The sequence below is a fragment of the Stenotrophomonas maltophilia complex sp. Om-AH-Sm3 genome, assembly GCF_059337855.1.
The window spans coordinates 1-57,671 of record NZ_JBYBLQ010000003.1 but is presented as its reverse complement, the minus strand read 5'-3'; the positions used below and the strand labels follow the sequence as shown (position 1 = coordinate 57,671).

The 57,671-nt window shown below is 68.1% G+C and carries 44 protein-coding genes (1 of these 44 running past the window's edge); 9 read left to right on the top strand and 35 right to left on the bottom strand.

What is annotated here, in order from left to right; all coding sequences use genetic code 11:
- Nucleotides 1-746, bottom strand: partial view of an efflux RND transporter periplasmic adaptor subunit gene (locus AC10QF_RS04770; RefSeq protein ID WP_494541844.1) — the 5' portion only. 427 nt of this gene lie to the left of the window's left edge; 746 of the gene's 1,173 nt are visible here — the first part of the coding sequence; the start codon lies at nt 744-746; the stop codon falls past the left edge of the window.
- Nucleotides 743-1,990 carry a TolC family protein gene (locus AC10QF_RS04765; RefSeq protein ID WP_494541843.1) on the bottom strand — a complete coding sequence of 416 codons (1,248 nt, stop codon included), beginning with the start codon at nt 1,988-1,990 and terminating at the stop codon, nt 743-745. The genes AC10QF_RS04770 and AC10QF_RS04765 overlap by 4 nt, the downstream gene beginning before the upstream one ends.
- 62 nt (nt 1,991-2,052) lie before the next feature.
- Between AC10QF_RS04765 and AC10QF_RS04760 the strand changes: the two genes are divergently transcribed.
- Both AC10QF_RS04760 and AC10QF_RS04755 read left to right on the top strand, forming a co-directional pair.
- Nucleotides 2,053-2,727 (top strand): response regulator, encoded by a 675-nt coding sequence (locus tag AC10QF_RS04760; protein WP_494541842.1) that lies wholly within the window; start codon nt 2,053-2,055, stop codon nt 2,725-2,727.
- Nucleotides 2,720-4,093: a sensor histidine kinase gene (locus tag AC10QF_RS04755; protein WP_494541841.1), complete on the top strand. Its 1,374-nt coding sequence runs from the start codon at nt 2,720-2,722 to the stop codon at nt 4,091-4,093. The genes AC10QF_RS04760 and AC10QF_RS04755 overlap by 8 nt, the downstream gene beginning before the upstream one ends.
- A gap of 261 nt (nt 4,094-4,354) precedes the next feature.
- On the opposite strand, the gene AC10QF_RS04750 is transcribed toward AC10QF_RS04755, so the two are convergent.
- Entirely contained in the window at nt 4,355-6,706 is a 2,352-nt protein-coding gene (locus tag AC10QF_RS04750) for a GH92 family glycosyl hydrolase (protein WP_494541840.1), read from the bottom strand.
- Between the two features lie 460 nt (nt 6,707-7,166).
- On the opposite strand from AC10QF_RS04750, the gene AC10QF_RS04745 reads away from it, so the two are divergent.
- Nucleotides 7,167-7,412 carry a hypothetical protein gene (locus tag AC10QF_RS04745; protein WP_494541839.1) on the top strand — a complete coding sequence of 82 codons (246 nt, stop codon included), beginning with the start codon at nt 7,167-7,169 and terminating at the stop codon, nt 7,410-7,412.
- Nucleotides 7,413-7,471: 59 nt separating this feature from the next.
- Here the strand turns inward: AC10QF_RS04745 and AC10QF_RS04740 are convergent, their stop codons facing one another.
- On the bottom strand, nt 7,472-7,795 hold the full coding sequence (locus AC10QF_RS04740; RefSeq protein ID WP_329846721.1) for a thioredoxin family protein: 324 nt from the start codon (nt 7,793-7,795) through the stop codon (nt 7,472-7,474).
- 5 nt (nt 7,796-7,800) lie between these two features.
- A complete protein-coding gene (locus tag AC10QF_RS04735) occupies nt 7,801-8,217 on the bottom strand; it encodes a host attachment family protein (RefSeq protein WP_005416741.1) in 417 nt (138 codons plus the stop codon).
- A 569-nt stretch (nt 8,218-8,786) separates the two neighbouring features.
- On the opposite strand from AC10QF_RS04735, the gene proP reads away from it, so the two are divergent.
- Nucleotides 8,787-10,277, top strand: coding sequence for a glycine betaine/L-proline transporter ProP (proP, locus tag AC10QF_RS04730; protein WP_494541838.1), 1,491 nt, complete (start codon nt 8,787-8,789; stop codon nt 10,275-10,277).
- 71 nt (nt 10,278-10,348) lie between these two features.
- Here the strand turns inward: proP and AC10QF_RS04725 are convergent, their stop codons facing one another.
- The 9 genes from AC10QF_RS04725 to AC10QF_RS04685 all read right to left on the bottom strand — a co-directional run bounded on the left by AC10QF_RS04725 (nt 10,349) and on the right by AC10QF_RS04685 (nt 20,735).
- Complete coding sequence (locus tag AC10QF_RS04725) at nt 10,349-10,978, bottom strand: ATPase (protein ID WP_049411566.1); 630 nt, start codon at nt 10,976-10,978, stop codon at nt 10,349-10,351.
- Nucleotides 10,979-10,981: 3 nt separating this feature from the next.
- Nucleotides 10,982-11,323 (bottom strand): type II toxin-antitoxin system prevent-host-death family antitoxin, encoded by a 342-nt coding sequence (locus AC10QF_RS04720; protein ID WP_447906360.1) that lies wholly within the window; start codon nt 11,321-11,323, stop codon nt 10,982-10,984.
- Nucleotides 11,324-11,393: 70 nt separating this feature from the next.
- Nucleotides 11,394-12,980 carry a sensor histidine kinase gene (locus tag AC10QF_RS04715; RefSeq protein WP_494541837.1) on the bottom strand — a complete coding sequence of 529 codons (1,587 nt, stop codon included), beginning with the start codon at nt 12,978-12,980 and terminating at the stop codon, nt 11,394-11,396.
- Between the two features lie 9 nt (nt 12,981-12,989).
- On the bottom strand, nt 12,990-13,394 hold the full coding sequence (locus tag AC10QF_RS04710) for a response regulator (RefSeq protein ID WP_494541943.1): 405 nt from the start codon (nt 13,392-13,394) through the stop codon (nt 12,990-12,992).
- Nucleotides 13,395-13,530: 136 nt separating this feature from the next.
- Nucleotides 13,531-14,985: a surface lipoprotein assembly modifier gene (locus tag AC10QF_RS04705; protein ID WP_494541836.1), complete on the bottom strand. Its 1,455-nt coding sequence runs from the start codon at nt 14,983-14,985 to the stop codon at nt 13,531-13,533.
- A 91-nt stretch (nt 14,986-15,076) separates the two neighbouring features.
- Nucleotides 15,077-15,841, bottom strand: a complete 765-nt coding sequence (locus tag AC10QF_RS04700) for a Slam-dependent surface lipoprotein (RefSeq protein ID WP_065186511.1) — start codon at nt 15,839-15,841, stop codon at nt 15,077-15,079.
- A 52-nt stretch (nt 15,842-15,893) separates the two neighbouring features.
- A complete protein-coding gene (locus tag AC10QF_RS04695) occupies nt 15,894-19,010 on the bottom strand; it encodes a TonB-dependent receptor (RefSeq protein WP_494541835.1) in 3,117 nt (1,038 codons plus the stop codon).
- Between the two features lie 182 nt (nt 19,011-19,192).
- Nucleotides 19,193-20,149 carry a FecR family protein gene (locus tag AC10QF_RS04690; RefSeq protein ID WP_494541834.1) on the bottom strand — a complete coding sequence of 319 codons (957 nt, stop codon included), beginning with the start codon at nt 20,147-20,149 and terminating at the stop codon, nt 19,193-19,195.
- Between the two features lie 82 nt (nt 20,150-20,231).
- Nucleotides 20,232-20,735 carry an RNA polymerase sigma factor gene (locus AC10QF_RS04685; protein WP_494541833.1) on the bottom strand — a complete coding sequence of 168 codons (504 nt, stop codon included), beginning with the start codon at nt 20,733-20,735 and terminating at the stop codon, nt 20,232-20,234.
- Between the two features lie 351 nt (nt 20,736-21,086).
- Between AC10QF_RS04685 and AC10QF_RS04680 the strand changes: the two genes are divergently transcribed.
- Nucleotides 21,087-21,518 carry an OsmC family protein gene (locus tag AC10QF_RS04680; protein ID WP_494541832.1) on the top strand — a complete coding sequence of 144 codons (432 nt, stop codon included), beginning with the start codon at nt 21,087-21,089 and terminating at the stop codon, nt 21,516-21,518.
- 31 nt (nt 21,519-21,549) lie between these two features.
- Here AC10QF_RS04680 and AC10QF_RS04675 read toward each other — a convergent pair whose 3' ends face one another.
- The 6 genes from AC10QF_RS04675 to AC10QF_RS04650 all read right to left on the bottom strand — a co-directional run bounded on the left by AC10QF_RS04675 (nt 21,550) and on the right by AC10QF_RS04650 (nt 28,333).
- Complete coding sequence (locus AC10QF_RS04675) at nt 21,550-21,879, bottom strand: hypothetical protein (protein ID WP_053500994.1); 330 nt, start codon at nt 21,877-21,879, stop codon at nt 21,550-21,552.
- 97 nt (nt 21,880-21,976) lie between these two features.
- A complete protein-coding gene (locus tag AC10QF_RS04670; protein WP_070489819.1) occupies nt 21,977-23,722 on the bottom strand; it encodes a putative porin in 1,746 nt (581 codons plus the stop codon).
- Nucleotides 23,723-23,764: 42 nt separating this feature from the next.
- Nucleotides 23,765-24,430: a cell envelope integrity protein TolA gene (gene tolA / locus AC10QF_RS04665; protein ID WP_494541831.1), complete on the bottom strand. Its 666-nt coding sequence runs from the start codon at nt 24,428-24,430 to the stop codon at nt 23,765-23,767.
- Nucleotides 24,431-24,469: 39 nt separating this feature from the next.
- Nucleotides 24,470-24,883, bottom strand: coding sequence for an ExbD/TolR family protein (locus tag AC10QF_RS04660; protein WP_069138399.1), 414 nt, complete (start codon nt 24,881-24,883; stop codon nt 24,470-24,472).
- Nucleotides 24,884-24,893: 10 nt separating this feature from the next.
- Nucleotides 24,894-26,678, bottom strand: coding sequence for a DUF2341 domain-containing protein (locus AC10QF_RS04655; RefSeq protein WP_494541830.1), 1,785 nt, complete (start codon nt 26,676-26,678; stop codon nt 24,894-24,896).
- A 38-nt stretch (nt 26,679-26,716) separates the two neighbouring features.
- Nucleotides 26,717-28,333, bottom strand: coding sequence for a ShlB/FhaC/HecB family hemolysin secretion/activation protein (locus tag AC10QF_RS04650; protein ID WP_494541829.1), 1,617 nt, complete (start codon nt 28,331-28,333; stop codon nt 26,717-26,719).
- 201 nt (nt 28,334-28,534) lie between these two features.
- Between AC10QF_RS04650 and AC10QF_RS04645 the strand changes: the two genes are divergently transcribed.
- Entirely contained in the window at nt 28,535-28,870 is a 336-nt protein-coding gene (locus AC10QF_RS04645) for a hypothetical protein (protein ID WP_111178688.1), read from the top strand.
- Between the two features lie 90 nt (nt 28,871-28,960).
- Here the strand turns inward: AC10QF_RS04645 and AC10QF_RS04640 are convergent, their stop codons facing one another.
- Entirely contained in the window at nt 28,961-29,422 is a 462-nt protein-coding gene (locus AC10QF_RS04640; RefSeq protein ID WP_494541828.1) for a hypothetical protein, read from the bottom strand.
- A 103-nt stretch (nt 29,423-29,525) separates the two neighbouring features.
- On the opposite strand from AC10QF_RS04640, the gene gspH reads away from it, so the two are divergent.
- From gspH to AC10QF_RS04625, 3 genes are read left to right on the top strand one after another with little or no spacing between them, the layout of a single operon-like run.
- Nucleotides 29,526-29,972, top strand: a complete 447-nt coding sequence (gene gspH / locus AC10QF_RS04635; protein WP_053500980.1) for a type II secretion system minor pseudopilin GspH — start codon at nt 29,526-29,528, stop codon at nt 29,970-29,972.
- Nucleotides 29,969-30,331, top strand: a complete 363-nt coding sequence (gene gspI, locus AC10QF_RS04630; RefSeq protein WP_494541827.1) for a type II secretion system minor pseudopilin GspI — start codon at nt 29,969-29,971, stop codon at nt 30,329-30,331. The genes gspH and gspI overlap by 4 nt, the downstream gene beginning before the upstream one ends.
- Nucleotides 30,328-30,942: a prepilin-type N-terminal cleavage/methylation domain-containing protein gene (locus AC10QF_RS04625; RefSeq protein WP_494541942.1), complete on the top strand. Its 615-nt coding sequence runs from the start codon at nt 30,328-30,330 to the stop codon at nt 30,940-30,942. Before gspI ends, AC10QF_RS04625 begins: the two co-directional genes overlap by 4 nt.
- 547 nt (nt 30,943-31,489) lie before the next feature.
- On the opposite strand, the gene AC10QF_RS04620 is transcribed toward AC10QF_RS04625, so the two are convergent.
- From AC10QF_RS04620 to AC10QF_RS04555, 14 genes are all read right to left on the bottom strand, one after another.
- Entirely contained in the window at nt 31,490-43,873 is a 12,384-nt protein-coding gene (locus AC10QF_RS04620) for a putative filamentous hemagglutinin family protein (RefSeq protein WP_494541826.1), read from the bottom strand.
- Between the two features lie 199 nt (nt 43,874-44,072).
- Nucleotides 44,073-45,248, bottom strand: a complete 1,176-nt coding sequence (locus AC10QF_RS04615; RefSeq protein WP_494541825.1) for a substrate-binding domain-containing protein — start codon at nt 45,246-45,248, stop codon at nt 44,073-44,075.
- A 311-nt stretch (nt 45,249-45,559) separates the two neighbouring features.
- Nucleotides 45,560-46,759, bottom strand: a complete 1,200-nt coding sequence (gene gspF / locus AC10QF_RS04610) for a type II secretion system inner membrane protein GspF (RefSeq protein WP_494541824.1) — start codon at nt 46,757-46,759, stop codon at nt 45,560-45,562.
- A 7-nt stretch (nt 46,760-46,766) separates the two neighbouring features.
- On the bottom strand, nt 46,767-48,200 hold the full coding sequence (gene gspE, locus AC10QF_RS04605) for a type II secretion system ATPase GspE (protein WP_005416788.1): 1,434 nt from the start codon (nt 48,198-48,200) through the stop codon (nt 46,767-46,769).
- A complete protein-coding gene (gene gspD, locus AC10QF_RS04600; protein WP_494541823.1) occupies nt 48,197-50,578 on the bottom strand; it encodes a type II secretion system secretin GspD in 2,382 nt (793 codons plus the stop codon). Before gspD ends, gspE begins: the two co-directional genes overlap by 4 nt.
- On the bottom strand, nt 50,575-51,102 hold the full coding sequence (locus AC10QF_RS04595; RefSeq protein ID WP_111178372.1) for a type II secretion system protein M: 528 nt from the start codon (nt 51,100-51,102) through the stop codon (nt 50,575-50,577). The genes gspD and AC10QF_RS04595 overlap by 4 nt, the downstream gene beginning before the upstream one ends.
- Nucleotides 51,099-52,262 carry a type II secretion system protein GspL gene (gene gspL / locus AC10QF_RS04590; RefSeq protein ID WP_494541822.1) on the bottom strand — a complete coding sequence of 388 codons (1,164 nt, stop codon included), beginning with the start codon at nt 52,260-52,262 and terminating at the stop codon, nt 51,099-51,101. The genes AC10QF_RS04595 and gspL overlap by 4 nt, the downstream gene beginning before the upstream one ends.
- The gene (gene gspK / locus AC10QF_RS04585; RefSeq protein WP_032954238.1) at nt 52,259-53,164 is read right to left on the bottom strand and encodes a type II secretion system minor pseudopilin GspK; all 906 of its coding nucleotides are present in this window, start codon (nt 53,162-53,164) and stop codon (nt 52,259-52,261) included. The genes gspL and gspK overlap by 4 nt, the downstream gene beginning before the upstream one ends.
- Nucleotides 53,165-53,173: 9 nt before the next feature.
- Entirely contained in the window at nt 53,174-53,611 is a 438-nt protein-coding gene (gspG, locus tag AC10QF_RS04580; protein ID WP_494541821.1) for a type II secretion system major pseudopilin GspG, read from the bottom strand.
- A gap of 57 nt (nt 53,612-53,668) precedes the next feature.
- Nucleotides 53,669-54,226: a hypothetical protein gene (locus AC10QF_RS04575; protein WP_258391735.1), complete on the bottom strand. Its 558-nt coding sequence runs from the start codon at nt 54,224-54,226 to the stop codon at nt 53,669-53,671.
- Between the two features lie 144 nt (nt 54,227-54,370).
- Nucleotides 54,371-54,922 carry a hypothetical protein gene (locus AC10QF_RS04570; RefSeq protein WP_005416804.1) on the bottom strand — a complete coding sequence of 184 codons (552 nt, stop codon included), beginning with the start codon at nt 54,920-54,922 and terminating at the stop codon, nt 54,371-54,373.
- 58 nt (nt 54,923-54,980) lie between these two features.
- Nucleotides 54,981-55,961 carry a FecR family protein gene (locus AC10QF_RS04565; RefSeq protein WP_494541820.1) on the bottom strand — a complete coding sequence of 327 codons (981 nt, stop codon included), beginning with the start codon at nt 55,959-55,961 and terminating at the stop codon, nt 54,981-54,983.
- Between the two features lie 68 nt (nt 55,962-56,029).
- Entirely contained in the window at nt 56,030-56,560 is a 531-nt protein-coding gene (locus AC10QF_RS04560) for an RNA polymerase sigma factor (protein WP_005416809.1), read from the bottom strand.
- 16 nt (nt 56,561-56,576) lie between these two features.
- Nucleotides 56,577-57,257 (bottom strand): TonB C-terminal domain-containing protein, encoded by a 681-nt coding sequence (locus AC10QF_RS04555; RefSeq protein ID WP_053501284.1) that lies wholly within the window; start codon nt 57,255-57,257, stop codon nt 56,577-56,579.
- Between the last annotated feature and the right edge of the window lie 414 nt (nt 57,258-57,671).

Sequence of the window (57,671 nt, the reverse complement as noted above, 5' to 3'; positions counted from 1 at the left end):
ATGCCGGCCTTCAACCGCCCTGCCAGGCTTTCAGGAACATCCAGCAGCAGCCACAGGCGGTCCGGATCGCCGATCACTGCCAATGGCTGCTCGCTGTCGGGACTGACCGACATGCCCGGGTTCATCCGCCGCTCCACCAGCACGCCATCAATGGGCGCGCGCAGCGGCAAGCGCTGGTCCACGCGCTGGCCATTGCCGTAGGCCCTGGCGAAGGCAGTCGCACGTGCATGATCAGCCTGGCTGCCAGCGAGGTTCGCTTCGGCTTCATCCAGTTCACGGCCCGACGCCACTCCCGCGGCGTGCAGCTCGCGGGTGCGCTCCAGCTCCTTGCGTGCCTGCTGCAGTTCGGCACGGCCACGCGCGCCCTCTGCCTGGGCCTGGCCGAACTCCGGCGAGGTGATCCAGGCGATGACCTGCCCTGCCTTCACTCTCTGCCCCGGCTGCGCCTCGATGCGCGCCACCTGACCCGGCAACGGCGTGCGCAGTGCACTGGAGCGTGTCTCGTCCCAGGCCACCCGGCCCGGCAGCTGCAGGCTGGCGCTGGCGCCGGCGGTCACCGCCTCGCTGCGCAGCACGTCCAGCTGGGGGCTGCCGGCTGGAAACTGGATCTGGCCGGCACTGACCTGCGGCGCGTCCTCGGTATACGACGCCGGTTCGCGGCCGCAGCCGCCCAGCAGGGCCAGCGCCAGCAGGGCCGGCAGCACGGCATGTCGCGCACGCAGGCGACGGGCGACGGTGGACTTCATCGGGACTCTCCTTCAACAACGGATGTGGCCGCTTCCCAGCGCGCCAGGGCAATGGCGTGGTCGGCACGCGCTTCGATCAACGCGGCCTCGAATTCGCGCCAACTGCGGCGCGCATCCAGCAGATCGGTCAGGCTGGCGGCACCACGGCGGTAGGCCAGTTCGATGCCCTGTACCGCCTTGCGCGCGGCGTCGGACTGCAGTCCTTCGTAGTCGCTGCGGCGCTGCGCGGCGGATTGCGCGCCGGCCTGCAGCTGGTCCAGCTCGGCGCGCGCTTCGCGCTGCAGCACCTGCAGTTCCAGCGCCGCACTATCACGGTCGGCCTCGGCACGCTGCATCGCGCCGCGTGCACGCGATGGGCCACCGAGTGGAATGGTCAACGACATGCCCCAGGTCACACCGCTGATGTCGGTCGGCTCGCGTTCGGCTTCCACACCCAGCTGGACATCGCGATGGCGCTCGCTGCGCGCCAGTGCTACACCGGCATCGGCCGCGGCCAGGCGCGAACGCGCTGCGCGCAGATCGGCACGCTGCTGCGGATCGAACGCGCGCGTTGCGGCAACGCCTGCGAGGTCCGGCCAGGGGTCATCGGCGCTGAGGTCACCGCTGTCGTCACGCCCGAGCAGAAGGCCCAGCGCGTGCCGCGCATCGCGCAGATCCAGGGCCGCCTCGCGCGCCGCGTCGGCCACCGCCAGGTCGTCCACCGCCAGCCGCGCGCGGTCGACCGGCGCCATCGCCCCGGTGGCAACCTGCTTGTCGGCTGCCGCCATCTGTTCGGCCGAACTCTGGCGGTTGGCCTCGGCAATCTGCACCCGCTCCTGCGCGCGCTTCAGGCCGAAGTAGGCCTCATGCAGCGCCACCTGCTGGCGACGCCGCGCATCGAGCATCTCCAGCCCGGCCACCTCCAGCAGCGCATCGGCCTGGCGGATACGCAACGCGCGCTTGCCACCGCGTTCCCAGGTCCAGCCCAGGCCCACGGTGCTGTCCATCCGCTTGTCCTGCCAGCGGCCCGGGCCGACGCCGTGCCTGGGGCTGAGCTTGCTGGTGCCGATCGACAGCTCGGTCGCTGGACGCAGCGCCGCCGTCTGCGCGTCGCCCTGCACGCCACGCAGCGCCAGTGCCGCCACACGCAGGTCCGGGTTGTGTGCTTCCATGGCGCGCTGCGCCTCCTGCAGGGACAGTGCCGACGCCGCAGGTGCGCACAGGAGGGCGGCCAACACAGCCGCAAGGCAAGGGAAGAAATTCATGCGCGTCACGGTAAGGTGACGCACTTGCGCCAATCTTGCCCCAACCTTGCACGAAGCTTGCAATGCGAATCCTGCTGATCGAAGACGACGCCGCCCTGGCCGATGGACTGATCCGTGCCCTGCAGGGCGCGGGTCATCTGTGCGACCACCTCTCGCGCGGGCTGCATGCACCCGCTGCACTGGCCAGCGCGCCATATGACGTGATGGTGCTCGACCTTTCATTGCCCGACGTCGATGGCCTCGACCTGCTCTCGCGCCTGCGCAACGACGGTGTGATCCTGCCGGTGCTGATCCTGACGGCGCGCGACGGCGTGGAGGACCGCATCCTCGGCCTCGACCGGGGTGGCGACGACTATCTCGCCAAACCGTTCGCACTGGGCGAGCTGGAAGCGCGCCTGCGTGCGCTGTCGCGCCGCCGCAGTGACGCACCGGCGCAGAAGCGATTGGGCCGCCTGTGCTTCGACAGCATCCGCTATGAGGCGCAGGTGGACGGCCAGCGCATCGAACTGACCGCCCGCGAGCTGTCGCTGGTCGAGGCACTGATGCAGCATCCCGGCCGCACCGTGACCAAGCAGCGCCTGTTCGACGCTTTGTACAGCTGGGACCACGACGCCAACCTGTCGGTGATCGAAGTGCATGTCAGTCGCCTGCGCCGCAAGCTGGAACAGGCGCGTGCCGGCGTCGGCATCCGCATGCTGCGTGGCCTGGGTTATCGCCTGGAGGCCAGCGGTGACTGAGCGCGTGCACAGCCTGCGGAGCCTGCTGCTGCGCCGCCTGTGGCTGCCACTGCTGGTGCTGCTGATGTGTAGCGCGGTGGGTTCCTTCGCGCTGGCGCGCTTCTATGCCGGCCAGGTCTATGACCGCTGGCTGCTGGACTCGGCGATGTCCCTGTCCGAGCTGGTGACGGTGCAGGAGGGTCATGCCTCGATCGAGATCACGCCCGCGGTGTCACGTATGTTCAGCTGGGACACCGCCGACGAAGTGCATGGCGAAGTGGTCGATGCTGCGGGTGGACGCTTGTATGGCGACCTGGCCGAAGCGCTGCCGCGCCCGGCCACCGCCGCATCAAGCGACGACGCGGTTTATTACGATGCGCGCCTACGCGGGCAGCCGGTGCGCATGGTCGAAGTCCTCGTCAGTGCCGGACCGGGCCACGATATCCGGCTGCGCGTAGCCGAGACGCTGCGCAAGCGCCACCGGCTGGAGCGCAAGCTGTTGCTGACCAGCATCCCGTTCCAGGCTGCGATCCTCACGCTGGCCGCGTGGCTGGCCTGGTCCGGGACCGGCGCGGCCGCACGCCATGCCAACCAGGTGGCGCGGCGCTTGGCCAGCCCCCGCCCGGACCCACTGGCGCCCCTGGAACCCGCGCAGGAGGCGCCACGCGAGCTGTGGCCGGCGGTGGAGGCCTACAACGCGCTGTTGCAACGACTGGACGCCATGCAGGCCGCGCAACGGCGTTTCGTCAGCAATGCCGCGCACCAGCTGCGCACGCCGCTGGCGGCAATGCAGGTGGAGCTGGAGAGCTCACTCCGCCACCAGGATCCGCAGGCCCAGCAGCTGGCGTTGTCCGGCACGCTGGCCGGGCTGGCACGGCTGCAGCACCTGGTCAACCAGCTGCTGATGCTCAGCCGCTCGGAAGATCCACAGGGCAGCGCACTGCCGCTGCAGCCTCTGGATCTGGCCGCGCTGGCGCGTGGCGTGGTCGAGCGATATGCCGACCGCGCATTGGTGGCGGGCGTGGACCTGGGTTACGACGGACCCGACGACGGCGTGCAGCTACAGGGCGATGCGCAGTTGCTGCGCGAGGCGCTGGGCAACCTGCTGGACAACGCGCTGCGCTACGGCGCCACGCCCGGAGTCATCACCCTCGGCGTTCGGCAGGGAACCTACGGCGTGCAGGTATGGGTGGACGATGACGGCGCCGGCATCGCCGAAGCCGAACGCGCGCGCGTCACAGAACGCTTCTACCGGGCCAGCAGCGAGGGCGACGGCTGCGGGCTGGGGCTGGCGATCGTGGCCGAGATCGCGCAACGGCATGGTGCGATGTTGAAGATCGGTACCGCCCCCATCGGCGGCGCGCGGGTCAGCCTGCGGTTCTCCTGACGACTACCGAACACCCCCTGTAGAGCCGAGCCCACGCTCGGCTGCCATTGGCGGCATGCCTTGGTAGGCGCGAACCTTGATTGGCGCCGTTGATCTCCCGAGTGCCAACCAAGGTTGGCACGCACCAAAGCGGGGTTGCTCGACAGGCATGCCCTGGTAGCGGTCAACCTTGGTGGGTGCCCTTGACCTCCCGCGTGCCAACCGAGGTTGGCACCTACCAAGTGCAGGGCAATGACGGCGGCAATGCCGCGCCGCCCATCGTCACTGGCTCATCGAATACGGCGCCTGCGCGCCCTGCCCCGGCCAGTCCTTGTTCGGCTCGGCCTGCATGCTGAAGCGCAGTTCGCCACCGGCCAGGATCTCGTCGTGGCGCAGGAAGGTACGCTGCAGCGGCTTGCCGTTCAACGTCACGCTGCCCACATACGTGTGCGCGTCATCCAGCCCTTCGGCCACGATGGTGAACGTCTTGCCGTTCGGCAGACGCATCGCGGTCCTGGGCAGGAACGGACGGCCCAGGATGTACTCGCCCGAGCCCGGTGCCACCGGGTAGAAGCCCAGCGCGGTGAACACATACCAGGCCGACATCTGGCCGACGTCATCGTTGCCGGCCAGGCCATCGGGACGGTCGGCATACTGGGTATCCATGATCTGCTTCAGCCGCGCCTGGGTGCGCCACGGCTGGCCCGCGTACGAATACAGGTAGGCCACGTGGTGGCTCGGCTCGTTGCCATGCGCATACCAGCCGATCAGGCCGGTGATGTCTTCCATGTGCTCGAAGATCGATGGATCCACCTTGGCGTTGAACACCTCGTCCAGGCGCGCGAGCAGCTTGTCGCTGCCCCCGTGCGCGGCGGCCAGGCCGGCGACGTCCTGCGGCACGTACCACGAGTACTGCCAGGCGTTGCCTTCGGTGTAGTCGGTGCCGTAGCCGCTGGCGCTCGGGTCGAACGGCGTGCGGAAGCTGCCATCGCGCTTGCGTGCGCGCATGAAGCCGGTGTCCTTGTCGAAGGCATTGCGCCAGTTGCCTGCGCGCTTGTCGAAGGTCGCCGCGATATCGGCCTTGCCCATGGCCTGCGCCATGCGTGCGATGGTCCAGTCATCAAAGGCGTACTCCAGCGTCTTGCTGGCCGCTTCGCCTTCCTCGTCGATCGGCACATAGCCCAGCTCACGGTACTGCGCGATGCCGTCGTAAGGGCCGTAATTGGCGGTCTCGACCATTGCCTTCAGCGCCTTGTCGGCGTCGAAGCCACGAATGCCCTTCACGTAGGCATCGGCGATCACCGGCACGGCGTGGTAGCCGATCATGCACCAGTCCTCCAGGCCGTGGAACGACCACACCGGCAGCATGCCGTAGGGGCTGTGCTCGTGGTGGGCCAGCATGGAGTTGATGAAGTCGCTGTTGCGCTTTCCCGGCTGCACCAAGGTCAGCAGCGGGTGCAGCGCGCGGTAGGTGTCCCACAGCGAGAACGTCGAATAGTGCGTGAAGCCATCGGCCTTGTGCACGGCATTGCCCGCGCCGCGGTACTGGCCATCGGCATCCATGAACAGCGTCGGCCCCAGCATCGTGTGGTACAGCGCGGTATAGGCACTGCGCCGCGCATGTTCCGGCGCGTCAATGTCCAGCACGGACAGTGCCTGCGTCCACTCCTGCTTCGCCTGTGCACGCACGCGGTCGAAATCGAAGTCGGCCACTTCCGCGTCGAGGTTGGCGATGGCACCGGCTTCACTGACCGGCGAGATCGCCACCTTCACCACCAGCGGTGCATCGAGCTTGCCGAAAGCGAACGTACCAACCAGCTGACGACCCTCGATCTGGGCGCGCTGTGCCGGGTCCTTTTCGCCCGGCGGCGGAAAGCCCTTGTAGACGATGTCCTGCTCGGTGTTGTGCAGCTCATGCCCGGCCAGCGGGCGCGAGAAACGCATCGCGAAATACAGCTGGCGGCCCGGCGCCCAGCCGCGCGTCTCGCGGAAGCCGGTCACCGTACCGTCGGCGCGCACCCGTACCCGCGACCACAGCACCTTGCCCGGGTAGTCGTACATGCTGGTACGCATGTCCAGCAGCACCTTGGCGTCGGTGCCCCTGGGGAAGGCGTAGCGATGCACGCCCACGCGCGCACTGGTGGTCAGCTCGGCACGCACCTTGTAGTCATCGAGGGTGACTGCGTAGTAGCCCGGCTCGGCCTTCTCGTCAGCGTGGCGGAACCGTGAGGCGTAACCGCTGCGCGGCTTCTCCGGATCGCCGCGCTCCAGCCCGGGATTGCCGGTGAAGGGCATCAGCAGGACGTCACCCAGGTCCGAATGACCGGTGCCGGAAAAATGCGTATGCGAGAAGCCGACGATGCTGCTGTCGTCATAGCGGTAGCCCGCCGCCCAGCCATAGGCCTTTTCACGCGGCTGGATACGCGTGTCCGGGCTGAGCTGGACCATGCCGAACGGCACTGTGGCCCCCGGGTAGGTATGGCCCTCGCCACCGGTGCCGATGAACGGGTCGACCGAGGCGTATGCCTTGTCGGCGGCGGTTCTGGCTGGGGCCGCACTGGCCAGGCCGGAAGCGAACATCGCCGTGGCGGCGACAGCGATCAGGAGACGACGGTCCAGCGTGGGCATCGGCATTTGGATCGATTCAGGTAGTGGTCCGATCCTAGCACCAGCCCTGCCCTGTCGCATGCTGCAGTGCGGCCGCCGGAACCGGCACGATGATTTGCACGTAATTGCATGGCCGGACGACGAATCGCCTCATAGCCTTCCGGTTTCCCGCTTCCAGATCGGTGCCAATACGGCAATGGATGTCCACACATGCACTTCTGAAAGACCGCGCCTTCGGAGCGGGACAAAGCGAGACGAACCATCAATTGGCGCGCAGCGCCTCGATCTGCCCAGGATGGCGCCGCAGCGGACATCCCGCTGCCGGGATTGGAACCCCCGAAAAGAAGGACAGAGATAGCTCGTCGTAACTGCGGCGGGCGCTGCGTGTGGCCGTCAGGCCCTCCGGTTTTCTCTGTTCCTTCCGGGAGTTCCAAGCACGCATCGCCCGCCACCCTTGCGGTGGCCCTCGCACCCAAGGAGTTTCCGCATGAAACACACGCGTCCGCTCAGCCCGGCCATGGAATCGCTGTTCCAGCGTATCGAACATGCCCTCAACAGTGCCGAAGGCATGGCCATCCTCATCGGCGAGCAGTACGGCCCCGAGCCGAAGCCACCCGCACCGATGGACTACAACGCCAAAGAGATCGCCAACGCGATGGTCATGCTGAGCCAGCATGGTCGGTCGTTGCTGCAGAAGCTGTGTGCGGAAGCGGAAAAGGTGACCTATCACTAGACCGCGATGCAGCCGAACCTGCTCGGCGCCGTGCGCACCGCACGCAGCGATTGCTGCCCTCAGCCCGGCAATGCGCCCTGCAAGGTGGCGAGGTCTGCGCTGTCGATCGGCCTCACCACCCGCGCCACCTCCTGGCCGTCATGCAACAGCACCACGGTGGGCCACAGTTTTACCTTGAATGCACGCCCCAGTGGCTTTCCCTTGCCATCCTCGATCTTCCAGTGCACCAGATCGTAGGCGTCCACAAACGCCTGGAGTGCGGGCTGCGCGGCCTGGCAGTGACCACACCAGGGTGCACCGAACTCGAGCAGCAGCCAGCCCGCCTGCGCGTCCACGTCCGCGCCAGCGGGCTCCGCCGCCGGGTAGTCACGCATGAACGGCATGCCGGTTACGCCGCCAACGCTTTCTGGATATCCGCCAGCGGGGCGTTTGTCAGGTCCTTGGCAATGTCGCCCAGCAGGCGGGCCTGGACCTCCTTGTGCAGCAGCGGGCGGATACGGCCCAGCGTGGTGGGGTCTGCCACCAGCACCAGGTGTGCAAAGCGGTTGTTGAGCGCATCTTCGTTCAACTGCTCCGCCACCTGCTTGGCGAACGTCGCCTCGTTGAGCTGCGAAATGGACATGTCTTTCGGCACCGCGCCGGCCGGCCCCTGCCCGGAGACACCCTGCTCGCTGATGTCCTGCAGGCGCAGTTCGCCTTCCTGCTTCAACGCCAGTTGATGTTCGTTGCCGACGTTGGTGAACACGCGGGCCGAACCACCATCGGCGACGATGATCAGCGTACCTTCTGGAATGCGAGGGGTCATGCGGTGCTCCTTCTCGATTGCGTTCAGCGCTACCGTAGACAGCGTTGCGTGAGCGCTGCGGCCAGAGTTCGTTCAACGCATGTCATTGCACGCTGCGCGGATGAACAGGCGTGATGGAACACAGCGTGCAGATCAGCCCGCTTCTCTGCATGCTCACGCCGATGCCGTTATGATGAACGGATGATCGACACGACCCACTACGTGACGGGCGCACCTGTTACGTGGGAAGCACTGCCGACCGGCGCTTCGCTTGCCACGATGGCTCCCGCCCTGCCCTTCCACCGCCTCGCGCTGGATCCTGGCGGATGACGCCCGCAGGCCCTCGGCCTGCACTCCCCACGCTGCTGTGACCGCCGGCCGCTGATTGCGCGACCGCTGTGATCCCGTTGCTGCGTTTCCCCCGTTGCGGCGGTGCGTTGCCGTGCGCGTGGCGTCGTGCCTGCACACATTCCCCGGCCCCCACGCCACTCACCGATGCCCCTGCGCCAACTGCGCCTGCATCGCCGTTTCCGATTTCCGGGACCTACCTCACCGCTCATTTCCCCTCTTCTGCCTACAAGGGAGCCCCCATGCAGGACACCCCCGATGCATACGCCCATTTCGGCTGGTTCAAGCGCCGCCGCCACCTGAAGGTCGATGAGATCACGGTGGTCGACAAACCCATGCTCAAGCGCGCCGTTGGCGCCGCTGCACTGGGCAACGCGATGGAATGGTTCGATTTCGGTGTGTACGGCTATCTTGCCGTCACCATCGGCCAAGTCTTCTTCCCCTCCAGCAATCCCACCGCGCAGGTGATCGCCGCCTTCGCCACTTTCACCGTAGCGTTCCTGGTGCGGCCGCTGGGCGGCCTGGTGTTCGGGCCGCTGGGTGATCGCTACGGCCGCCAGAAAGTGCTGGCGTTCACCATGATCCTGATGGCGCTGGGCACGTTCGCCATTGGCCTGATTCCCGCCTACGAGCGCATCGGCATCTGGGCGCCGGTGCTGTTGTTGCTGGCGCGCGTGGTGCAGGGCTTTTCCACGGGTGGCGAGTATGGGGGCGCGGCCACCTTCATCGCCGAGTATTCCACTGACCGCAACCGCGGCCTGATGGGCAGCTGGCTGGAGTTCGGCACGCTGGGCGGCTACATCGCCGGCGCCGGTACGGTCACCGCGCTGCACATGCTGCTGAGTAGCGAGCAGATGCTGGACTGGGGCTGGCGCATTCCGTTCCTGGTGGCCGGCCCGCTGGGCCTGCTCGGCCTGTACATGCGCATGAAGCTGGAGGAAACCCCGGCGTTCCGCGCCTTCGCCGAGGAGGCCGAGAAGCGCGAACACGACCGGCCCGGGCTGGGCGCCCTGTTCCAGGTGCATGGCCGCCAGCTGCTGGTATGCATGGGCCTGGTGCTGGTGTTCAACGTGACCGATTACATGCTGCTGACCTACATGCCCAGCTACCTCAGCGTCACCATGGGCTATGCCGAGAGCAAGGGCCTGCTGCTGATCATCATCGTGATGCTGGTGATGATGCCGTTGAACATCGTCGGCGGCCTGTTCAGTGACCGGCTGGGCCGGCGCCCGATGATCATCGGTGCGTGCATCGCGTTGCTGGTGCTGGCCGTTCCGTGCCTGCTGCTGGTCGGCAGCGGCAGCGACGGGCTGATCTTCCTCGGCCTGATGCTGCTGGGGCTGGCACTGGTGTGCTTCACCAGCTCGATGCCGTCCACGCTGCCGGCGCTGTTCTACACCCCGGTGCGCTACAGCGCGCTGTCGATCGCCTTCAACGTGTCGGTGTCGCTGTTCGGTGGCACCACGCCGCTGGTGACTGCGTGGCTGGTGGAACGTACCGGCGACCCGCTGGTGCCGGCCTATTACCTGATGGGCGCGGCGGTGATCGGGCTGGTGACCATGCTGTTCGTGAAGGAGACCGCCGGCCTGCCGCTGCGCGGTTCACCGCCGGCGGTCGGCAGCGAACGGGAAGCGGCTGCGCTGTTGAAGAGCGATGCGCCGGTGACGGTGGACCCGACCTTGCCGCCGCTGCCGGAGGCTTCAGAGCCCGAGCAGGTGAAGCCGGCGTTGTAGAGCTGGGCCCGCGCGCGGCTGCTCTTCGGGGATCAGCCGGGCATGGGCTCGGCGCTACAACGCACGCGCCCTCAATCGCGCGGGCTGTTCAATTCCATCGCACGCATCACGATGGGCTTGGCCCAGCCGGGCGTGTGCAGCAGGTCGGCTACCGCAATCGGGTATTGCAGTTCGCCTGCAGCCATGGCCAGTACCGGCAGCGGCACCACGCAGCCCTGCGCGTCGGCCGGCGCGCTGTTGTCGTAGACGTGCAGTTCGGCCAGGTGCGGCAGCAGCTCCAGCAGGTTCGCGCGCGCGGAATCGAAACGCGCGTGGATCTTCTCCTCCGGGATATCGTGGCCACCGGCCGCCACACGTGCAGCCACACGGGCGATGTGCAGTTCGACATCGGCCAGCCCACAGAACCAGATCGCCACCTGATGCCGTTCGCAGGCCTCACGCAGCAGGCGCGGAATGGTGTTGCCGCCGAGCGTCGTCTCGAAGGCGAAGTCGGTGCCATCGGCCATGGCCTGGCGCAGGCGGCGGGTGCCTTCCTGCCAGGCCTCGGCGTTGGCCTCCGGCAGCGGCCAGCCGGCGTCGACCAGGCGACGGGTGAACGAGTCCGGGTTGAACCAGCTCAGCCCATCGGCGTCCAGCCAGGTGCCCAGCAGCGAACTCTTGCCGGCGCCATTGACGCCGGCCAGCACCAGGATCCGCCCCATCGGTCAGAGTGGACGGCCGAGAGTGACCTTGCGGCCGCGGCGGATCGGCTGGCCCACCACCTTGCCCAGCCCCTCCCCGCGCTGCAGCCCGGCCAGCTTCTGGTCGAATTCGCTGCGCAGGCGCAGCAGCTCTTCGTTGCGCTCACCGGCATCGCCACCCGCAGCCTTGGCCAGCAGTTCCTGGTAGGTGCGGATGTCCACGATCACCGCTTCCGGGTGGTTGTGGTTGGTGATGACCAGCGCCTGCTTCTCTCGCACGGTGCGCATCAGGCTCGGCCAGCCCCGGGTCTTCACCGACGAGGCCGGGGCTTTTTCAAGGCCAGGCAGATCCAGCGGCAGGGTCATGGCACGGCTCCAGACAGGGTGGATGACAGCCACTATACCCAATTTGGCCAAATTGGGGATAAATCCCTTTTCACCCCGGCGCCCCAGCGTCGGGGGCGTCGGTCTGCAGCAGGCTGTCGCGCTCGCGCAGCGGGAAGCGGATCCAGGCATCCAGCCCTTGCGGGGTAAAGCTCAGCTCGCCGCTGCCGGCCAGTTCATAGGGCACCCGCTGCTCGATCAGGACCCGGCCCAGGCCTCGCTGGCGTGGCATCTCCCACCCCTCCACCTCGGCATGGCGCTCGCACCAGTGCAGGCCCAGCCACGGCTGCCCGTCCTGCACCTGCAGGTGCCAGCAGACATCGACCCGCCCGTCCCCGTGGGCCAGCGCGCCGTGCCGGAGCGCATTGGTGGCCAGCTCATGGATGGCCAGCGACAGTACTTCGGCCGCCTTCGGTGGCAACAGCACATCCTCACCCTGCAGATGATAGGCGGCGGCCGCCGGTGTCTGCGCCGCGATCTCCTCCTCGAGCATGCCGCGCAGGCAGACCCCTACATTGGCGCCACGGGTCAACAGGCTCTGCGTGCGCGCCAGTGACATCAGCCGCGCGCACAGGCGCTCGGCATACTCGTCCACGCTGCCGACCGATACGCGGGTCCGCCAGGCAATGGCATGGATGGTCGACATGATGTTGCGCACGCGATGCTGCAGTTCGGCCAGCAGCACCGACTGGCGCTCGGTGGCACGCTTGAGGTCGTCGATGTCCACGGCGATCGCGAACACGCCACTCACCCCGCCATCGGCATCACGCAGCGGTGCGGCGGCGACGCGTGTCCAGCGCGCGCGCCCGTCGTCATGGACGAACTGGAACTCCAGGCCCGGGACCATCGTCTCCCCCCGCAGGGCGCGGGCGATGGCGAAATCGTGGGGTTCGATGCGCGAGCCATCGGGATGCACTCCCTGCCACCGATAGTGGTTGGGGCGATCCGTGGAGGGCACCTTGCCGGTGGGAAGATAGGTCCGCATCTGGTCGTTGGACAGCTGCAGGTTGCCGTCGGCGTCGACAATGCAGACACCCACCGGCAGCACCTTGAAGGCCAGCGCCAACCGGCGGTCGCTCTCACGGCGCCTCTGTTCCTCGCGTTCGCGGGCCGCCTGCGCGACGTGCGCAGCCGTCGTTTCGAACATGGTCACCAGCACGCCGCTGATGCACCCGTCCTCTCCGCGTATGGGACTGTAGGTGATGGTGAACCAGACATCCTCCAAGCGCCCCCGTCGCGCCAGCGGATAGAGCTTGTCCTCATAGGTGATGGTCTCGCCCTGCCACACACGCTGGTAGATCGGGCCGTTGATGTGCCAGACCTCGGGCCAGCACTCGCGCGTCGGCTGGCCCAGTCCGCCAGGATGCTTGTCAGCCAGGATCTCGGCATAGCCATCGTTGTAGAGCTGTACCAGCTGCTCGCCCCACAGCACGATCATCGGGAAGCCATGCGCCAGCATCAGGTCGATCGTGGCGCGCAGGTGCGGTGGCCATCGTTCGATCGCGCCCAGTGGCGTGGATGACCAATCGTGATGGGCAATCCGGGCGGCCATGCCGTCATGGCGCGCATGCGCCTGCAGCGACGGCGGCATGCCCGCCGGGCGCTCAGCGGCCTGGAGGCCTTCGGTGCGACGCGACATACCGCGCAATCAGGCGATGCCCGCAGGGGCCTGCGGCGTCGCCACCAGTCCCGCCAGCTGCTGGACCAGGGCCTCGATGTGATAGGGCTTGGTGCAGCGGGGCGCATCCGCAAAGCGGCTGGGCAGGTTGTCATCGTAGCCAGAAGTCAGCATGAACGGCGTACCCGCTTCGGCCAGCCGGTCGGCCAGCGGGTACACCTGTTCACCACCGAGGTTGATGTCCAGCAGGGCCACATCGATGGGGTTGTCATCCAGCAGCCGGCCGAGTGCCTGCAGGTCCCCGGCCGGCCCCACCACCTGCGCACCCTTCAGCTCCAGGTAGTCCACCAGGAACATCGCGATGGCGAATTCATCTTCCGCCACCAGTACTCTCAACCCTTTCAGGCCTTCTGGCTTGTTGCCCGCGTCCAGCACGACCGGCGCTCCTCGATACACGCGGCCCACCTCCGCCGCAACGGCCGTAGGATGCGCGAACCGGGCTACAAGGGCGCGTGATGATCGATGAAGATCGCAGCAGCGGCGCATTCACTCCGGCATTGCAGCGGTGCGTTCAGAACGCACGCTCCCATTTCAGGCTGAGCAGGCTGCGCTCATGGCTGTACAGCCAACCAACGTTGCTGTCGATGCGGGCGTAGCGCAGGCTCAGGCTGGGCACCAGCCCGCCCACCGCCAGCTGCTCGCTGCGCACGATGGCGATCAGGTTCTGTTCATCGTCCTGCCTGCGCGCCTGCAGCAACGGACTCCAGGCATCATAGTCACGGTGACGCAACGACACGAACACCGTGGCCGTGGTGCCACTCCACTGCCGTGCCGCGCCCAGCCGCAGGCCGTGCTGGCGGTAGCCGTTGGCCGGGTCGGCTGCGCTGCTGTCGGTCAGGTCCACGCCCGCGAACAGGGTCCAGCGCGGGTTGAGCGCGCGGAACCAGGTGGCATACAGCGCGGCCAGTTCGCCATCGTAGTTGTCGGCCAGGCCCGGCTGCCGGTAGCGCTGGCGTTTCCAGTCGGCCTCCAGCTTGAGCAGGCTGCGCGCGTCCAGGGCGTACTGCCATTCGCCGTGCACACCACTGCCGCCCTGCAGGGCGTGGTTGCCCAGCGCCTGGAAGTCATAGCTCGGCGCCAGCTGCAGGGTGTGCCGTGCACCGCGCCAGCTGTAACCGGCCTGCACGCTGGCGTTGAGCTCGTTGTATGCACTGTACCCGCGCCATGCCTGACCGAAAGCGAGACCGCGCACGTAAAGTCCATGATGGCCGGCCCACGCCCAGCGCCGTTCCAGGTTGGCGTCGTAGTCCAGGCCGGTGGCGCGCTGCGCTTCGGGTAGCGTGCGTTCGATCAGGCAGGTGTCGCCGACGACGAACAGGCAGGTGCGGCTGGCCGAACTGCGGTTGATGTTGTCGCTCCATGCAGGCCCGGCGGCGACCGCACCCTTCCAGCGCCTGCGTGCCTGCAACGCGTCCAGATAGCTGTCCACGCGTGCGCGCACACCCGCGGTGGCCAGATCGTTGCTGTCGATACCGGCCTTGATTGCACCGAACAATGCCACCGCCTCGCGGTCGCGCTGGTCTTCGGCATGGACGCGCGCCAGTTCAAGGCGGGCGGGCAGGAAATCCGGCTGCGCTGCCAGCAGTGCTTCGTACTCCTGTGCGGCGCGCGAATGGTCACCGGCCACGCGGGCCAACGCACCCTGCGCGTAGTGGCGCAGCAGCGGATCGTGCCCCGGAAGCTCGATGTATTCGGCCAGGAACGCCGCAGCGGCCGGCCACTGCTGATGCTGCAATGACAGGTAGAGGGCCTGGCCGAGATCATCGACGGTGCGCTCCACCCGCACGGTCTGGCCATCGATGGTGAGCGTCGGCCGTTGCGATTCGGCCTGCTGCAGGCGCTGCTGGTCCTGCTGCTGGTGGCGCAGTTCACTGCCCTGTTCGAGCACGCGGCGCAGATCGTCCTGCTGGGCGCGCACGTCGGCGGCAACAAGCAGCAGGAACACAAGGGAAATGGGGTGGCGCATTGGTCGATCCGTGGCGGTGCATGCAGCGGGCCGAAGCAGGGACTGGCGGATCGCGGCTTGTCCCTGCCCTGCCCCGTCAGGGGCGTGGCAATCAGTTCTTGCTGCCGCCGAAGGCGGTGTCGTACTGGCTGTTGCCGGCGAACGTAGCGATACCGGCCAGGGTGGCGGCGTTGGCGCCGAAGAACTGGCCCTGGCTGTTGCCGGTGACCGAACCGTTGGCGACGGCGGTGCCGGCGAAGGATGCATCGGCGCTGTTGATGTTGGCGCTGATCGCCAGGGTCTGGCCACCACCGGTCAGGCCGCCGGTCAGCTTGCCGGTACCGAAGTTCGCGGCGAAGGTTCCGCTGAGCAGGTTGCTGCCGTTGAACTTGTTCAGGCCGGCCACCGCGTACGTGGCGGTGCCGCTGGGCAACGTGGTGCCCGCACGGTCGCCAGCGAAGTACACCTGGCGATTGTTGAAGCCGCCTGCGGCGCCATCCTTGGACCATTCACCGAACCAGACATCGCCACTGCCCACCTTGACGAAGTTGAAGTGACCCATGCCGGCATGATTGCCCGGGGTGCCGGTGATCGGCATGGCCAGCGTACGTACGGTCACGTTGCCCACGGTGGTGGGGGCCGAGTATGCGGCCAGGCCCTGGAAATCGACCGGCTTGGCGTTGGAGACGGTGCCGACACCGATGCCGGCCTTGCCTGCGCTGTGCGGGCCGCCATTGACTTCGGAGGCACCGACCTTGACGTACAGCTGCGAATCGGTGGCCGGGCTGGCCGCACCGACGATGTCGGCGGCCTGGGCGGCACCGGCCAGGGCGAAGGTGGCGGCCATGGCCAGTACGGAACGGGAGATCATCTTCATGGAACTACTCCTTGGGTTGAGGGAACTACAGGTACAACAACAGAACAGGTCATCAGAAGCGCGCGGTGACACCGAGCTTCAGCGTGCGCCCTGGCGCCGGCAGCGTGGAGCGCGTGGCCGGGTCGACGTAGTAGCGGTTGCCGAGGTTGGTGCCGACCAGCTCGACGCTGGCATGGTCGTTGATGCGCCAGCGCGCGTAGGCATCGACGGTGGTGATGTGTCCCCAGGTGAACGGCACGTTCTGCCAGATCAGGCCACCACTGCCGGCGTACAGGCGGTCACGGTAGGCCTGCAGGTCCGGGTTCTGGTGGCGCCGGTAATGCACGATGCGGCTGCCCAGCTCCAGGCGCTCATCGAACAGCCGGGTGCCCAGCGACGCGTTCACCGACAAGCGGGGAATGGCCTGGGTCAGCAGGTAGCCACTGACGAAGCCGTCCTGCACGCAGTTGGGCACCTTGCCGGCGAGTGCGTCGAGCTGCACCGCCATGCTTTCATCACAGACCTTGTTTTCCAGCGTGCGGGTGATGCCCAGGTCGGTGAAGAAGCGGCGGTTGTCGAAGCGCGCCTGCAGCTCCACGCCGCGGATGCGCTGCTTGTCCAGGTTGTCGAACAGGAAATTGCCGTCGCGCTCGATCACGTTGCGGGTCTTGTGCACGTAGTAGGCCAGCTTCACGTCGGCATCAGCGGTGTTGCCGAACAGCGCCGACAGGTTGCGCACATAGCCCACTTCGTAGTTGTAGGCGTGCTCGGGCTTGAGCGGGTACAGCGGGTTCAGGCTGCTGGAGAACGCAATGGTGCTCTCGAACATGCTGGGGAAACGCACCGCCTCGCTATAACGGACGTAGGCGCGCGCATTGGGCGAGAAATGCGCGGTAGCCGAGAAGGTCGGCAGCCAGGCATGGTCGCGCCTGCGCTCATTGCGCCCGGACACCGTCTGCGGCCGCCCGCTCTGGATACTGCACAGGATCTGCGACCCCTGCACCGGCAACAGCCCGGGAATGGCCGCCACCTCGCCATTCAGGCAGGGGTTGCTGGCACGGCTGTAATTGCCGTCCGCATCCGGCAGCCACGGAATGGCGTGGTCCACCGCAACCGGCGTCTCATACCTGCTCAGCAGGCCCTTCAGCAGATCATCAACAATGAAGCCCATGCCGATGCTGTCCCAGAACTCGCGCTGCGACTCGATGGCGTCGATCTCGCCCTGCAGGCTGGCCGGGCGTTCGGGCAGTTCGTTGACGCGGTAGCGGGCCTCCTTGGGGAACACCGAGGTGGTCATCAGCTCCGGGTGTTCCTGCAGGAAATCATCAAAGGCCCAATAGCGCGCGTAGCGCACGCCGGCACTCAGGGAGAGGAAATCCATCGGCCGCCAGTCCAGCACCAGGTAGCCCTCGCCTTCCTGGCGGCGCCCCGCGCGCGGGTACATGCGCCAGCCATCGCTGACGCCGAAGTACGGGTCCGCCGAGCGCAGTTTCTCGAACTGCCAGTTGCCGCCCACGGTCAGGTCCAGGGTGGAATGCAACGCGAAGCGGTTGCTCAGGGTCAGGCCGGTGCGGTCGTTGCGGGCATTGGCCAGCGCGGTATTGCGCAGGATCGGGCTGCTGCCGGGGTTCCAGTCGGGGTTGCTGGCAAAATTGGGGAAGCCGCCAGCGGTGTACGTATCGCTTGTGGTTTCGGTGCGCCACAGGTTGGCACGCAGGTCCAGCCAGCGGCTGCCGGCGGGCTGCCAGTGGTATTCCAGGTTCCAGGCATCGGCATCGACGCGGCTGAGCGGCCACTGGATGCGACCGTAGTCGGGCGCTGACAGGATGCGCGAGGGCATGACCTCGCCGTAGTGGGAGAGCGTACGCCGCCAGGTCGCGCGCAGCTGCTGGTCGTCGCTGATCTGCCAGGTTCCCTTTACCAGCCACGATTCCTGCTCGCTGGAGGTGTTGGGTACTTCATCGCCCGGCTTGAAGTAGCGCGCCAGCGTGGTGATGTAGTCCAAGCCCTTGTACTCGAACTGCTCGCGCGGATCCCGGTCGTAGTACGCCGCGCCCCGGGTGCCGGAAAAGTAGTTGCCCCGCTTGCGCCAGGCATAGGCCGCCATCAGGTCCACGTGTTCGCCACGCAGGCCCAACGCCAGCCGCCAGGCCTGGTCTTCCCCGGCGAACACATTGGCTTCAGAACCGCGCGACTTCACCGGCACCAGCAGCGTGCTGTCGGCATACGGTGCCGAGGGCGAGCCCTGCGGGAACCCCGGCACCGTGCGGTAATCCTCGCCGGTATGCAGCCGCGGCAGGCGTGGCGCCACCGCATTGCTGCTGCCCTCGATCTTCAGCTCCCCGCCGAAGCGCTCACCCGCTTCCACGATGTCATCGACGTCGATGGTCTTGATCACCAGCGCGCCACCGATCCCGCTGTGCACATCGCGCACCAGCCCTGGCCCCTTGATGACCTGGATGCCACCAATCAGGTTGGGATCGATGTAGTTGCGGTTGCTGACGCCGTTGTAGCCGCGCCAGACCGTGAGCGCCTGTTCGCCACCGTCGATGCTGACCGGCACCCGCCCCGGCCCCTGGATGCCGCGGATGTTGATGTCCAGCGCGCCGCTGTTGCGCGCATCGCCGCTGAACACGCCGACCAGATCCTTGACCACGTCGGCCGGATTGGAGCCGCGGTAGCGCTCCACCCGGTCGCGCCCCGAGTACGCGGTGGTCATGTCCAGCGCGAACACATCGTCGTAGCCGCGCCGATCGCGGGCCTCGCCCCCTTCCGACTGCAGGCGACCGGCCACATCCAGCGTTTCGGTCACCCGCACCCCTCCCCCCTTACCCGCCTCCGCTGCGGCACGCAGGCTCCAGGTGCCGTCCAGGCCGCGCTGGGCGCGCACGCCACTGCCGCGCAGCAGCTGCTGCAGGGCCTGCATCTGGCTGTACTCGCCGTTCACCGCACTGGATCGACGGCCCTCCACCAGGTCACTGCGGAAGACCACCTGCACATCGGCCTGGCGGCCAAAGCTGCGCACGGCATCGGCCAACGGTTGTTCCGGAATGGCGTAAGTGCGCAGCGGTGCGGCCACTGTGGCTTGCGCCTGCACCACCGGCACCCAGGCCAGCGGCAGCAATGCGGTGGAGATGGCCAGGGCCAGGACGGTAGCGCGACGATGACAGGCGGATGCCGTGGACGGCATGGACAGGAACTCCTCAAGCGGGGCGGGACCACGGGCACGTCCGGTGCCCGGTGGTGTGTCTGGCTTGAGAAGAAACGCGGTTTCGCTCTGGCTATACCTCTATAGACAGCGGGGTACGACGACTGCCCACGGTTTTTTCATGTTTTTTCATGCAGCCGGTTCATGCGTGCTCCGCGGGCGCTTCACCACACCAGCAACGCACCACCGGGCAAGCGCTGCACCCGCAGTCCCGCCTGCGCGGCCACGGCGTCGATGGCCGTGTCCGGCTGCTGCAGATGGAACAGGCCACTGACCCGCACGCGTGTGCCCTGCCCGCCCACCACCCAGACCGGGGCACGCCGGTAGCGGCCGAGATCGGCGATGGCCTGCGCGGCAGGCAGACCGTCGATCACCACCTCACCACGGCGCCACGGCGCCATCGCCTCCGGCGCGGCCTGCCGAAGCGGCTGCAACCAGCGCCCGTCACGGAACGCGCGCACCTGCCCGGCGCGCAGGCGCTGCACGCTGCCATCGCCCGGGCGCACATCGACCACGCCCTCGCTGACTTCGGTGGTGATGGTGGCGCCCTGCATCGACACGCTGAACGCCGTACCGATATCGCGGATCTGGCCACCGCCGGCCTCGACCTGGAACGGTCGCTGCTCATGCGCCACCTGGAACCAGGCCTGCCCGCGCAGCAGCTGCACGCGCCGCTGCTGGCCATCGAACGCGAGTGCCAGCGCGGTGCCGGCATCGAGTACCGCCGTGCTGCCGTCGTCCAGCTGCACCACGCGCGGCGCATCGCTGCTGCGCACACCGCTGCGCGCCAGCAGCAACGCGTGCGGTGCGGCCGCGACCATCAGCACTGCGGCCGCAGCACTGGCGAGCAGCCAGGGCAGACGGCGGCGCGGTGCGATCGGGCGCAGCCCCTGCCGATCCGAGGTCAGCTCCGGCAGCGCGGCCAGCACCTCCGGCCCGGCAGCGTCCAACCGCTGCCAGAAGGCCTGCTGCTGGCGCCAGGCCAGCGCATGGCGAGGGTCGGCCTGCAGCCAGCGCTGCAGGGCTCGTTGCTGGCGTTCCGGCAGCGGGCCTGCACTGCACCGGATCACCCAGCGCAACGCCTGCCTGGCCTGACGCGGCGAGGGTTCGGACGTGGTCATGGTTGTGGCCTGCCGCACCACGAACGGGTGCGCTTTCCAGTTGTGACAACGGCGGGCGCGATCTGCCCACGGTAATCGCCGCTCATCGCCGCGCCCCCTGCTGATGCTGTTGGATCAGCAACGCTGCACGCAGCACATGCTTGCCGACCAGACTCTTGGAAATGCCGAGGCGCGCAGCGATCTCACGCTCGCTCAGGCCCAGGTAGCGGTTGAGCACGAAGCACTCGCGCACCTGGGCCGGCAGGGCCAGGATGGTCTGGGTGATCTCGCGTAGCTGCGCCTGGTCCAGCGCCTGTGCCTCGCCATCGCGACTGGCCTCGGCCATGTCGACGGCGTACTCGGCCATGGCACGGCGTTCGCGGGCGTCAGCCTGGCTGCGATTGAGCGCGTGGTGATAGGCCATCCGGTACAGATAGCCGCGTGGCTCCAGGATGGGCGGATCGCCGGGCACGCTGCTGGCCTTCAGGTACAGGTTCTGCAGGGTGTCCTCGGTACTGGCCGCGTCGAGATAGCGCGCGATGAAGCGAGACAACGCACGGCGCTCGCGGATCAGCAGCTCGACCAGCGCCAGGGCATTGGGAGACATAGGTGCCAAGGCCGGACCGGGGAATGATGGGCGTGATGGCGACGGTCCGGACGTGGATTGTGGGCTGCGCGGCCGTGGGCGGCAAGCCACGGGCTCGTTCATCCACGCATGGCAGGTGCTCTGCGAACTACAGCGCGACTGGGCCCGCTCGGAAACGGTGCCGGCCTTCATGAACCTCTTCATTGAAACCGGTGGTACGGCGGGCATCCAGTTCTCGTACGATCGTACCGAGTGATTGGGCGGCGGCGCCGGTCCTGGCTGGCGCCGCCTTCTGGAGCAGTCGAGCATGGCTCGACTCTACAGTGGGGCTGGCCGAGCATGGCTCGGCGCTACAGACGGATGGAGAACCTGATGGCCTACGCACGCATTGTTTCGACAGCCGACAACTACCTGCACCACATCAGCAACGGCAGCTTCGATGTGGATGCGGACGAGCCTGCTTCGCTGGGTGGCCAGGGCAAGGGCTTTGCGCCGTTCGACCTGTACCTGGCCTCGCTGGCGGCGTGTACCGCCATCACCCTGCGCATGTATGCGCAGCGCAAGGGCTGGGACCTGGGCGAGTTCCATGCCGAGCTGCGCTCGGAACGTGACGAGGACGGACGCTTCCACGTGCACCGCGTGCTGCATGCCAGCGCCGAGCTGAGTGATGCGCAGTGGCAGCGGTTGCTGGAGGTGGTGGAGAAGACCCCGGTGACCCTGGTGATGCGCGAGGGTGCACGCATCACCAGTGAGCGCGGGGGGGGCAGCGTAGCCCCATCCACGCATGGCGTGGATCTACTGTAGAGCCAAGCCCATGCCCGGCTCTGCAAAAGGCTCAACGCCGTGAATGCAGCACGGTGCGCTGGCGCATCGCGTTGAATTCCTGCTCTACCTGTTGGATATCCTCGGCTTGGAACCCGGCCGCGTCCAGCAGCTCGTCGGCGGCGGCGGCGGCCAGCGGATCATCGTCACGCTGGCGCCAGCAGCGCGCTGGCAGGAAATACCCCACTTCGCTGCGCCCGCGCATGATCACCACCGGCCGGCCTGCATACAGCAGGAACTCCGCCAGGTGCTGGCGCAGCCCCTCCACCGAGACATAGGCCGGGCCGATGCCCAGCGATCGGCTGGACGGTTCGGAACTCTCGAACAGCTTGCGACGGCTCATCCACTCCTCCTTATGTGCAGCGCGTGGTCTCCTTTCCTTAGACGGGCGCATCGCTGCGCCCCCGCCACGCACTACGTGATCCACATCACGCCGTCACTCAGAACCCGGTATTGAACTCCAGCTGGAACACATCGATCGACAGTGGAGCACCGGACACTTCCTTGGCCGCCATCCACTTGCCGCTGATCCAGCTGCGCGCGTCCAGCGCGTAGGCGCCGCCCACGTAGTAGCCGCGGGCGTTGGTGCCACCGAGGTGGAAGTTCGGGTCGTTGTAGGCGTCCGGCAGCGCATCGGCCTCGATGCGCTTGTAGCCCAGCAGCGCCTGCCACTGGCCCTTCTCCTTCAGGTCGGTGGCACCGAAGGTGGCCTGCACCATCCAGGCGGTGTCGCCGCTGCGGAAGGTGTCGATGCTGGCGGTACCACCGGCGCCGTAGTTGTTGACGATGCCGTTGTTGGCGCGGCTGAACATCGCCTGCTTGTCGTAGGCCAGGTTGCGGATGTAGTCGCCGTCCAGGCGCAGGCCGATGCCCTGGGCCAGCTGCGTATCCCAGCGCAGGTTCAGCGTGGCCAGGCGGAATGCCGAGGCCAGGCCGACGTACTGCGGGGTGGGCGTGTTGGCTGGATCCAGCGGGTTGCGTGCGATGTCGCGGATCAGCATCAGGGTGTTGCCCTTCTGCATGAACGCCGGGCGCGACCAGTCGGTGTCGCAGCCCACCGCGCCCGCATACAGCGCGCACGGCGAGGACAGGCGGCCGCTGATGTTCTTGAAGTCGTAGTAACCCAGCGCCGCGCGCAGCGCGTTGTCATCGTTGAAACGCCAGTTCACGCCGACCTGTGCACCGGACAGCCACTTGTTCTCGTTCGGGGTCTTGACCCGACTCTGGCTGGGCGCGCTGTCGGAGGTGTACTCCAGCGGTACCACCGCCAGATTACCGAACAGGCCAAGGTCACCGCCGTCGAAGTCGTACTGCAGGTTGGCGGCCAGGCCATCGAAGTTCAGGTCGTTGGAGAACAGCGTATCGCTGGTCCAGAACGGATTGCCGAAGCGGCCGCCGCGCACCGTCACCCAGTCGGCCGGGCTGTAGGCCAGCCAGGCCTGGTCCAGCCACACATCCTTCTTGCTCAGGCCACCACCCAGCTGCTCGGTGGTTGACACCGGGCCATTGCTGCTGCCGCTGGCCAGGCGCACGCCAGCCGTGGTGTGCTGGCCGATGGTCGCCTCGATGCCGAGGCGGGCGCGGATGCGCCACAGGTTGCGGCGGTCCTGGCGGGTGTTCAGCAGCGGTGGCAGCTGCAGGTTGGTGTTGGTATTGGTGTCGAAGCCGTTGCCGGAATTGATCGACGACCAGTTGCTGACGATGTCGCTGTTGCGTTCGGAGAAGAAGCGCGACTCGCTGCGCACGCGCATGTCACCGGTGACCTTGATGCGCTTGGTCCACTCAGCCACTTCGTTCGGCGCCGCCCAACCCTCGGACCTGGCCTGCGTCATCACTTCCTGGCGCACTTCGTCACGAATGCCGTCGCGCACGCTCTGCGGTACGTACGGCACGCGCACGTCACCGGCCTCCAGGGCCACGCCACCACTGGCGGCCGGTGTCCCGGCGGCCGCGGTGCGCTGCAACGCCGCTGCTTCGGCCTGCGCCTGCACCAGCAATGCCTGGCCGTCTTCGGGTTTCAGTGCACCGCTGGCGATCAGCCCCTTGATCAGCTTGACCATGGTGGTTTCGGCGGCCATCGCGCCGGCCGGGGCGGCCAGGCTGAGCAGCACGGCGCAGCACAGCAGCGCCCGTCGGGCCGGCCGCGGGTGGCGGGAGTCGGTTCGTGCACGGACGTGGTCGTTCATCACGGTTCTCATCGGAAGAAGGGAAATCACGGAGGTCGGGAATCAGGCCCCGGGCCGGCGGCCCTGGATCAGGACGCGGGCGGGGAAATCAAGCGACGGCGGCGGTGCCTGGTCGACCTTGCCGATGCGACGCAGTGCATCGAGCACGGCCGCGTCGGCCTCCTCGTTGCCACTGCCACGCACCAGCTCGACCTTCTCCAGGCGACCATCGCTGGCCAGCCACAGATTCACCTGCAACTGGAACGCCAGGCGCTTGACCTTGTCGTCGCGCGAGATCGCCTGCTGCATCAGGTAGCCGAGGTAGCGCCCATAGGTGGCATTGCCGGCACCGCCACGACCGACGCCGGACGAACCGCCGCCGCTGCCGGACTGGATGCCGAAGTTGTCGCCACCGGCCTGCGCGTCGGCATTCATCGTCACCGGATCGCTGTTGTCCGGGGTCGGCGTCGGCTCTTCGGCCGGCGTCGGCTGATCCAGCGGCTCCGGTTCGGGCATCGTCTCTTCCGGCGGCGTTTCCGGTTCCGGCGGTTTTTCCGGTGGCGGCGGGGGTGGCGGAGGCGGTGGCGGCAACGCCAGCATCGGCGGCTGCACCACCGGCCGGCGGGTGCTGGCGGTGTCCTTGAACAACAGCCACCACAGCGCGACGCCGAGCACCAGCAACGCGACCAGCACCAGCGCGACGGTCACCAGCAACGGGCGACCACGCATGCCGGGCTCCGGCCGGGGGGGTTGATGGGCGGTCATGCCTCAGCCCTGCGCCTTGCCGGTGACCAGGCCCACCTGGGCCAGCTCCAAGCGCCGCAAGAGGTCCAGCACCTCGACCACCCGGGCATACTGCACCTGTGCGTCTCCGCGCACGATCACCGGGAAATCCGGCGTGGTCGCGCGCTCGGTACGCAACCGGTCTTCCAGCTCGGCCATCGTCACCGGGTAGGCATCCAGGAACACCTGGCCGCTGGGGTCGATGGTGATCGCCTTGGTCTTCGGCTTCTCCAGCGCGATGCTGTTGCTGGCCTTCGGCAGGTTGACCTCGATGCCGGGGATGGAGGCGTTGCTGGTCAGGATGAAGATCACCAGCACCACCAGCAGCACGTCGACGAAGGGCGTCACGTTGATGCCCTTCTCGCGCTTCTTGATGCCGAACTTCGCCTTCTGGCCCATGGCGCGCTCCTCAGCCCTGGACCGCGGCCGGGCCGCGCCCGTCCTGCTCTTCGGCCAGGCGCGCGGCGAACTCGTCGATGAACACCGCCATGTCCGCACCGATCGCTTCGGCACGCGCGCCAAGGTAGTTGTAGCCGAACAGTGCAGGGATCGCGACGCCGAGGCCAGCCGCCGTACACAGCAACGCTGCGGCCATGCCGGGTGCCACCGAGTTGATGTCGACCGCGCCAGCCATCGCCGCCACCACGAACACCAGCATGATGCCGATCACGGTGCCGAACAGGCCCACATACGGGGCCCCCTCGATGGTGGTCGACAGCCAGTTCATGCGTCGTGCCATCGCCTCCTGCTCACGCACCATCACCGCATCCATCGACGCGCGGATCGCCGCGATGGTGGCACCACTGAGGTAGCCACTGTTGCCGTCGCGCTGATGGCGCTGCTGCATTTCATCAATGGCCACCTGGTAGATGCGCCACAACGAACCGTCGTGCATCGCGGTGGGTGCCTTGCCCTGGCGGTCCATGTCGGACAGGGTGCGCAGCGGTACGCCGGACAGCTTGCCGAAGCTCTCGGTGAACACCGCATTGGCCTTGCTGGTACGGCCGAAGTGGCGGCTCTTGGCGATCATGATCGCCCACGACAGCAGCATCATCAGGCCGAGGATCGCGACCACCACCCAGGCATCGAACGGCATCGCCTTGAGGATGAAGGCGAAGTGGCTCTGCCCGGCTGACTGCTCGTCGGCGCCGTAGCTGATCAGCCGCGAATCGGCACCCTGTGCGGTGGCATCGGCCAGCAGCAGCGCGGCCGGCCGTGCCACGCGCGAGATGCGCAGTTCATCCAGCGCACCTTCGAAGTTGGCCAGTGGCTGCACCGCGCCCGGCGCATCGGCACCCACCACCGGAGCCGTGCCCAGCGCCGGCAGCGCACCGCTCAGCTGGGCAACGACGCGCCCGTTGAGGTACAGCTGCAACGCGCCCTTCTCTGCCGTCAGTGCAACGTGTGCCCACTGTCCTTCCGGAACCGGCTGCGCGGGCGTGCTGCGCTGGCCATTGAGCTGCACGAACGGCACGCGGTTCTCGATGCCCAGCACCAGCTCGGATGCGCCGTCGCGACGCGCATAGATCGCCTGCGCCGCAGTGTTGCCGCCCGGCTTGATCCAGGCTGAAACGGTGAGCGGCGCGCCCGCTTCCTGTGCCAGCGAGGCGCTGGCCGGCAGCGGCAGCGGCGCGGTGCCCAGCTGCACGCCACGGCCGATCACCGTGCCTTCCGACGGCGGCACCACCGCGCCGGCATTGTTGCCATAGGCGGTGGTGTCGCGTGCCGGCGCATTGGCCTCGGCAAAGTGGTAGACCAGCGTGTAATCCGGATCGAACACCTGCTGGCCGCTGCCGCTGGCCGGTGCCTTCTCATTGCCGTAGTACATCCAGATCGTCTGCGGCGCGGTAGCGCTGACTGCCGGTACGTCGACCCAGACCAGGGCCAGGCCCATCCTGGGATCGAACTGTTCGATCTGGTGGGCCAGCACGGTACGGCCATCACCCGAGACGAAGCGCAGGTCGTTGCCCGCGTCCTGGGTTCCGTCGAAGCCGAAGTTGCCGGTATGCAGGCGCAGCAGCAGCGGCGTGCGGCCCGGGTCACCGGCCAGGCCCGCGCCCTGCGGGCCGGCGTCGATGGTGATCGGCTTGCGGTACTTCCATTCGGCCTGCCACCAATTGGCATCGGCCGCAGCCACCGGCAGCGCAACGAGCGCGGCCAGCAGCAACAACACTCGGGAAAGCAAACGGTCCATGCGAAGGGTCTCCGGAGAACGCATGTTCAAGGGAAGGGTCAGTAACTGGTGCTGATGTTGAAATGCAGGCGCGGGTCGTCCTTGCGCGTGACCGGGCCACCGGCATACGGCCAGGCGTAGTCCAGGCGCAGTTGCAGGTGTTGACCCAGGCGCAGCTGCGCGCCCAGGCCGACCGAGGCCAGGTTGTACTTGTCGCGCTGTTCGGGCAGCGGCTGGCGCAGGCGCAGGTAGGCCGCGTCGGCAAAGCTGTAGACACGCAGGTCGGTGCCGCGCCACGGTGACCACGCAGGCGTGCGCCATTCCAGGTTGGCCAGGCCGCCGTAGTCGCCGATCGCCTCGGCCGAGAGATACCCACGCACGGTGTACATGCCGCCGGCGGCGAACTGCTCTGCCGACACCAGCGGCGCGTCGGTCACCTGCAGCGATCCACGCGCATACCACTGCCAGTCGTTGCCGAAAGTGTGGGTGTTGGCCACATCGGCCTTGAACGCCACGAAGCTCGGATCGGCCCAGTAGCGCTTCTGCCCGAACGCGGTGGCGTCACTACCGTAGCCGAACAAGCGACGCGTACCGGCCACCAGCTGGGTGTTGATGCTCAACTGATCCTGCTCGCCCTGGCGTACACCGACAAACGCCAGAGTGATCGGCGCGTACCTCAGCGGCGTCTTCAGGCTCTCCTTGCCCATCTGCGTGTCTTCCTCGGTGTCCTTGAAATCCACGCCGAGGCTGAGCTGGCGCCACCACTGGCTGCTGCCCGGCAGGCGGTAGTTGAGCTTGAGGCCGATCGAATGGCCGTTGCCGATCACATTGGTGCCGGTGCCGGTACCGACCTGCCCACCTGCATTCAACACGCGGCTGTCGGATCTGTAGCCGGAGGCTTCCAGGCTCCACGGCGTACCTTCGAACGGCATCGTGTACGAGGCCGAGAACACCTTGGCCTGCTTCGTGTCTTCCGGCGCCAGATACACGCCGAGGTTGGCGCTGTGCCCACGCTTCCACAGGTTGTCGTAGGCCAGCGATGCACTCAGGCGCAGCTTCTCGGTGTCGGCGCTATGGTCGTTGTTGAGTGACGCACTGGCACGCCACGGCGACTTCTCCTCGACCTGCAGGTCCACATCCATCGTGCCCGGCACCTGGCCTTCGCGCACCAGTGGCATCACCTGGCGACGTCCGCCTTCGTTCAGTGCGGTCAGTTCCTTCTGGGCCTGGTCAAAGTCCGGAACCTTGCCTTCCGCCAGTGCCGGCACGCGTTCACGAATGCGTTCGGGCGATTCGTGGCGGGTGCCGACCACGCGCAGCTGGCCGATCGGCGTCTGCTGCACCTTCAGCAGCACCACGCCCCCACTGACCTGCTGCTCGGGTAGCTCGACGTAGACCGACTGGTAGCCGGCCTGCTGATAGAGCGCGTGGACCGCATCGCGCGCCTTCTCGACATCGGCCAGGGTCTTGCCCGGGCCGAGGAACGGTTCCACCGCACGTTCAATCTGCCGCGGATCGAGCACCGTGTTGCCGCGCACGATGTATTCGTTGATGTTCACGCTGGGCGCGGGTGCTGCCTCCTGCGCGAACAATGACAGCGGCATCGCGGCCAGGGCCAGCACCAGCGGATGCAGGCGCAGCGGAAGGCGAACGGCTCGGCACGGAACAGGATTCATCGAAGGCATCGCGTCGTATCGAAGGGAGGGGCCAGGGAGCGGCGCGTGGATCTACCAACAGGACGTGTACATCGCGTCAAAGCCGCCAACAGTTTTGTGACAGCACTGTCATCTTTTGAAAGCGCCGCAACGCACGCAGGCGGACCCTGCCTTGGCCACCCGTCTTCATTGCAGGACATCGATTGCTGCGGGAGATTCGAGATGTGTGAATCGTTGATGCCGGACCTGCGCGCTGCCCTCGCCCTCGCCCTGCTGCTGGCGCTGCCATCGGGTCGCGCCGACGAGGCGAAGAAGCAGGAAGAAGCTGCGCCCTGCATCGAAGTACTGGTCAACGGCGAGCGGATTCCGGCCTGGGACTGTCTGCAGCGCAAGCTGGCGCCTGCGACAAAGCCGGCGAAGTCGGCGGCGCTCCCCGAAGCCGAACGCCTGATGCAGCAGCCCGGCAACCAGCTGATGCAGTACAACCTGGAAGGCACGCGGCAGCGCATGGGCGATGCGTTCGGTCGCTCGGTGGTGCCGCAGCGACCTGCGCGCTGAGTCTGCGCCTCTGTAGCGCCGAGCCCATGCTCGGCTGTCTTTGTATCCGTCGGCGAGGCCAAGCTGAAGCAGCCGAGCGCAGGCTCGGCCCTACAGGGCGGCCGGCACGATGCCATCGCTCGGCACCGGTGGCAGCGTGGGCACCGCCAGGCTGCGCGACTGCCCTGTCTGGTTCAGCTCCACCGTAGTGGCACTGATGCTGGCCAGCACCGTGCAGGGCCCCAACCGCTGGCCCGGCGCGTAGGCCTCGGCAGGACGCCCATCCACCGAGAGCAGCGCAAGCGGTGCGTGGTCGCCGGCCATCACGCCCAGCACCACCACCTCGGTCTGCACCGCGCCCGGGGACAGCAGCCGCACCAACGGCAGGCTGGCCACTGCATCGAACATCGGCCGCACCGGCGCCTCGGCTTTCGCCTCGCTGTCTGCGGCCGCTGGCGCCACCGCAGACAGGGTGACGCTCCAGTAGGCCACCACCGCCAGCAGCAGGGTTGCCGCCAGCAGCGTCAGTATGCGATTGCGATCCCAGCGCCTGCCGTCCATGTTCCGCACCATCGCCACGTTCGTGTCTGCCCACGCTAGCAGGTGCGGCTGACGCTTTTGTTTCATCATGCGGGCCTACGCTGGCAGGCATCGACCCGGACAGGAGGCAACGTCGATGCAGCGCGTGCCGCGTGGTTTCACCCTGCTGGAACTGATGGTGGTGCTGGTGATCATCGGTATCTGCACGGCGGGAATCGGGCTGGGCCTGGGCAGCCTGCTCGACCCGGGCCGGCAGCTGCGACAGGAAGCCGAACAGTTGGCGCAGCGCCTGCAGGTGGCGCGCGACGAGGCCCGGATCGATGGCCGCCCCCTGCGCTGGCAGGCCGACGCCGCCGGCTACCGCTTCAGCCGCCGCGAAGGCACCCGTTGGGTGGATGTGCAGCGCGACGACCTGCTGCGCCCACAACCATGGCAGCTGGCGGGCATCGCGGTGCAGCCGACCACGCCGATTGAACTGAGCCCCGAATGGATTGGCGTGGCGTGGGAAGTGACGCTGTCGTTGCAGGGCCGCCAGCTGCGTCTTCGTGATGATGGCAGCGGACAGTTGCAGGTCGTGCAGTGAAGCGGAACAGGCACGGGTTCACCCTGATCGAAGTGCTGATCGCATTGGCGATCGTTTCAATCGCACTGGCGGCGGTGATGCGTTCGGTGGCGGTGGCTACCGACGATCAATCGCGCCTGCGCGACCGTCGGCTGGCACTGATGTGCGCGCAGGACCGCTGGCAGGAGCTGCGCCTGGCCGGGCAGCCGCCGCAGGATGCACGGCAGCGCTGCGTGCAGGGGCGCAGCACGTTCCTGGTGCTGCAACATCTCGGCACCGGCAGCGACAGCCAGCCGCAACTGGAACTCAGCGTGGTGGCCGAAGAGGCACCGCAGCAGTCCCTGGCGCGGATGCAGCTGCCATGGACCACCATGCAATGAAGCGGGTCGCGCGTGGCTTCACCCTGATCGAGGTGATGATCGCGATCACCGTCATGGGTGTGCTGGCGCTGATCTGCTGGCGTGCGCTGGACAGCGTGGCCAGCAGCGACCAGCGCCTGCGCCGGGCCGATGCCGAAACCACGACGGCGTTGCGCATCCTGCAGCAGTTCCAGCGCGATATCGAGATGCGTGCCGACGACGCGCTGATGAATGGTGCAGTGCGTCCGGCCGATCAACCGCAGCGGCTGCTGCCTCCGTCCCTGGTAAGCGAACGGCACCCGGACGGCAGCTTTGCGCTGGAGATCACCCGCAGTGTCGGCAGTGATGGACTACGCTGGCAGCGGGTGCGCTGGTGGCGGCAGGGCAATACGCTGTGGCGGGCCAGTGGCGCGGCGACGGATCGATACCCCCTGCCCGCGCCTGAGCCGTCGAAAGCCATTGCGGTGGCCAGGGATGTGCAGCGGTTCGAGGTACGCGCCTGGCAGCCGGGCGCGGGGTGGGCGCTGTTGCCGAGCGAAGGCGAGGTGCTGCCGGCCACCGGGCTGGAACTGCGCTTGGGCCTGCGCGATGGGCGCGGGCCGTTGAGTTACCGGCGGGTGCTGGAGCTTTAGGATTCGTTCGTGTCACCGCATCCACGCATGGCGTGGATCTACTGCCGAGCGGCTTCTACTGCCCGGCCTGCTTTGGTGGGTGCCGACCTTGGTCGGCACGGATGCTGGCCCAGCCATCCACGCATGGCGTGGATCTACTGCCGAGTGGCTTCTACTGCCCGGCCTGCTTTGGTGGGTGCCGACCTTGGTCGGCACTGATGCTGGCCCAGCCATCCACGCATGGCGTGGATCTACTGCCGAGCGGCTTCTACTGCCCGGCCTGCCCTGGTGGGTGCCGACCGTTGGTCGGCACTGATGCTGGCCCAGCCATCCACGCATGGCGTGGACCTACTGCCGAGCCTGCCGCCGGGTGCTTTCCTGCGCCCGGCGGCGCCGTGTCGGTGGTCCTCACCGCCGATGGCCGCTCCCTGCCCTCCGTGCCGTCCTGGCTGGGGCCGCCACCGTTCCCTGGCGGCTGGCCCGATGCTGTCCGTTCTTCCTGGTCAGTCCCATCCACGCACGGCGTGGATCTACTGCCGGCCGCGATCGTGCCGATCAGGGTCGGCACCTACCTGCGCTGCGTGCCGTCGTCGCGGCTGGCCTGCGGGAACTGGAATGCGCTGTCGGCGTCGTAGCCGCTGTTGGCGGTAGTGCCGCGCGCCGGCGGCGCTACGCTGCTGGTACCGCTGCCGAAGCCCAGGATCTGCACGCTGATCACCGACGGCTGGTTGCGCCGTGCGTCGTCCTGGCTCTTGCGCATCACGTCCTGTGCCGCCTGGCTGGCGCTGTTGGCTGCCGCACTGGCCGCGGCCAGCGCATTGACGTTGACCGATGCCAGCACCGGCAGGCCCTTGCTCTCGCCCTGTACCTGGATGTTGGCCGCGTTGAGCACCTGCAGCGCGGCCAGATTGATGTTGCCGGAGACGCGTATACCGGCCTCGCCCGCATCGATGGTGCCCAGCGGTGCGATCAGATCGACGTCGCCCGGCGGCACTTCGGCGATGGGGTTCAAGGTCGCGATGCCAGCACCGCTGGCCGGGGCCTGCGGCGACAGGATCACATTGCCCCACCCGTCATAGACGCGGCGCGGTGGCGTGTACAGCAGGGTCGTGCGCGAGCCACGACCGGCATTGATGTCACCCTGCTCCGACCACGCCAGGATGTCGCCGCCGAACGTGGTCATCACCCGCGACAGGCCCAGCAGCACGCTGTCCTGGCTGAACAGCCGGATGTCGCCCTGCCCTTGGGTCACCAGTCCGGCACTGGCCGGGGGCACCACGCCCTGCACACCGATCACGATCTGCCCACCCGGTGCCATCAGCTCGATGTTGCCGCCCGCCTCGGTGCGCACGCCGGAGCCGCCGTACATCACGATATCGCCGGTACGGTCGATCGTCGCGCCGGTCGCAGCCTTGTCTGGCATCAGCGTAGCGATGGCCTCTCGCCCACGCAGGTAGGAGCCGAAGCGGGGTCCTTCTGCATCGGTATATTCCCGTCCACCTTCGCGCAGCTCGGCGTAATAGATCTGGCGCAGGAAGATGTGCTGCTGTTCCTGCGGCAGCGCATCGAAGGCAGCCAGCGCCCCGTCGCCGTCGGCAGCCACGCCGAAGCGCTGCTGCAGCCACTGCTTCAGTTCCTGGTCGTAGACCTTGACTGCCTTGCCCGGCTGCGACGCAAGCGATTGCGCGGGATCGGCAAGGTTGACGGGGTCCAGATAGCGGGCACGCAGCGCCGCGAAATCGATCTGCTGGTTGCCGGCCGTCAACGCGATGCTGGCGCCGGGACGGGTGTCGCCCTGCACGATGCCACCGAGGCTGACGATGCTGCCCGCATCCTCCTGGCGCAGCTGGCGGCCGGCACTGATCTCGGTGTTGCCGGGGCCGGCGATGGTCGCGTTCAGATGCACGATGTCTCGGCCCGCCGCCGCCACCGTGATATCGGTGGGCGCGGTGTTCAACGCGGTCATCGACACCCCGAGGATGTCCCGGCCTGCCCGCAGTTGCACGGCGCCGGCGGCCTCGAACCAGTTCAACTGCGTGCGCTGCCCCGCGTTGGGATCCAGCGTGCGCCGGGCGCCGGTGGCCAGACCGATGATGTCGCCCTGCACCGCGTAGAAACGGCTCGGCGCCAGGGCCGCAGACACGGAGGACAGCGGAGTATTCGGACCGAACGCAAACAGCGGAAGCGACGCGTCCGGCGATGCAATGTTGCCGTCGACCGACAGGTTGTGCCGCGAGCGGGTCACATTGCCGCCGGAATCCCCCTGCTGAGCCAGGAACGCGGGGTCGAAGGGTCCCGGCAGGCGCGCATCCGCGCCCGAGCGCGCGATCTGGGTCGCGCCACGCTGGGCGAAGATGCTGCCACCGGCCAGGACGTCCAGCCGTCCCGTTGCCGAGGGTGCCAGCAGGATCACATCCTGCGTCCCCGGCGTGGCGCTGATCCGGTCCAGCTTGATGTCGCCCTGCGCAGCAATGGCGCTGAAGCGCGAAGGATAGAGCCAGTAATTCAGCAGATCATCACCACCACGTACAACAAGCTGGACCTGCTCGCGCCACAGATTGCTGCCGGTCACGTTATCCGGCCCGGCGAGGCCTGGCGCGAGGTCACCACCGGCACTGAACAGATCCACGGCCGTGCTGGCGGTCCACAGGGAAAACCACGTGCTGCCTGCAGCGCGCGCGCCATCATCCTGCAGCACCGCGCTGTAGTTGGCCAGCGGCACCCGGCCTGCATCGGCGACCCCGCCGAGCACCACATCGCCCCGTGCCTGCAGCTGCGCGACCGCATCGCCCAGCACCAGCACCGGTCCGCCCATCGCGCGGGCGGCGTCGGGCGCAAACAGGTCTGCGGCGCGCTGCTGACGCAGCGTCGCGTAGTTTTCCAGGGTGACGCCCATTGCACCGATGCGCCCGGCATCGAGCTGCAGGCTGCCACGCAGATTGCTGAAGGTACCGTTGAGGTCGAGATTCTGTCCCGCCCTGGAGGGATTGAGGCTGGAGATCGTCGCCTGCAGATTCGGATTCAGTGCGCCACCGATGCGCAACCGCAGGTCGCCGCCACCGGTCAGGTGCAGCTGGCCATTGCTGACGCGGCCGGTCGATCCCACCGCCGCGATGATCGCGCCCGAGCGCGGTGCGCTCAGCGAGCCCAGCGCGTCGCCCATCGGATCGCGGACGCCGGCATTGCGCCCGGCCTCAAGCGTCAGGTCGCCGCCACCCAAGGTGCCGAAGCCGGTGAAGCCGACCATCCGCGGAGAGGCGCCAGCGGCAGCGGACACGTTGGTGTAGGTACCAAAGTTCACCCACCAGCTGGTCGGCACCGGCTCCACGCCGGTGGTGCTGCCGGTTCCCTGCCGCCACAGCCAATTGCCGACCGCGGCACTGGAGTACAGCGCCCAGTCGCGCTCGCTGGTGCCCGACTCCGCGCGCGCGGTCCAGGCGTCGCCGACGATATCGCGCCCGGCTTCGACCCGCAGGTTGCCACCATGATCGGGATACCAGGCCTGGTAGCCTGCGATCGCTGCGTCATAGCTGCCCGGCACCAGGTTCGACCCCAGCAGTGCGGTGTTCCAGGGAGCCGCTGCACGGGGCGAATTGAAGGCAGCGTCGTGGCCCCCACCCAGCGCGGTGGGAGTGCCGGCGGTGTAGACACCGAAGCCTGACTTCATCACGACGTCACCGGCAGCGAGCAGTTCCATGTCCCCCTTGCCGGTGCGCAGCACGCTCCACGCCGGCGTGCCCGCGCGCTTGCCGTAGGTGGTCACTTCGGTCTGCGTGCCGCCGCCGGCGCAGTAGGTGGGCGCGGTACTGCAGAACTCGTCTTCGGTCATGCCGAACATCGCGGCGAAGTCCTTCGCAGGGGTGCCCACGTAGGACTCGTCCCCCCAGTAATCCAGCGAGCCCTGCGCGGCCACCTGGCGGGGTGCCGGGCCGCAGTAGTCGGCCGACATCGCGCAGAACTCATCTTCGGTGAAGCCGAACATGTCGGCCAGCTCTGCGATCGGGCGGCCCGCATAGGACGTGTCGCCGATCCAGTCCAACGATGCCCGCTCGGTCAACGCACGATCACCCACCCAGATGATCTCGGTCTTGACCGTGCCGATCGAGCCCTGGTGGGTATCGGCCAGCACCACGCTGCCTTCGCTACCCCAGCGCCGGCTGCGTGGATCGGCCGCCCCGGCATCGGCACCGGCAACCACGGTCAGGTCCCAGGAGGTGGTGCCCTCGGCCAGCATCGGCGCCAGCGCCCAGTTGCGCCCCTGGTTGCCGTTGGCATCGGCCGGCCTCAGATTCACCGGCGCGTCGCCGGGTAGCTCCACCTTGGTCAACGAGGGAATGTACGCGCCCACCTTGAGCGCGACTTCCCGTGCCAGGCGCAGCGCAACCGGCAACACCGCGCCGGCGGGCCACTCCTGTGCCGCCACCTGTACCGCACTGCGCAGGCGGAAGCCGGCTCCCAGCCGCGCACCTGCCGCCAGCACCAGCGGCTCCTGCAGCACGGTGCCCGCGGCCAGCGTCTGCCCGGAGTCGGTGGTCACTGCCGCACCCAGTACGGTACCCGCGGGCAGGCGTAGATTCTGCGAGATCACCATCGGCGCGGGCAGCACGGTACCAGCCGGAAGCGTTACCGATTCGACCGGCACGTCGTAGTTCAGGCGGGTGCCGGCCTGGAACTCGGTGCCGGGCTGCAGCTTCACTCCGTCCACCGGCACCACCAGGCCGCTGCCGAAGGGGGTGTGCCCCGCGCTGCCATTGCGGCCCTCATACAGCTGCCAGCCCCCCTCATCCGGCGTGGGCGGTGGCGGTGCGAAGCCATCGTTGATGCTGCCGTAGACGTTGATGTTGCCTTCGGCCCGCAGCACCAGCGAGGCCGATTCGCCGAAGCCACGCCGCGATGGATCGGCGCGGTTGGCTTCGGGTCCGTAGCGGTAGCCGGACAGATCGATGTCGCCGGCAATGGTCAGGTCGCCGTCCGGGTTGGCGTCGCTGCGCCGCGCCACCACCTGCACGCCGGGACGAAGGCGGACGTCACCCAGCGCGCGCGTGCGCTGCTGCAGGTCCGGGTTGCCCAGCGCACCATCGATCCACGCCAAGCTGTGCGGATCGACCACCTGGTCCAGCCACTGCTGGGTAACCAGCTGCGCGCGGTTGCCGCGCACATCAGCGGTGCTGGCCAGGGGCGCATCGTCGTAACGGCGGACACCATTGAGCTGGATGTCAGCCGCGCCATCGATGCGCAGGCCATTGGCCGCGGCAATCGCCGCGTCGTTGCTGCCCACCCGCGGCACATCGATCTTCAGCGATCCCCGCGCCATGCCGTCGTTCTGTCCAGCGCCGTCGCCGACGGCCACGCCGCTGCCGGCACGCAGGTCCAGGTGCGCCGCGCTGCCCAGACCCACGGCGCCTTCGGCGCTGCCCAGGGTGATGGTGGCTCGGTTCGGACTGTCGATGATCTTGCCATGGCTGTCCACGCGCAGGCCGGTACCGTGCGCGTCCAGCGTGCCGTCCACCTGCAACTGGTCGCGGGCGTACAGGCGGATGCTGCCGACCTGCTCGCCGCTGGCATCGATGCGGCCGGCCACGGTCAGGCTGCCCGCGTCGACACTGATGTCGACCCGGCGCGCCTTCACTTCGTCGCCGATCCGCAGATCGCCTTCACCGATCTGGAAGCTGCGGCCGCCAACGACACCGCCGGCGGTCAATCGCTGGTTGAGGCCGCCGAAGTCCTGCAGCTGACGTGCCCGCACCACAAGTTCACCACCGTCGTAGGGCACCAGCGTGCCGCCGGCATCGTAGCGGCCACTGGCGGCACCCTGCAGAAAACCGGCCAGGTCGGCTTGGCCGGCCATTGCGGTGACCGTCATGCGCCCGGCGCGGTTGTTGCGGGCAGAAACATCGATGCGGGAGGCCGCATCGGTGCGGATGTCACCCGTGTCGCTGGACAGCAGGACATCACCGCCCCAGCTGAACTTGTCCACGTCGTACAGCGGGACCTTGCGCCCGGCCAGGTCCAGCGCCGCCCGGCCGCCAAGCGTGATGCCCTCGCGCGCGCTCGCCGACAGCCGTCCTGACGCCAGCGCGATCGTGCTGTCCAGCGTGATCCGGTTGGCGTCGATGCTCAGCTCACTGCCCAGTGCATCGCCACCCACCTTGCCGGTGCCTCCGTGCAGGCGGAACTCGCCGCCGGAGCGCACGCGCAGCTGCGCGGCAGGATCGGCGGTCAACAGCGGGGTATCGATGCCGAGGCTGCCTCCGCTGTACTGCCAGCCCTTGTCGGCCAGATAGTCGCCGCGCTGCTGGAACACGTCCAGCGTGCCCTGCGCGGAGAACGACAGCTGCTCCGAAGCACTCAGGTTCAGCGCACTGAATCCGAGCACCTGCCGGTTCGCAGGTACTTCAGAGCTGGGACGGCTGAATGGCGCCCGCCCCAACTGCAGCTGGCGGGTGACGATGTCCAGCTGCCCGGCGCCGAGCCGGTCCACCATCGGATCGGCCGGCGGCACCGACGCGTCGCTGCCCGGCGCCTGGCTCGCCGCCAATGCGCCGTCCCAGACCAGCGTGTCCACCAGGATGCGCGCGCGGTCGGTCGCCGCACCGTAGCCGCGGATGGCCTGTGCACCCAGCACGAGCGTCTGCAGGCCACTGCGGCCGGTGGCACTGTCGCGTGCGTCCAGGTCGACGCTGCCGAAGACGTTGACAGACTCCCGCGCGACCAGGCTCAGCGTGTCCAGCGCCGGCGCGCCGGTGGCATCATTGCCGCGCAGCAGTTGCTGCAGCACGGACTGGTTCATGGTCATGCCACTGGGCAGCGCCCCTGCCGCAGCGGCCTGCGCGATCGCTTCGGCACTGCCGAGGTTCAGCGCCGCCATGCTCAGGCCGAGCTGACGGGTGCCATAGCTGACCGAGTCGCGCATCTGCAGCGTGCCATCGGTCGCTACCGCGATGCTGCCATCGGAAACCAGCCGGGCCTGGCCGTCGCACGCCGCCTGGCACCCCCCGATGTCGATCGCCACCGGACCGGCCTCCACGCCCGTGGTGCCGGTGATCAGGTTCAGGCGCTGGTTGGACACTGCAAGCAGACCGCCGGAGACCTGGTAAGGCAGCGTCGCGCTGGCGCCTGCGTTGGCGGTTGCGAACGGCAGTGTATCGAGGGTCGCACCGGCCTCGACCAGCACGCCGCTGCCACCGGAGGCCGCTGCCACCAGCACCTCCGGTGCGTTCAGGGTGACACCGGAACGCACCGCCACACTGCGCGCCTGGCCGGTCACCGCCACCTGCGAGGCCTCCTGGCTGAACTGCCCGCCGATGATCATCCGCGCAGGCAGGAAGGCATTGAGCGCGTCGTCGCTGAAGGTGGCGCCGCGATCACGCGCCTGCGATTGCGCGCTGCCGTCAACGATCTCCAGTGAACCGACCGCCGGGCTCGCCAACGTGGCTGCCAGCGTGCCGCCGCGCCCCTTGTCGGTGGCGGCGCCGAACCGCGCGGTGCCGGCGAAGCGGATGGCAGGCGTGTCTGCGCGACCGGCGCCTTCGCCCAGCGCAAGCGTCAACCCGAGCGCATCGATGGTCTGCCAGCCACGCGACTCGCCTCGACGGTCGGCCACCGATTGCGCGAAGCTGTTGTAGGAGGTTTCGTTGTAGCCCGAGTGCCGGCGCACCACTGCGGCGGGCGTCAGCAGGATGTCGGTGAGCAACGGCGAAATTGCCGCACCCAGTGCCGTGCGCTGCTGCCCGGACACGCGCCAGGTGCCGGTGCCGGTCGCGATCGGTTGCACGATGCCCGAGGTGCCGGAAGCGCCCAGCTCCACCCGGAATGCGCCGGGCTGCAGCGCATAGCTTGCCGGCATCAGCGTGTAGGTGCCGGCCGCCAGGCCGGGCACGCCAGCCGGCACGGTGATCTGCTGGCCCACCGCCGGAGCTGCGAATCCTTCTTCGCCGCTGGGGGCGAACGCCCCGGCGCGCCCCGGTACGATCGCGTACACCGGGTTGCCCGACGCACTGAACGCGTAGCGCGGATTGGCGTCGGCCAACGCCGTGCGCAGCACGTCGACAGAGCCGCCGCGCCCGGACACGAAGGCCGCACCGGTCAACTCACCACCGCCGGACATGTCCAGCAGTGCCCCCGACGCCACCTCGATCTCGTTGGCCTTCAGGGTCACCCCCATCGAGGAGACGCCGGCCGGCGTCAGCGAACTCAGGCTGCGCGTGCCTACCCGCCAGTCGACACCATCGACGGTGCCACCATAGGGCAGCGACAAGCCGGCACCGCTGGTGGAGGTAACGCTGCCTGGCAGCAGTTCCACCCTGCTGCCGATGGTTCCGTTCTGGATCAGGCCGCCCAGCTGCAGCGTGCCCATCGGCGCCTGTACGTTGCCGCCCTGCTGCACCGTGGCGGCCACCAGGCGAAGCGTGCCCAGCGCCGATTCCGGCGCCGGCTGCGTGGCCGCACCTGTGCCGTGGATTCGCAGCACGGCAGCTGGATCGGCCCAGTAATCAGCGGTCTGCACGGTCTGCGCCGAAGCGCCGGCCACCAGCGTGCCGACCGCGCCTGCGGTGGGGTACAGGCGCGCAGCGGTGACGTCCATCGAACCGGCCGTCATCAACGCGCTGGTGTTGCCACTGCTGGCAATGCCGTTGGTCAGGCGCACGTCGCTGCGGCTTTCCAGCGCCACGTGGTCGAACCCGGGCAGCCAGGTGACGTCGCGGATGTCGATCAGCGCGGCCTGCACCGCCAGCGCGTGATCGTCCGGCCCGGCCGAAGCGACCGCCACGGTACCCTGCAGGTTCTCGCCCGCCAGCTGGCCCCAGCGCGCCTGCGCCAGGCGGACGTAGGGCGCACTCAGCCGCAACGCCGACGACGGCCCGGCATCCACGGCCATGCCCAGGCTCGAAGTGCCCTGGCCATGAATGCGCAGGCTCTGGGCCAGGCGCAGGTCGACATCGCCAACGGCGCGGATATCACCGAACACGGACAGGTTGTCGAAGCCGCCCGCCTGCAGCTGCTCGACCGACAACGCGGCGTGGCCATACTCCAATGCGGCCGGCAGTGGCTGCACCGGTGCGCTGTGCTGGCCGAGGGTGATCGCACGTGCCCGCAGTACCTCCTCGCTGGCGCCACGTGCATGGATGCTGCCGCCGAAGGCCAGCCCAAGCGTGCCACCGCGTGCGCCGGCACCACCGGCGGCCGCGTCCATTCCGCCCTCCAGATACAGCGCATTGGCCGAGCGCAGCACGATCTGCCCGCCGTCGCTGTCCACGCGTACACGGCCTTGGCCGTCGATATCCAGCTCGGCCGACGCACCCCGCGCCTGCAGGCGCGCGCCGCGTTCGACCACTACGAACGCTTCCGGTGGTCGGTTGTCGACGAATGCTGCGGTCTCCCAGTCCAGCGCCCCGCCAATCTCAATGCGTCCACCCGCGCGCACCTGCCCGCGCAGGCGGCCGCTGGGATCGGGCAGCGAGATCGCGTCCGCATCGGCATCCAGCAGCGCGCCTTCGGCGAAACGCCAGGTGCGTTCGGTGCGCTGCCCCGCGTACAGCGCATTCTGCGGACGCACATCGTCGATCACGATGCGGCCGCCCTTCGCACGCAGTGTGCCTTCAACATCGATGTTGCCTGCACCCAGCAGCGAGATCGTCTGCCCTGGATCGACCGCCACCAGTGCATCCTTGCCGACCCGCAGGTCACCGCCCACGCCGTTGCGGTCCGAACGCAGGCTGATGCTCGCACCGGCGCGCTGGCTGACGCGCCCGTTCGACGGATCGGCGCTGTACAGCGGCGCATCCCATGCCGCCAGTGCGGACGCCCGATCGGTTGCCGTCTGCGCGTCCTGGGTCATGCGCAGGCCTGGCAGGGCAGCGACCAGCCGCGCGCCGTCGGCCACCTCCACGCCTTGGTGGCCATTGATGTCGTATTGCGCGAAGCCACTGCCGAACAAGCCGGTGTCCAGTTGTAGCGATGCGCCCGCCGGGTCCGCATCGCCCACTCGAACGCGGCCACCGGTTCCCAGCGAGAAGGCACCTCTGCCCTGTCCTCGACCACTGAACCGGCTCCCCTCACCCAGCTGCACCCGACCACTGCCGTCGGTCGTAACCGTGCTGCTGTTGGCCTGCAGGCTGACGCTGCCCCCTTTGCCGATGCGGGCCTTGCCGCGCAGGTCCAGCGCGGCGCCGGCCTCGACGTCCACCGTTGCCTCGGCGCCCACGACCACGTCATGACTGTTGCTCAGGCTCAGGCGGCCGCCATCCGTCCAGGCACCGCTGGCGTCGAGCGGCATCGGCATTGACGCGTTGCTCCATTCGCCGGAGAGATCGATCCGCGTGCCACCGGCAATGGCGGTGCGGGCGCGGCCATCGTGCAGCAGCGCCGTCGGCCGGCCCTGGACATCCAGCAGGTTGCCCGCCGACAGCTGGCCGCCAGCAATGCCGATGTCGCCTGCCAGTTCCACCTCGCTGCCGGTCAGGTTGAGCTGTCCACCTGCCTGAAGCCGAAGGCTGCCGTCGATGCGGATGCGATCGGCGGTCGCCAGGTCGATCCGTCCCCACTGCTGGGCACTCAGCGCTGCGATATCCAACCACACCGTGTCACGCCGCTCCTCGTTGATCGGAGCCAGCAGCGACCACGCCGCCTTCGCCGGAGCCTTGTCATCCAGGCGCACATCCGAGCCGAACACACCACTGCGGCCCTGGCCGTCGTAGCGCCCCAGGTACAGCTGCGCATTGCGCGCCACTGCCGTCTGCGCCTGCGCATAGCCATCCAGCGCGGCCTCCGGCCTGCGGTTCTGCTGCGCGCCCTGGAAGGTGGTCGTCTCAACCTTCCCATCCAGCACTGCGGTCGGTGCGGAGACGATCAGCCGACCTGCATCGCGGCCGACGGTGTATCCGTTATCGACACGCTGCGCCGCGAATACGATCGGATCACGGAAGGTCTCAGTGATGCCCCAGCGCTCCTGCTTTACTTCATGGCCGCTGTACAGGCCATCGAACAGCATCTCCGCCGGCGCCTCATCAAGGCGGTAGACCTGGCCGTCGACGCCGCGCACCCAGCTCTGCCGGATCACGCCGCTCTGCACATCCAGGCTGCCGCCGGCAAGGTTGATGCGTGAGCCACCGTTCGTGATCACTTCCCTGCCACCCAGCAGGACGGTGCCTCCCTGCGCAGCCCATTCGCCGATCGAGTGCCCCTGGTTGTCGAGGTAGCCACCCACCTCCAGCAGGCCGCCTGCAGCGTACCAGCGCTCCCCCTCGTAGCCCCCGGTACCGGCCGGAACGTGGACCAGCCTGCGGCGATCGACCCAGACTTCACTGCTGGTCAGCTTGCCGCTGTCGCGGTTGTCCAGGGCATCGCGCAGTTCGTTGCCCTGCACCTTGACCTGGACATTGTTGCTTTCCATCGACACCTGCACGCCCACTGCGCCGGACACGTCCACGCGCGCGGCGTCGTCTACGTAGCTGCGGGCCGCCGCATCGGCGATGATCTGGCCGCCCGTGGCAACCGTCAGCGAATCCCTGCTGAAATGGATGTTGCCACCCGAGACGATCTCCACCCGCGACTGGTCCCGGCGATCATTGTGCTGGGACAGATTGTCGAAGGTTGCCGAGCGCGCGCCAGCGCGGATCGCGTCCTGCTCTGCCGACTCCTTGATGAGGCTGTCGCGCTGCGTATCCAGCACCGTGGCCTTGCCATCGTCCTCGATCAGCACCGCCGTAGTGGCGCCATCGGCGAGCGTGACGCTGCTGCCGGCATCACTGGCCGAGGCCAGAAGATGCACGGTGCCGCGCTGTGCGAGCGTGGTGCTGGCCACGGCCACACCGGCCTGCTCGACGCTGCGCCCGGCCAGAGTCACGTCACCCTCAAGCGCGCGCAGCAGGCCGGTGTTGCGCACGCTGCCAGCCGTGCTGCCGGCGATGAAGCGCGGCGCGATTTCATTGCCCCGGGTGGTGGAGCTGGAGTTGGTGGCCGTACCCACGCCGCGCCGGATCACGAAACTGTCTCCCGCAGCGAGCTGCACCTGGCCCTTGCGCGCCTCGATATGGCCAGCATTCTCCACGCTGTGCCCGGCCAGCAGCACGTAGCCACCGCCGCGCGTCGCACTGGTCGGCTCATGGGTCGCGATGCGGGCACCCTGCTCCACCATCACCTTGCCGAATGCATCGCTGAGCGTGCTGCTGCTGGCGTCGGGGCTGTACAGGCCATTGTCGCGGAACTGCGCATCGCTGATCCGTGCTGCAGCCGCCAGCAGATTGCGTACATTGACCTGGCTGTTGTTGCCGAACACCACTCCGTTGCGGTTGGCCACGAACACCGTGCCATTGGCCTTCAGCTGGCCCAGGATCTGGCTGGGCCGCGCCTGAGGATCGTTGACGCGGTTCAGTACTGCCCAGTCAGGGTGCTGCAGGAAGTTCAGCGTTGTGTTGCCGCCGATGTTGAAGGTCTCCCAGTTCAGGATCGCCTTGTCCGCGGTCTGCTCGACCGTGACCTGCACCCGCCCGTCGCTGCCCTGCGACTGGATCGCCTCGCGCGCGTTGAGCCAGCCACGGGTCAGCGGATTCTGGTCGACGCTCAGGCCGTCCTTGCCGAGGCCGTCGGCAACGATGAAGCCAGCTTCGCGGCGCGCCTGCCGCGCCTGTTCTTGCAGGCGCTGCTGCAGGGCAATCGCCTGCGCCGCCGTGCCAAGATTGTCGATCGACTGCTGCAGCTTCTGCCGTGCTGCGTCCTGCTGCTGGGCCGGCAACTGGAACTGGATCGGCACGCCGTTGGGCATCCGGCCACTCTGTGCCGCGCTGCCCTGGGCCGCGCCCCGTTCGGCGAACCAGCCCGGACTGAACGCCTGCTGCGCCTGGCTGGCCGGGGCCACCATGCTCCCCAGTGCGACTGCGATGGCCCACGCCATCGGATGATTGCGGCGCATCGACGCGGCCGGACGAACAACGGACGGGAGCGGGTGCGACATCGGAACCTCATCAACCTGGTGGGCCGCGGCTGCGGCGACGATCGGGGAGGCACGCGCAACGCATGCCCTGCCACTGATAGACGGTTCACGTGGCACGAAGCCGACAGCGAAACACTGCGGCGGCGGCACCGTCGCGGAAATGGCGACGCCGGCCCAGAGGCCGGCGTCGCGTCAGGCAGGATTCAACCGGTGCTGCGGATTACAGCGGACGACCGATGCCGGCGCAGGTGCTGGGGTTGTTCAGGCCGGCAGTGCTGCTGGCCAGCACGAAGCGGTTGCGGATCGCATCGCGCCAGGCCTTGGTCAGCGGAATGAAGCCGTGGTCGGTGATCGACTTCTCATACGTGACGGTGTAGGTGGCCGGATAGTGGCGGGCCAGGAAGCCGCGCAGGCTGGTGGCAACGCTCGAATCCTTGTAGCACTGGCCGATCACCAGGTTGGTGTAGCCGGCGATCGGATAGCCAGCCGACGGGTTGCCGAACACCGGCACCCAGTTGGCGGGGTTCTCAGCATCGGTGCCGGTCGGCGGAGCGACGGTGTCCAGGGTGGCCTGCACGCTCACCTGGTCCGGCGAGAAGCCCTTGACCTTGGCGACCTTGGTCGCATCGGTCAGGCTCGGGATCACGTCCGGGCCGACGTAGCCGATACGGCCTTCAGCAGCGTAGACCGTGTTGTACAGCGAGGTGCCACCGGTGGCCGGGGCGGCCACCAGGAACGCCGGCAGGTTGCCGTTGGCATCGCGCTTGTACAGGTCGGCGAAGGTCGACTTGATGGCGAACTTGCCGCCCACCAGCTTCGAGGTTTCAGCGTTCTCAGCGGCACAGGCCGCGGTCAGGAAGCGGCTGAACATTTCGCTGGTACCGCTGCTTTCCGGACGGTACACCACCTGGATCGGGCCACTGCGGTTGGCATCGATGGTCGACCAGTCGCTGATCGCGCCCGAGAACACGCCGCAGATCTGCGCCACGCTCAGGTCCACCGCCGAACCGGCTTTGTTGAACGGGATGGTGACCGAGGTGGCCACCGACGGCACCTGGATCAGCGCGCCGTAGCGGTTGGCGTTGGTCGGCTGGTTGAAGTTGGTGGTGTAGTTGCTCAGCTCAGTGCTGCTCAGCACCGAATCGCTGCCGGCGAAATGCACGGTGCCGGTGGTCGAGAACAGCGCCGAGTTGTTTTCCAGGAAGGCCTTCTTGCCGGTACCCGAACCGGTCACGGTGTAGGTGAAGTTCGCCGGCAGGATGCTGTCGGCCGAACCCTTGTAGAGGTCGGCCGGCAGCGAGGCACCGCCGCCGGTAACGGTCTGCGCCGAGGCGGCGCCCACGGTAGCGAGCAGCGCGGTGGCAACCAGCGCGGCCAGGGTCTTGTACTTGGTCATGATCTTCTCCTGAAGGGTTTACTGCGAAGGGAAACGCCAAGGGAGGAACGGTCACTACACGCCTGCTGCCGCCGAGGGCCTCCCAGCCCACTCTGCGGCGACGGGTCCATGCTGGTCCGCGCCGATGACAGGCCGCTTAAGAAACCTGTGGAAGATCGGAAAAAGGTGTGGAGGATTGTGTGGAGAATCGAAGGCGCCGACCGGGTAGAGGCGACCGTGGGTCGACTGGCGCGCGAAGTGCTGGTCCTGTCGAAGTGCGCTTGAGAAGCAGTCGACTGACAGTCGACTCTACCCGTGATGCGCGTTGCGCATCACTGCACCAGCTGGTTCATTTCCATGATCGGCATCAGCACGGCCAGCACGATCGTCAGCACCACGCCGCCCATCACCAGGATCATGGTCGGTTCCAGAAGCGCGGTCAGTGCCATCGCGCGACGCTCGATGTCGCGCGAGATCGTCTGTGCGGCGCGGTCCAGCAGTGGCGCCAGCGAACCAGTCTTCTCGCCGCTGGCCACCAGGTGCACCAGGATCGGCGGATACACCTTCTGCACCTTCAGCGCAAAACCAAGCGCGGCACCTTCGCGCACACGCGCGGACACGTCATCGGCACAGCGCGCCAGCAACGCATTGCCCAGGGTCTGCCGGGCAGCTTCAAGCGCACGCAGCAGCGGCACACCCGCATCCAGCAGGATTGCCAGCGTCGAGGCGAAGCGCGCACTGTTCACGCCCAGCACGAAACGCCCGACCATCGGCAGCCGCAGCAGCATCGCGTCCCAGCGCAGGCGCAGTTCCGGCCGCCGCAACGCCAACCGCCATGCCACCACCAGCGCAGCGATGCCGAGCCCCACCCACATGCCCCAGCTGCGCACGAACGCGCTGGCGGCCAGCATCACCTGGGTCAGCATCGGCAGCGTCTGCCGCGCCTGCACGAATGCGGTCACCACCTGCGGCACCACGTAGCTGAGCAGGAAGATCACGATCGCCACCGATACCAGGCTGATCGCCGCCGGGTAGATGAAGGCGGTCAGTACCTTGGCCTGCAGCGCATTGCGTTCCTCGATGTAGTCGGCCAGACGCTCCATCACCCGCGCCAGATCGCCGGAATCCTCACCTGCACCCACCAGCGCCCGATAGATCGGCGGGAAATCGCGAGGCCGCGCGGCCAGTGCCACGGTCAGGCGCTGGCCGGCGCGCACGTCGGCGCGCACAGCGGTGAGTGCCTGGGCCACGTGCGGGCGCTCGGCCTGTTCGATCACCGCACTCAATGCAGCTTCCAACGGCAGGCTGGCCGCCAGCAGGCTGGCCAGCTGGCGCGTGGCCCAGGCCAGCTCGCTGGCCGACAGGCGGCGAGCGCCCCAGCCAGTGCCTGCACTTCGCGCCGCGCTGACCTGCACGGGTGTCAGCCCGCGCCCACGCAGCAGCTGGCGAGCACCGCGCGGGCTGTCGGCATCCAATTGACCTTTCTCGATGCGGCCCTGCGCGTTGGCAGCCTGGTAATCGAACAGTGCCATGCAGGCCTCAGTCGTCGCCGGTGACGCGCAGGATCTCTTCCAGCGTGGTCACCCCGCTGTCGACCCAGCGCTGGCCGTCCTGCCGAAGGGTCCGCATGCCGGCCCGCCGCGCCGCCTCGCGTAGCGCAGGCTCACCCTGCCCTTCATGGATCAGTGCGCGTACCCGGTCGTCCACCACGAACAGCTCATGGATGCCCGTGCGTCCGCGATAGCCACTGTTGGCACAGGCCGTGCAGCCCACTGCGCGCCATACGGTTCGGCCTTCGCCATCCAGCTCGGCACGCCGGCACTGCGTGCACAGCCGCCGCACCAGCCGCTGCGCCAGCACACCGCGCAGCGACGAGGCCAGCAGGAACGGTTCCACGCCCATGTCGGCCAGGCGGGTCACCGCCGAGACCGCATCGTTGGTGTGCAGCGAAGCCAGCACACCGTGCCCGGTCAGCGACGACTGCACCGCGATCTGTGCGGTCTCCAGGTCACGGATCTCGCCGATCATGATGGTGTCCGGATCCTGGCGCAGGATCGCGCGCAGCGCGGTGCCGAAGCTCATGCCGATGCGCGCATTGACCTGGATCTGGCCGATGCCGGCAAAGTCGTACTCCACCGGATCTTCCACGGTGAGGATATTGCTGGTGCTGCTGTCGAGCTGGCCCAGTGCGGCGTACAGCGACGTGGTCTTGCCGCTGCCGGTCGGCCCGGTCACCAGCACGATCCCATGCGGCTGGCGGATCAATCCGGTGAACGTGGCCAAGGTGTCATCGGCCATGCCCAGGCGCTGCAGCTGCAGGCGGCCGGCATCCTTTTCCAGCAATCGCAGCACGGCGCGCTCGCCATGCGCGGTCGGTACAGTGGAAACACGGATGTCCAGCGGCCGCCCGCCCACGCGGATCGCGATGCGCCCGTCCTGCGGCAACCGCTTCTCGGCGATGTCCAGGTGGGCCATGATCTTGATGCGCGACACCAGCGCCGCGTGCAATGCGCGCCGTGGCTGCACCATGTCGCGCAGGGTGCCGTCCACCCGGTAGCGCACTACTGAATGGGTCTCGAATGGCTCGATATGCAGATCGCTGGCGCCATCGCGCGCGGCCTGTGCCAGCAGCGCATTGATCATGCGGATCACCGGTGCATCGTCCTGCGCATCCAGCAGGTCGGTGACCTCCGGCATGTCCTGTATCAGCCGGTCCAGATCGACTTCGCTTTCGGCGGCACCGACCACGGCAGCGGCATCACCGCCGTCACGGTACTGCTCACCCAACCGCTGCTGCCAGGTCGCGGCATCCAATGCCTGGAACGGAAGCGGGCCATGCCGCCGGCGCAGCTCGGCCACGGCCCACGCTGCGGTATCGTCCGTTCCCAGCAGCACCGGCTCGCCACCGGCTTCGGTCAGCATCACGCCGTGGCTGCGCACCCACGCGTACGGCAGCGGCACAACGGCGCTCACGGCTCGATCACCAGTTCCGGCGTGTAGCCCAGCCCGCGCAGCTGCTGCAATGCCGGGTCCAACTTCACCGGATCACGCGGCAGCCGCACGCGCAGGCGTTGCCCACTCTCGCCCGGCGTCGCCTCCGCGTAGGCCTGCAGGCCCAGCGCCCGCACCTGCGCCACGCCCTGGCTGGCACGGCTCGGCTCCAGCCCCTGTGCGAACTGCACCAGCTGCGCATCGCCGTCACCGGCCGGATACAACGCTGCCAGGCTGGTGTTCTGCAACGGCTGGCCGTGGCCATCGCGCGCATTGCCCTGGCCGAGTACCGTCAGGTCCTGCGGTGGCAGCTGCGGCGCCGGCAGCGCGGGCAAGGCCCAGCTCTGTACGGGGTGCGCGCCGGCCTGCGCATTGCGCATGTAGTCGTAGCGGTCGCGGGTCAGGCGCTGTCCTGCGGCCGGGTCGCGTACCACGTGCGGACGCAGGAACACCATCAGGTTGGTCTTGGCGCGCTTGCGCGTGTCGCTGCGGAACAAGGCACCCAGCACCGGGATCTTCCCCAGCCCCGGCACCGCATCACGGCCGTGGCTGACGCTGTCTTCCAGCAGGCCACCGAGCACCATGATCTGGCCATCGTCCAGCAGCACGCTGGTATCGAGTGCGCGCTTGTTGGTGATGATGCCGGCCGTGCTGTTCGCGCTCTGCGCGTCGATGCTGCTGACTTCCTGGTAGATGTCCAGCTTCACCGTACCGCCCTCGGAAATCTGTGGGCGCACCCGCAGCTTCAGGCCCACGTCTTCGCGCACGATGGTCTGGAAGGGGTTGTTGCTGCCGCCGCCACCGTCGGTCACGTAGCGGCCACTGACGAACGGCACGGTCTGGCCGACCATGATGCTGGCTGCCTCGTTGTCCAGCGTCATCAGGTTCGGCGTCGACAGGATGTTGGCGCCGCCCTTGCTCTGCAGCGCAGTGGCCAGCGCCTTCATGTTGAGGATCTGGCCGACACCGGGCAGGTTGATGGTGCCGTCGATCACGCCGATCTTCAGGCCATCCTTGGGCAGCACGTCCAGCGTGGTACGCGCACCGGTATTGAGCCCGCTACCGCCGGTAGCGCCCCCGAAATGGGTGCCGCCAAACGTACGGCCATTGCCCAGCATCCACTGCACGCCCAGCTCGGCCGCGTCGGTCTGGTTGACCTCCACGATCAGGCTTTCCACCAGCACCTGCGCACGGCGCTGGTCGAGCTGGTCGATCACCCGCCGAAGGTTGCGGTACACCGGCTCCGGCGCCGAAATCAGCAGGGTGTTGGTGGCCACGTCCGCCTGTACCGAAATGCCGTTCTGGCTGAAGCCGGTGCTTCCTGCGTCGATCGGGTCGCCCCGGCTCGGGTCCAGCCGCTGCGATTCCAGCGCATTGCCCCCGGGCTTGGCCTGCTGCGGCTGCGACGTCTGGGGGGGCGTGGGACGGTTGGCGTCACCCGGCAGCGGGGTGATTCCTTGGTTGCTGCCCATGGCCGGTGCATCGCTCTGTCCGGCTACCACGCCACGCAGCACACCGGCCAGCTGGTTGGCCTGGGCGTTGCGCAGGTAGACCACATGCAGGTTGCCGGACTCGTCCTGGGCACGGTCCAGCTTTTCCACCAGCTGCCGCGCCAGGCGGGTGCGACCCGGGCTGCTGGAACGCAGCAGCACGCTGTTGCTGCGCGGGTCGGCCATCACCACCACCTTCTGGCCCGGCTCGGCGCCCTGCGCATCCAGCAGCGGCGCAACCATGGCCGCCACGTCCACCGCAATGCCCTGCTGCAGCTTCACCACATCGGTGTCCATGCCGGCGGGCGTGTCGACGCTGGCGATCACCCTCGCGATGCGCTCCAGGTTGTCGGCGTAGTCGGTGATCACCAGGGTGTTGTTGCCTGGATTGGCGGTGATCGGGTTGTCCGGGCTGATCATCGGCCGCAGCACAGCCACCAGCGCCGCCGCATTCTCATAGCGCAGCGCAAAGGTGCGCGTGGCGATCTCGCCCCCTGCACCACCGCTGCCCACCCGTCCACCGAGCAACTTGGCATCGGCCTGCGGCACCACCCGGCTGACGCCGCCGTTCTCGACCACGGCGAAGCCTCGCATGCGCAATGCGCCCAGCAGCAACTGGTAGGCCTGGGTACGGCTGACCGGGCCATCGGAAACCACCGTCATCTTGCCGGTCACGCGTGGGTCGACCAGGAACTGGCGCCCGGTGAAGCGCGCCGCCATGCGCAGCACGCCGCCGATGTCGGTGTCGACCAGGTTCAACTGCACCGGCTCATCGCGGGTGTCCTGCGCCAGCACGGGTGCCGGCGCGTGGCCCATGCACACGATCAGTGCCAATGCGGCACTGCAGGCAAGGCTGCGCATCGCCCTCATGGATGGGCACCCGCAGTTGCCACCATCACGATGTGTCCTGAAATCCGTGCCGCCGGCATGTTCGCATCCCCTGTGCGTGTCAATTGCAGCTGCTGCAACTCGATGGCCGGGTCGGCCAGCAGCGGCAGCAGCCAGTTCCATAGCGCATCGGCGGGTACGGCCCGTACCTGCAGGTGCCAGCGCCCGTCGCGCGCTTCGATATGCAGGCCGTCGGCCAGACCGGCAGCCTTGATCTGGTCACGCAGCCCGGCCAGGGTCGGATGCTGGCCCTGCGCCAGCTGCTGGCGCTCACGCGCGCGCAGCAGCGGCGCCAGTGCGCGGGACTGCGCCTGCAGCCGTGGCAGTTCGGCCTGCCAGTGCGTGCGCTGCTTCAGCAGGGGCTCCAGCCATAACGACCACAGGCCCGCTACCAGCAGCGCCACCACCATCACCCACAGCATCAGCCGGTCGCGCGGTGGCAGGCGTTGCCAGCGCTGCTGCAGGCCCGCCAGCCCCTGGCCCAGCCGCAGGGTTCGGGTCGTCACTGTCCCGCTCCGCTCACCCGCAGGCGTCCACCGGTATCGCGCGCCAGCTGCAGTCCCTGCGCCTGCATCGCTTGCTGCCAGCGCTCAAGCCGCTGTGGATCGTCGGCCAATGCCTGGGCATCGGCGTCCAGCTCCAGGTACACCTGCCCGGGTTGGTAGTGCAGGCTGTGCACCTGACCCGCCAGCTCCGGAACCGCGTGCAGCGTGCTGGCGATCTGACGTTGCAGCGCCGGCAACGGCGGCGTCGGCGGTGGAACCGCAAGCGCTCGCCTTGCCTGCAACACCGGGTCCACCACATCGGTGACCTCCGGAAACCGTGCGCTGAACTGCCGTGCCATACCCTGCTGCAGCGCCTCACCCTCGATCCGCCAACGCGAGACCTGCCACTGCAGGCCAAGTGCAGCCAGCAGCACCGCCGCCAGTGCCAGGCCGATCGCCAGTCGCGGCGCTTGACGGCCTGCGCCGGGCAGCGGCAATGACCAACCCGGCAACGGACCACAGGCCTGCTGTTCATGCGCAACGGCGCTGGCCGGCAGGCTGTCCGGCCACGCCGGCGGTACGCTGTCGATCCATTGCACGGCCCGCACCCCGGCCTGTTGCAGGCGGGTGGCCAACGCCTGCATCACCGCGGACGCGTCACGTCCGCCATACCATTGGACAAGTCCCCGATCGCGCCCGCTGCGCACCAGCAGATGCTCGCCGCTGACCTGCAGCGTGGCGTGGCCGCGCTGCCAAGGCAGCAGCAGTGGCGTCGGATACAACGCCTGCAGCCGCAGCGCACACGAGGCCAGCAGCTGCTGCACCTGCGCGATGGCCTGCTGGCCGAGCCAGGCCACCGGAACCGTACCGTCTGCCGCCTGCGGACCGTGGGCCAGCGCCACGTCCTGCAGGTCATCCAGCAGCATGGCCTCAACCTCACCCTGCAACGCCGCCTGCAGGCGGCGCCCGGACAGCGGCGGCAGCTGCAGTTCCAGCAGGATCAGGTCGTTCGGGTCAAGGCAGGCATGCACTGTGGCCCGCGGATGCCGCAGACCCAGCGCGGCCAGCGTTTCGCGGCCGTGTGCCACTACCTCGTCCTTGTGCAGCTGCGTCCAGTCCACCGCGCTGTCGGCGCGCAGGTGCGCCAACGGCGGCAGGCGCACCCGAAGCTGCACCGTCATGCGCCGATCCTCGTCCACACCCGTTGTACACGTACCCCGTCGTCGCGGTACTCGCGCCAGAGCAGCGCGCGAAAATCAACCGCGCTGCCGTCAGCCTGCACCCGGCCCACGGCCAGGAACCACTCGCTATGGATACCCAGCGGAAGCACGGCCATCTGTTCGTTGCTCAGTTGGAGTCGGTTGGCGATGTCACCGCGGTTGAGCAGCCAGTGGCCAGCGTCGCGCTCAGCGAGCAGCGCCTGCAGCCTTGCCGGTTCCACCGCAGGCGCGACCGCCTGCAGGACGCTCAGGTCGCAGGTGTTGGCGTTGACCAGGGTCTGCGCCGGCAACACCACGGTGCGCCGCACCAACGCCTGCAGCGCCACCGGGTCAGCGCCGACCAGCGCCTGTTCGATCAGTGATTCGCGCGGCAGCGGTGCCTGCGCCTGCACATCGCCGTCGCGCAGGCGCGCCTGGATGTGGTCCACCGCGGATGCGCAGGTGCCCTGGCCCAGCCCCTGCCCGGCGCACAACGCGACGAACGCGCCCCGCGCCTCGGGGTCCGGCCTGCCCTGTGCCAGCAGGTTGCGCAGGTTGAACATCGACTGCGCATCGACCAGTTGCAGCTGCACCGGCAATGGCGCCTGCAGTTCCAACGGGCGCGCCCAGCGCCCGCTGCGCACCGTGGTCAGCTGTTCCTTGACATCCTCACGCAGCTGCTGCGCCGCACGCTCCAGCGTCGCATCCACCGCCATGCGTACCTGTGCGCGCAACTGGTCGCCGCGCAGCGCGCGCAGCTGCGCCGACTGCCGGGTCAGCAGCGCAGTGGCAATCACGGCCACCAATGCCACCACCAGCAAGGCGACGATCACCGCCACGCCACGCTGGTGGATGCATGAAATCGAACGCGTCCGGGCTGCCATCAGCACACCTCACAGCTGCCAGGAGCCGATGTCTGCGTTCCCGGCGTCGCCACCGGGCTTGCTGTCCGCACCCAGCGAGAACACATCGATGTCGCCATGAGTGCCTGGAACCTGGTACTGGTAAGGATGGCCCCACGGATCATTCGGCAGGCGATCCAGATACGGCGTCACCGGCAACGCACCGCTGCCCTGCGGCGGCTTCACCAGCGCCTGCAGGCCCTGTTCGGCACTGGGATAGCGCCCATTGTCCAGCTTGAACAACTTCAGCGCCTGCATCAGCGCCGCGATGTCCTGGCGCGCCGCCACCACACGCGCCTGGTCCGGACGGTCCATCAACCGCGGCACGATCAGCGCGGCAAGGATGCCGATGATCACCACCACCACCATGATCTCGATCAGGCTGAAGCCCTGCTGCCGAATCCTGCGACCACCTGCCTGCCTTGCCATTGTTCCGCCCTCGTCATCCCGGAAGAGACCGCTGCACCATGGTCAGCGGTGCATGTGTCAGTACGATAAACATCCGCCTGCGATTCGCTGCGCGGTTGCCTGTGCGGCCGCTCGTGCAGCCGGCGCACGTGCCGCCTCGAACAGGTGAGGCGGCACGCTGGCCAGTGTTTCGTCGATGCACTCGCGCAGCAACGGATGCACGCACGCCTGCAGCAGGCGCACGCACTGCGTCGGCGACCACGCGGTGCCGTGGTCGAGCCCGATGAACATGCGGTAGGCCTGGTGGTAGCGCAGGTCGTCGTACACACGCTGCGCACTGTTGAGGTCACGCAAGTTCACCAGCAGGGCCGCACGTTGCAGCAGCCGCGCATCGGCTGCGCCAAGCGGCAGCGCGCTCATGGCCGCGTCGGGCCAGGGCCGCATCCGCAGGTCGAGGGCCTTTCGAAGTGCCGCCAGTGGATGCGCACTGCTGTCCAGTGCCGCCCAGCGCGCCGCGTCCGCCCAGGCGTCACTGGACAGCACCCAGACCCACGAGCGCCCGTAACGCTGCACGTTCAGGGGCGTGTGCCGTGCCTGCTCCAGTGACTGGCTCAGGTGGCGATCCAGCTCCAGCATGCTGATCCTGCGACTGTCTTCCATCTGCGCCGCCCGTGCTCCGCGACGCGTGGTGCGTCGTACTCTGGAGAAGACGTCAGCAAGGCAGGTGAAGCGACACCGCGAATGCAACTCTGTGCACGGGATGGCGCTTCATCGGCAACGTCATCGCAGCGTCATCCGCCTGCAGGCTTCGCGCTGCAGCCGCGGTGCGTCACCCCCACAACGGCGGGCCAGTACCGCCACGTCGCTGCGGGCAGCGAATGCGACCAGTGCATCGGTCATGTCCACGTCATCGCACCATGACGCCAGCGCGACGCGCAGCGCGGGCAGCTGCCACCCGTCCATCACCCCATGGGCGCCCGCCACGAACCAGTGCCAGAGCCGATGATGCAGCACCTGCTCATGCAGCTGCGTGAGATCGTCGATGCCATGGATGTCCGCCAACAGCAGTGCGCGTGCGAGCGCCGCAGGCGGCAGCGCCCCGGATTCGACCAAGGGCATCTCCTGCTGCTGCAGCCGCAGCAGCATCGCCAATGGGTGTGACTGCGGATTGAAGTCCAGCAGCACCGCCTGCTGCTGCCACTGCGCGTCAGACACAACGCACACCCAGGGCGAACCATAACGATGCACCATCAGGGGCCTTCGCTGGGTGGTTTCCAGCAATGCAGACAGATTGCGACGCAGATCGAGCACACCGATGGTCTCGTTGCGCATCCTTGGCTTCTCCTCGCTTGCAACAGCCCTGCGCGGCGCGCACGGCCAGCGCCTTCATCTATCCAAGGACGGCGATGCCACCCGGAAAGCGACGCAGATCCAGCGACATCGTCAGTCGCAGCTGCTCCAGTGCCGCGTCCGGATCATCGATGCGGAAGCGGCCACTGACCGGCGCGCCCGCCAATGCCGATTCACCCAGCAGTACCTTGCCCCGCCGGTAACGGTTGATCTCGTCCACCACCTCGCCCAGCGGTGCGCGGCGGAACACAAGCATGCCTTCGGTCCAGGCACTCACTTCCGAAGCTACGGCCTCGGCCACGACGCCACTGAGGCGCTCGTCGAACCGGGTCTGCTGGCCGGCCTGCAGCTGCAGGCGGCCCTGCGGATGCTCGATACGGGCGCTACCCTGCAGGCAGGTCACCCGTACCTGGCCGTGGGTGTTGCGCACGTCCAGGCGCACCGCACCTTCATCGGCAATCACGCAACCCGGGCCCGCGAACAGTGCCAGGCGCAGGCCAGCACCGGTTTCGATCGCGGCCTGGCCCTGCACCAGCTCGAAGCCTTCGCCCTGCGCGTGCGCGCGGCGGCGCAGGCTGCTCTGCGTATCCAGTTCGATCTTGAGCTGCGGCGAGGGCGCGATCTGTAGTCGTTCACCGGTGCCGGTGTGGAAATCGGCCGCCATCGCCGTCACCGACGGCCACAATCCCAGCGGCGGGCGGAGCGCCGCCACCACCACCAGACTGGCCGGCGCCGCCACCGCAGCGCCCAGGAAGGCGCGCCGGCTCCAGCGCTGGGCCGGCGTCGGCGCGACCGGTTGGCGCGCGCCGGCGGGCAGTCGCTCGCCGGCCAGCCGCACCTGCTCCCACTGCCGGCGCGCACGGCCAAACGCTTCACGATGACGCGGGTCGGACTCGCACCATGCACGGAACCGGCGCCCATCGGCAGCGGTCGCCTCACCCGAGGTCAGCCGCACCACCCACGCGTGGGCCTGACGCTCAACGGCATCCAGCGGGCGTTGCGGGCGGTCGTCAGGATCCATGGGTCTCATGCCGGACCCGCACGCTGCGGGGTTCTGCTCGGCGTCAAAGTGTAGACGGATGCCGTCGCTCAGAACCGCACCTGGCGCCCCTGCCCGCTGCGTTCGGCCAGGTAGTCCTGGGCTGCCTTCAGCTCCCGCTGCACCAACCGCAGCGACACACCGAGGTGGTCGGCCACGTCGCGCTGCTGCAGGCCATCAACGCGGATCGCCAGCAGGATGCGACGACGGCGCTCGGGCATGCGCTGCAGCAGGCCGACCATGTCTTCCAGCGCGAAGTCCAGCTCGGCCGCCTGCGCCGGCCCCGGCCCCGGGTCGGCCATGTCCATCAGCGTATCCACCTCCTCCAGGCTCAGCAGGCGGTGGTCTGCCCGTTGGCGGTCGATCACGGTGTTCATCGCCATCCGCAGCAGGTAGGCCGCAGGGTTCTGCACCGCGTCCAGGCGGTCACGGCGCGCACTCAGGCGCATCCACGTGTCCTGCAGCGCGTCGCCGGCCAGCTCTTCCGATCCGAGCTTGCGCACCAACCGGCGTTTCAGCTCGTCGTAGGCACCCAGGAGGTGGTCCATCAGATCAACCGCCCCAGCCGTACCGTTGCTCATGTTCGAATCCTTGAAGTCATGGAAGGGGCGCGCGCCGGCCGCAGTCGTGGTCGGTGCCGGAAGGACGGATCTGCAGCGTCACCGGCTGTGGCAGCGCGGCGGCCTCGGTCGCCAGCACCAGGCCTTGCAGCGCCTGCAGCAGGCGTGCGTCGCGGCGATCACTGCCACTGCCGGACAGCAGCTCCGGCTCGCTTACCTGGCCTGCGCCGTCGATGCGGAAGCGCAGCGTTGCGGCATAGCGGCCGGGCGCAATCTCCGGGTCGTCACAGAACGCCGCACGCAGCCGCTGCTGCAACCCGCCGTAGCGACGCCGACGTTCGGCCTCGGGAAGCCCCGCGCCAACACCGGGTTCCGCGGCCGAGGGTTTGCCCCGGCGCAGCACCACACGCTGCTCGCCGATCACCTCTGCCTCGATCCCGGTGTCCTGCAGCAGCGACTCCAGCGCCGCAAGCGGCGCCAGGCTCCCGCGCAGCGCATGGCTGCTGCGGCCCGAAGCAAGGTCGCCGGGATACATCACCGACCACCCACTGATGACACTGAAGCGCTCGACCGCCTGTTCCAGCGGCTGCGCAGGGATGTCGTAGGCATGAACCGCGTCCTGTGCGGCAGCGGCAAAGGACAGCAGCAGCCATGCGGCGATGGCCACCTTCCAAGTTCTGACCGCATGGTGTCCATTCAGCCCCCTGACGTAGAACACATGACCCTCGGCAGCGACAGCAGCTGCAACGGTCGCGCACCACAACCGGAACCCCGGCCCGCGCGCGACCCGCAAGCGGGCTCAAACCGTACCGAGGGCACATGTCATTGCGATGACCGCCGCCGCGGCTGACGCCGAGGCAGGCTCCGTGGGGCCAGTCACGCATCAGGAATCAATGAATCGAACAGACATGATCATCTGCCCCTGGGGTCAGAGCCCGTTGCGCAGCAACGGGATCCGACCCCCGTGCCGACCCAAACGTGTCGACCAAGGTCGACACCCACCAAGAGCAGTTCATGCCGTTCCGGCAGATCGCGGGAAACTGTCGAAGGCGGGGTGGGTCCGGTTGCGGGGGCGTGAGCCGCATGGATGCGGCGACCGAGCTTACATGGACGTACTTGCAGCGTCCCCCGC

Bases quoted from the DNA above. Each gene is read 5' to 3' on its own strand.
- AC10QF_RS04765 (WP_494541843.1), bottom strand. From the start codon at position 1,990: ATGAATTTCTTCCCTTGCCTTGCGGCTGTGTTGGCCGCCCTCCTGTGC.
- AC10QF_RS04760 (WP_494541842.1), top strand. From the start codon at position 2,053: ATGCGAATCCTGCTGATCGAAGACGACGCCGCCCTGGCCGATGGACTG.
- AC10QF_RS04750 (WP_494541840.1), bottom strand. From the start codon at position 6,706: ATGCCGATGCCCACGCTGGACCGTCGTCTCCTGATCGCTGTCGCCGCC.
- AC10QF_RS04745 (WP_494541839.1), top strand. From the start codon at position 7,167: ATGAAACACACGCGTCCGCTCAGCCCGGCCATGGAATCGCTGTTCCAG.
- AC10QF_RS04740 (WP_329846721.1), bottom strand. From the start codon at position 7,795: ATGCCGTTCATGCGTGACTACCCGGCGGCGGAGCCCGCTGGCGCGGAC.
- AC10QF_RS04735 (WP_005416741.1), bottom strand. From the start codon at position 8,217: ATGACCCCTCGCATTCCAGAAGGTACGCTGATCATCGTCGCCGATGGT.
- proP (WP_494541838.1), top strand. From the start codon at position 8,787: ATGCAGGACACCCCCGATGCATACGCCCATTTCGGCTGGTTCAAGCGC.
- AC10QF_RS04725 (WP_049411566.1), bottom strand. From the start codon at position 10,978: ATGGGGCGGATCCTGGTGCTGGCCGGCGTCAATGGCGCCGGCAAGAGT.
- AC10QF_RS04720 (WP_447906360.1), bottom strand. From the start codon at position 11,323: ATGACCCTGCCGCTGGATCTGCCTGGCCTTGAAAAAGCCCCGGCCTCG.
- AC10QF_RS04715 (WP_494541837.1), bottom strand. From the start codon at position 12,980: ATGTCGCGTCGCACCGAAGGCCTCCAGGCCGCTGAGCGCCCGGCGGGC.
- AC10QF_RS04705 (WP_494541836.1), bottom strand. From the start codon at position 14,985: ATGCGCCACCCCATTTCCCTTGTGTTCCTGCTGCTTGTTGCCGCCGAC.
- AC10QF_RS04700 (WP_065186511.1), bottom strand. From the start codon at position 15,841: ATGAAGATGATCTCCCGTTCCGTACTGGCCATGGCCGCCACCTTCGCC.
- AC10QF_RS04695 (WP_494541835.1), bottom strand. From the start codon at position 19,010: ATGCCGTCCACGGCATCCGCCTGTCATCGTCGCGCTACCGTCCTGGCC.
- AC10QF_RS04690 (WP_494541834.1), bottom strand. From the start codon at position 20,149: ATGACCACGTCCGAACCCTCGCCGCGTCAGGCCAGGCAGGCGTTGCGC.
- AC10QF_RS04685 (WP_494541833.1), bottom strand. From the start codon at position 20,735: ATGTCTCCCAATGCCCTGGCGCTGGTCGAGCTGCTGATCCGCGAGCGC.
- AC10QF_RS04680 (WP_494541832.1), top strand. From the start codon at position 21,087: ATGGCCTACGCACGCATTGTTTCGACAGCCGACAACTACCTGCACCAC.
- AC10QF_RS04675 (WP_053500994.1), bottom strand. From the start codon at position 21,879: ATGAGCCGTCGCAAGCTGTTCGAGAGTTCCGAACCGTCCAGCCGATCG.
- AC10QF_RS04670 (WP_070489819.1), bottom strand. From the start codon at position 23,722: ATGAACGACCACGTCCGTGCACGAACCGACTCCCGCCACCCGCGGCCG.
- tolA (WP_494541831.1), bottom strand. From the start codon at position 24,430: ATGCGTGGTCGCCCGTTGCTGGTGACCGTCGCGCTGGTGCTGGTCGCG.
- AC10QF_RS04660 (WP_069138399.1), bottom strand. From the start codon at position 24,883: ATGGGCCAGAAGGCGAAGTTCGGCATCAAGAAGCGCGAGAAGGGCATC.
- AC10QF_RS04655 (WP_494541830.1), bottom strand. From the start codon at position 26,678: ATGGACCGTTTGCTTTCCCGAGTGTTGTTGCTGCTGGCCGCGCTCGTT.
- AC10QF_RS04650 (WP_494541829.1), bottom strand. From the start codon at position 28,333: ATGAATCCTGTTCCGTGCCGAGCCGTTCGCCTTCCGCTGCGCCTGCAT.
- AC10QF_RS04645 (WP_111178688.1), top strand. From the start codon at position 28,535: ATGTGTGAATCGTTGATGCCGGACCTGCGCGCTGCCCTCGCCCTCGCC.
- AC10QF_RS04640 (WP_494541828.1), bottom strand. From the start codon at position 29,422: ATGGTGCGGAACATGGACGGCAGGCGCTGGGATCGCAATCGCATACTG.
- gspH (WP_053500980.1), top strand. From the start codon at position 29,526: ATGCAGCGCGTGCCGCGTGGTTTCACCCTGCTGGAACTGATGGTGGTG.
- AC10QF_RS04625 (WP_494541942.1), top strand. From the start codon at position 30,328: ATGAAGCGGGTCGCGCGTGGCTTCACCCTGATCGAGGTGATGATCGCG.
- AC10QF_RS04620 (WP_494541826.1), bottom strand. From the start codon at position 43,873: ATGTCGCACCCGCTCCCGTCCGTTGTTCGTCCGGCCGCGTCGATGCGC.
- AC10QF_RS04615 (WP_494541825.1), bottom strand. From the start codon at position 45,248: ATGACCAAGTACAAGACCCTGGCCGCGCTGGTTGCCACCGCGCTGCTC.
- gspF (WP_494541824.1), bottom strand. From the start codon at position 46,759: ATGGCACTGTTCGATTACCAGGCTGCCAACGCGCAGGGCCGCATCGAG.
- gspD (WP_494541823.1), bottom strand. From the start codon at position 50,578: ATGAGGGCGATGCGCAGCCTTGCCTGCAGTGCCGCATTGGCACTGATC.
- gspL (WP_494541822.1), bottom strand. From the start codon at position 52,262: ATGACGGTGCAGCTTCGGGTGCGCCTGCCGCCGTTGGCGCACCTGCGC.
- gspK (WP_032954238.1), bottom strand. From the start codon at position 53,164: ATGGCAGCCCGGACGCGTTCGATTTCATGCATCCACCAGCGTGGCGTG.
- gspG (WP_494541821.1), bottom strand. From the start codon at position 53,611: ATGGCAAGGCAGGCAGGTGGTCGCAGGATTCGGCAGCAGGGCTTCAGC.
- AC10QF_RS04575 (WP_258391735.1), bottom strand. From the start codon at position 54,226: ATGCTGGAGCTGGATCGCCACCTGAGCCAGTCACTGGAGCAGGCACGG.
- AC10QF_RS04570 (WP_005416804.1), bottom strand. From the start codon at position 54,922: ATGCGCAACGAGACCATCGGTGTGCTCGATCTGCGTCGCAATCTGTCT.
- AC10QF_RS04565 (WP_494541820.1), bottom strand. From the start codon at position 55,961: ATGGATCCTGACGACCGCCCGCAACGCCCGCTGGATGCCGTTGAGCGT.
- AC10QF_RS04560 (WP_005416809.1), bottom strand. From the start codon at position 56,560: ATGAGCAACGGTACGGCTGGGGCGGTTGATCTGATGGACCACCTCCTG.